The 57,671-nt window shown below is 68.6% G+C and carries 53 protein-coding genes (1 of these 53 only partly in view); 35 read left to right on the forward strand and 18 right to left on the reverse strand.

Annotated features, from left to right (window positions below; translation table 11 throughout):
- Nucleotides 1-8: 8 nt before the first annotated feature.
- Nucleotides 9-2,864: an excinuclease ABC subunit UvrA gene (gene uvrA, locus DMC61_RS09505; RefSeq protein WP_125688533.1), complete on the reverse strand. Its 2,856-nt coding sequence runs from the start codon at nt 2,862-2,864 to the stop codon at nt 9-11.
- A 77-nt stretch (nt 2,865-2,941) separates the two neighbouring features.
- Nucleotides 2,942-4,165 (reverse strand): acyltransferase, encoded by a 1,224-nt coding sequence (locus tag DMC61_RS09510; RefSeq protein ID WP_125688535.1) that lies wholly within the window; start codon nt 4,163-4,165, stop codon nt 2,942-2,944.
- A gap of 107 nt (nt 4,166-4,272) precedes the next feature.
- Here DMC61_RS09510 and DMC61_RS09515 point away from each other — a divergent pair, with 107 nt between their 5' ends.
- The gene (locus DMC61_RS09515; protein WP_125688537.1) at nt 4,273-4,950 is read left to right on the forward strand and encodes an MBL fold metallo-hydrolase; all 678 of its coding nucleotides are present in this window, start codon (nt 4,273-4,275) and stop codon (nt 4,948-4,950) included.
- 177 nt (nt 4,951-5,127) lie between these two features.
- Here the strand turns inward: DMC61_RS09515 and DMC61_RS09520 are convergent, their stop codons facing one another.
- The 4 genes from DMC61_RS09520 to DMC61_RS09535 all read right to left on the reverse strand — a co-directional run bounded on the left by DMC61_RS09520 (nt 5,128) and on the right by DMC61_RS09535 (nt 7,627).
- Nucleotides 5,128-5,532, reverse strand: a complete 405-nt coding sequence (locus DMC61_RS09520) for a type II toxin-antitoxin system VapC family toxin (RefSeq protein ID WP_233594739.1) — start codon at nt 5,530-5,532, stop codon at nt 5,128-5,130.
- A complete protein-coding gene (locus DMC61_RS09525; protein ID WP_125688539.1) occupies nt 5,525-5,803 on the reverse strand; it encodes a type II toxin-antitoxin system Phd/YefM family antitoxin in 279 nt (92 codons plus the stop codon). The genes DMC61_RS09520 and DMC61_RS09525 overlap by 8 nt, the downstream gene beginning before the upstream one ends.
- A gap of 33 nt (nt 5,804-5,836) precedes the next feature.
- The gene (locus DMC61_RS09530) at nt 5,837-6,184 is read right to left on the reverse strand and encodes a hypothetical protein (protein ID WP_125688541.1); all 348 of its coding nucleotides are present in this window, start codon (nt 6,182-6,184) and stop codon (nt 5,837-5,839) included.
- 258 nt (nt 6,185-6,442) lie between these two features.
- Complete coding sequence (locus DMC61_RS09535; RefSeq protein WP_125688543.1) at nt 6,443-7,627, reverse strand: hypothetical protein; 1,185 nt, start codon at nt 7,625-7,627, stop codon at nt 6,443-6,445.
- A gap of 188 nt (nt 7,628-7,815) precedes the next feature.
- On the opposite strand from DMC61_RS09535, the gene DMC61_RS41380 reads away from it, so the two are divergent.
- The 8 genes from DMC61_RS41380 to DMC61_RS09570 all read left to right on the forward strand — a co-directional run bounded on the left by DMC61_RS41380 (nt 7,816) and on the right by DMC61_RS09570 (nt 16,145).
- Nucleotides 7,816-7,989, forward strand: coding sequence for a hypothetical protein (locus tag DMC61_RS41380; RefSeq protein WP_199749947.1), 174 nt, complete (start codon nt 7,816-7,818; stop codon nt 7,987-7,989).
- Between the two features lie 32 nt (nt 7,990-8,021).
- Nucleotides 8,022-9,041 carry a DUF6734 family protein gene (locus tag DMC61_RS09540; protein WP_125688545.1) on the forward strand — a complete coding sequence of 340 codons (1,020 nt, stop codon included), beginning with the start codon at nt 8,022-8,024 and terminating at the stop codon, nt 9,039-9,041.
- 79 nt (nt 9,042-9,120) lie between these two features.
- Nucleotides 9,121-9,615 carry a hypothetical protein gene (locus DMC61_RS09545; RefSeq protein WP_125688547.1) on the forward strand — a complete coding sequence of 165 codons (495 nt, stop codon included), beginning with the start codon at nt 9,121-9,123 and terminating at the stop codon, nt 9,613-9,615.
- A 190-nt stretch (nt 9,616-9,805) separates the two neighbouring features.
- Nucleotides 9,806-10,519 (forward strand): HEAT repeat domain-containing protein, encoded by a 714-nt coding sequence (locus DMC61_RS09550; protein ID WP_125688549.1) that lies wholly within the window; start codon nt 9,806-9,808, stop codon nt 10,517-10,519.
- Between the two features lie 38 nt (nt 10,520-10,557).
- On the forward strand, nt 10,558-11,244 hold the full coding sequence (locus tag DMC61_RS09555; RefSeq protein ID WP_016335439.1) for a hypothetical protein: 687 nt from the start codon (nt 10,558-10,560) through the stop codon (nt 11,242-11,244).
- Between the two features lie 158 nt (nt 11,245-11,402).
- On the forward strand, nt 11,403-14,303 hold the full coding sequence (locus DMC61_RS09560) for an alpha-L-fucosidase (protein WP_125688551.1): 2,901 nt from the start codon (nt 11,403-11,405) through the stop codon (nt 14,301-14,303).
- A gap of 46 nt (nt 14,304-14,349) precedes the next feature.
- Complete coding sequence (locus DMC61_RS09565; protein ID WP_125688553.1) at nt 14,350-15,153, forward strand: MerR family transcriptional regulator; 804 nt, start codon at nt 14,350-14,352, stop codon at nt 15,151-15,153.
- Nucleotides 15,150-16,145 (forward strand): BtrH N-terminal domain-containing protein, encoded by a 996-nt coding sequence (locus DMC61_RS09570; protein ID WP_125688556.1) that lies wholly within the window; start codon nt 15,150-15,152, stop codon nt 16,143-16,145. Before DMC61_RS09565 ends, DMC61_RS09570 begins: the two co-directional genes overlap by 4 nt.
- Here the strand turns inward: DMC61_RS09570 and DMC61_RS09575 are convergent.
- A complete protein-coding gene (locus DMC61_RS09575; protein WP_125688558.1) occupies nt 16,127-16,924 on the reverse strand; it encodes a DUF1684 domain-containing protein in 798 nt (265 codons plus the stop codon). The two genes, DMC61_RS09570 and DMC61_RS09575, sit on opposite strands and share 19 nt — an antisense overlap.
- A 64-nt stretch (nt 16,925-16,988) precedes the next feature.
- Nucleotides 16,989-17,303: an antibiotic biosynthesis monooxygenase gene (locus DMC61_RS09580; protein ID WP_125688560.1), complete on the reverse strand. Its 315-nt coding sequence runs from the start codon at nt 17,301-17,303 to the stop codon at nt 16,989-16,991.
- A 216-nt stretch (nt 17,304-17,519) separates the two neighbouring features.
- On the opposite strand from DMC61_RS09580, the gene DMC61_RS09585 reads away from it, so the two are divergent.
- From DMC61_RS09585 to DMC61_RS09630, 10 genes are all read left to right on the forward strand, one after another.
- The gene (locus DMC61_RS09585) at nt 17,520-18,773 is read left to right on the forward strand and encodes an HNH endonuclease signature motif containing protein (RefSeq protein WP_125688562.1); all 1,254 of its coding nucleotides are present in this window, start codon (nt 17,520-17,522) and stop codon (nt 18,771-18,773) included.
- Nucleotides 18,774-19,109: 336 nt separating this feature from the next.
- Complete coding sequence (locus DMC61_RS09590) at nt 19,110-19,655, forward strand: hypothetical protein (protein WP_233594740.1); 546 nt, start codon at nt 19,110-19,112, stop codon at nt 19,653-19,655.
- A 56-nt stretch (nt 19,656-19,711) separates the two neighbouring features.
- Nucleotides 19,712-19,915, forward strand: a complete 204-nt coding sequence (locus DMC61_RS09595) for a DNA-binding protein (RefSeq protein ID WP_038511380.1) — start codon at nt 19,712-19,714, stop codon at nt 19,913-19,915.
- Between the two features lie 73 nt (nt 19,916-19,988).
- Nucleotides 19,989-20,366: a DUF1801 domain-containing protein gene (locus DMC61_RS09600; RefSeq protein ID WP_125688564.1), complete on the forward strand. Its 378-nt coding sequence runs from the start codon at nt 19,989-19,991 to the stop codon at nt 20,364-20,366.
- A 19-nt stretch (nt 20,367-20,385) separates the two neighbouring features.
- Nucleotides 20,386-20,772 (forward strand): YchJ family protein, encoded by a 387-nt coding sequence (locus DMC61_RS09605; protein ID WP_125689392.1) that lies wholly within the window; start codon nt 20,386-20,388, stop codon nt 20,770-20,772.
- Nucleotides 20,773-20,894: 122 nt separating this feature from the next.
- Nucleotides 20,895-23,984: a CBM35 domain-containing protein gene (locus tag DMC61_RS09610; RefSeq protein ID WP_199749948.1), complete on the forward strand. Its 3,090-nt coding sequence runs from the start codon at nt 20,895-20,897 to the stop codon at nt 23,982-23,984.
- A gap of 120 nt (nt 23,985-24,104) precedes the next feature.
- The gene (locus tag DMC61_RS09615; protein ID WP_199749084.1) at nt 24,105-24,509 is read left to right on the forward strand and encodes a helix-turn-helix transcriptional regulator; all 405 of its coding nucleotides are present in this window, start codon (nt 24,105-24,107) and stop codon (nt 24,507-24,509) included.
- A gap of 5 nt (nt 24,510-24,514) precedes the next feature.
- Nucleotides 24,515-24,910, forward strand: coding sequence for a VOC family protein (locus tag DMC61_RS09620; RefSeq protein ID WP_125688566.1), 396 nt, complete (start codon nt 24,515-24,517; stop codon nt 24,908-24,910).
- A 40-nt stretch (nt 24,911-24,950) separates the two neighbouring features.
- A complete protein-coding gene (locus DMC61_RS09625) occupies nt 24,951-26,819 on the forward strand; it encodes a Na+/H+ antiporter (RefSeq protein WP_199749970.1) in 1,869 nt (622 codons plus the stop codon).
- 27 nt (nt 26,820-26,846) lie between these two features.
- Entirely contained in the window at nt 26,847-27,533 is a 687-nt protein-coding gene (locus DMC61_RS09630; protein ID WP_125688568.1) for a histidine phosphatase family protein, read from the forward strand.
- Here the strand turns inward: DMC61_RS09630 and DMC61_RS09635 are convergent.
- From DMC61_RS09635 to DMC61_RS09645, 3 genes are all read right to left on the reverse strand, one after another.
- Entirely contained in the window at nt 27,496-28,263 is a 768-nt protein-coding gene (locus DMC61_RS09635) for an ABC transporter permease (RefSeq protein ID WP_016335455.1), read from the reverse strand. The two genes, DMC61_RS09630 and DMC61_RS09635, sit on opposite strands and share 38 nt — an antisense overlap.
- 22 nt (nt 28,264-28,285) lie before the next feature.
- A complete protein-coding gene (locus DMC61_RS09640; RefSeq protein WP_125688570.1) occupies nt 28,286-28,771 on the reverse strand; it encodes an MmpS family transport accessory protein in 486 nt (161 codons plus the stop codon).
- Nucleotides 28,772-28,972: 201 nt separating this feature from the next.
- Nucleotides 28,973-29,377, reverse strand: coding sequence for an NUDIX domain-containing protein (locus DMC61_RS09645; protein ID WP_125688572.1), 405 nt, complete (start codon nt 29,375-29,377; stop codon nt 28,973-28,975).
- 30 nt (nt 29,378-29,407) lie between these two features.
- Here DMC61_RS09645 and DMC61_RS09650 point away from each other — a divergent pair, with 30 nt between their 5' ends.
- On the forward strand, nt 29,408-30,091 hold the full coding sequence (locus DMC61_RS09650; protein WP_233594741.1) for a helix-turn-helix domain-containing protein: 684 nt from the start codon (nt 29,408-29,410) through the stop codon (nt 30,089-30,091).
- Here the strand turns inward: DMC61_RS09650 and DMC61_RS09655 are convergent.
- Nucleotides 30,022-31,545 carry an FGGY-family carbohydrate kinase gene (locus DMC61_RS09655; RefSeq protein WP_125688574.1) on the reverse strand — a complete coding sequence of 508 codons (1,524 nt, stop codon included), beginning with the start codon at nt 31,543-31,545 and terminating at the stop codon, nt 30,022-30,024. The two genes, DMC61_RS09650 and DMC61_RS09655, sit on opposite strands and share 70 nt — an antisense overlap.
- A gap of 114 nt (nt 31,546-31,659) precedes the next feature.
- On the opposite strand from DMC61_RS09655, the gene DMC61_RS09660 reads away from it, so the two are divergent.
- The 4 genes from DMC61_RS09660 (at nt 31,660) to DMC61_RS09675 (ending at nt 35,053) form a co-directional block, all read left to right on the forward strand.
- Nucleotides 31,660-32,640 carry a LacI family DNA-binding transcriptional regulator gene (locus tag DMC61_RS09660; RefSeq protein ID WP_063271012.1) on the forward strand — a complete coding sequence of 327 codons (981 nt, stop codon included), beginning with the start codon at nt 31,660-31,662 and terminating at the stop codon, nt 32,638-32,640.
- A 323-nt stretch (nt 32,641-32,963) separates the two neighbouring features.
- Nucleotides 32,964-33,545, forward strand: a complete 582-nt coding sequence (locus tag DMC61_RS09665) for a hypothetical protein (protein WP_016335460.1) — start codon at nt 32,964-32,966, stop codon at nt 33,543-33,545.
- Between the two features lie 95 nt (nt 33,546-33,640).
- Nucleotides 33,641-34,297, forward strand: a complete 657-nt coding sequence (locus tag DMC61_RS09670) for an RES family NAD+ phosphorylase (protein WP_016335461.1) — start codon at nt 33,641-33,643, stop codon at nt 34,295-34,297.
- Nucleotides 34,298-34,354: 57 nt separating this feature from the next.
- A complete protein-coding gene (locus DMC61_RS09675; RefSeq protein ID WP_125688576.1) occupies nt 34,355-35,053 on the forward strand; it encodes a GAF and ANTAR domain-containing protein in 699 nt (232 codons plus the stop codon).
- A 21-nt stretch (nt 35,054-35,074) separates the two neighbouring features.
- On the opposite strand, the gene DMC61_RS09680 is transcribed toward DMC61_RS09675, so the two are convergent.
- Nucleotides 35,075-37,036 (reverse strand): S9 family peptidase, encoded by a 1,962-nt coding sequence (locus DMC61_RS09680; protein ID WP_125688578.1) that lies wholly within the window; start codon nt 37,034-37,036, stop codon nt 35,075-35,077.
- Nucleotides 37,037-37,066: 30 nt separating this feature from the next.
- Nucleotides 37,067-38,041, reverse strand: coding sequence for a TerC family protein (locus DMC61_RS09685; RefSeq protein WP_125688580.1), 975 nt, complete (start codon nt 38,039-38,041; stop codon nt 37,067-37,069).
- A 318-nt stretch (nt 38,042-38,359) separates the two neighbouring features.
- Between DMC61_RS09685 and DMC61_RS09690 the strand changes: the two genes are divergently transcribed.
- The 5 genes from DMC61_RS09690 (at nt 38,360) to DMC61_RS09710 (ending at nt 45,212) form a co-directional block, all read left to right on the forward strand.
- The gene (locus DMC61_RS09690) at nt 38,360-41,266 is read left to right on the forward strand and encodes an alpha/beta fold hydrolase (protein WP_199749949.1); all 2,907 of its coding nucleotides are present in this window, start codon (nt 38,360-38,362) and stop codon (nt 41,264-41,266) included.
- Nucleotides 41,259-42,218, forward strand: a complete 960-nt coding sequence (locus DMC61_RS09695; RefSeq protein ID WP_125688585.1) for an ABC transporter permease — start codon at nt 41,259-41,261, stop codon at nt 42,216-42,218. The genes DMC61_RS09690 and DMC61_RS09695 overlap by 8 nt, the downstream gene beginning before the upstream one ends.
- 259 nt (nt 42,219-42,477) lie before the next feature.
- Nucleotides 42,478-42,900 (forward strand): hypothetical protein, encoded by a 423-nt coding sequence (locus DMC61_RS09700; RefSeq protein ID WP_125688587.1) that lies wholly within the window; start codon nt 42,478-42,480, stop codon nt 42,898-42,900.
- A 42-nt stretch (nt 42,901-42,942) separates the two neighbouring features.
- On the forward strand, nt 42,943-43,713 hold the full coding sequence (locus DMC61_RS09705; RefSeq protein ID WP_125688589.1) for an enoyl-CoA hydratase/isomerase family protein: 771 nt from the start codon (nt 42,943-42,945) through the stop codon (nt 43,711-43,713).
- Between the two features lie 89 nt (nt 43,714-43,802).
- On the forward strand, nt 43,803-45,212 hold the full coding sequence (locus DMC61_RS09710) for a S28 family serine protease (protein WP_125688591.1): 1,410 nt from the start codon (nt 43,803-43,805) through the stop codon (nt 45,210-45,212).
- 75 nt (nt 45,213-45,287) lie between these two features.
- Here DMC61_RS09710 and uvrB read toward each other — a convergent pair whose 3' ends face one another.
- Together uvrB and DMC61_RS09720 are read right to left on the reverse strand one after the other, a co-directional pair.
- Nucleotides 45,288-47,444: an excinuclease ABC subunit UvrB gene (gene uvrB / locus DMC61_RS09715; RefSeq protein ID WP_072026416.1), complete on the reverse strand. Its 2,157-nt coding sequence runs from the start codon at nt 47,442-47,444 to the stop codon at nt 45,288-45,290.
- Nucleotides 47,445-47,495: 51 nt separating this feature from the next.
- The gene (locus tag DMC61_RS09720) at nt 47,496-48,806 is read right to left on the reverse strand and encodes a DUF5685 family protein (RefSeq protein ID WP_125688593.1); all 1,311 of its coding nucleotides are present in this window, start codon (nt 48,804-48,806) and stop codon (nt 47,496-47,498) included.
- A 143-nt stretch (nt 48,807-48,949) separates the two neighbouring features.
- On the opposite strand from DMC61_RS09720, the gene DMC61_RS09725 reads away from it, so the two are divergent.
- The 3 genes from DMC61_RS09725 to DMC61_RS09735 all read left to right on the forward strand — a co-directional run bounded on the left by DMC61_RS09725 (nt 48,950) and on the right by DMC61_RS09735 (nt 52,730).
- The gene (locus tag DMC61_RS09725) at nt 48,950-49,465 is read left to right on the forward strand and encodes a DUF402 domain-containing protein (protein WP_125688595.1); all 516 of its coding nucleotides are present in this window, start codon (nt 48,950-48,952) and stop codon (nt 49,463-49,465) included.
- A 139-nt stretch (nt 49,466-49,604) separates the two neighbouring features.
- A complete protein-coding gene (locus DMC61_RS09730) occupies nt 49,605-51,119 on the forward strand; it encodes a glycosyltransferase family 39 protein (RefSeq protein WP_125688597.1) in 1,515 nt (504 codons plus the stop codon).
- 90 nt (nt 51,120-51,209) lie between these two features.
- Nucleotides 51,210-52,730, forward strand: a complete 1,521-nt coding sequence (locus DMC61_RS09735) for a glycosyltransferase family 39 protein (protein ID WP_125688599.1) — start codon at nt 51,210-51,212, stop codon at nt 52,728-52,730.
- 7 nt (nt 52,731-52,737) lie between these two features.
- Here DMC61_RS09735 and coaE read toward each other — a convergent pair whose 3' ends face one another.
- On the reverse strand, nt 52,738-53,922 hold the full coding sequence (gene coaE / locus DMC61_RS09740) for a dephospho-CoA kinase (RefSeq protein WP_125688601.1): 1,185 nt from the start codon (nt 53,920-53,922) through the stop codon (nt 52,738-52,740).
- 197 nt (nt 53,923-54,119) lie between these two features.
- Here coaE and DMC61_RS09745 point away from each other — a divergent pair, with 197 nt between their 5' ends.
- Complete coding sequence (locus tag DMC61_RS09745; RefSeq protein ID WP_016335476.1) at nt 54,120-54,344, forward strand: hypothetical protein; 225 nt, start codon at nt 54,120-54,122, stop codon at nt 54,342-54,344.
- Nucleotides 54,345-54,497: 153 nt separating this feature from the next.
- On the opposite strand, the gene rpsA is transcribed toward DMC61_RS09745, so the two are convergent.
- Nucleotides 54,498-55,997, reverse strand: a complete 1,500-nt coding sequence (gene rpsA / locus DMC61_RS09750) for a 30S ribosomal protein S1 (RefSeq protein ID WP_005159322.1) — start codon at nt 55,995-55,997, stop codon at nt 54,498-54,500.
- Between the two features lie 305 nt (nt 55,998-56,302).
- Between rpsA and DMC61_RS09755 the strand changes: the two genes are divergently transcribed.
- Together DMC61_RS09755 and DMC61_RS09760 are read left to right on the forward strand one after the other, a co-directional pair.
- Nucleotides 56,303-57,154: a class I SAM-dependent methyltransferase gene (locus tag DMC61_RS09755; RefSeq protein ID WP_016335477.1), complete on the forward strand. Its 852-nt coding sequence runs from the start codon at nt 56,303-56,305 to the stop codon at nt 57,152-57,154.
- Nucleotides 57,151-57,671, forward strand: the 5' portion of a protein-coding gene (locus DMC61_RS09760; protein ID WP_125688603.1) for a GNAT family N-acetyltransferase. 382 nt of this gene lie beyond the right edge of the window; only the first 521 of its 903 coding nucleotides appear in the window; it begins with the start codon at nt 57,151-57,153; the stop codon falls past the right edge of the window. Before DMC61_RS09755 ends, DMC61_RS09760 begins: the two co-directional genes overlap by 4 nt.

The raw sequence follows: 57,671 nt of genomic DNA on the forward strand, positions 1-57,671 counted from the left end.
ACGAGCCCCTATGCGAGAACGGTCTTCAGGAACTGACCGGTGTAGCTCTCCTCCACCGAAGCGACGTGCTCCGGCGTGCCCTCCGCGATCACGGTGCCGCCGCCGGAACCGCCCTCGGGACCCATGTCGATGATCCAGTCCGAGGTCTTGATGACGTCGAGGTTGTGCTCGATGACGATCACCGTGTTGCCCTTGTCCACCAGCCCGTTGATCACGCCGATCAGCTTGCTGATGTCCTCGAAGTGCAGACCGGTGGTCGGCTCGTCGAGGATGTAGACCGTCTTGCCGGTGGACCGCTTCTGCAGCTCGCTGGCGAGCTTGACGCGCTGCGCCTCACCGCCGGACAGCGTCGGCGCGGGCTGCCCGAGCCGGACGTAGCCGAGGCCGACGTCGACGAGGGTGGCCAGGTGCCGGTGGATCGCCTTGATCGGCTCGAAGAACTCGGCCGCCTCCTCGATCGGCATGTTCAGCACGTCGGAGACGGTCTTGCCCTTGTAGTGCACCTCGAGGGTCTCGCGGTTGTACCGGTCGCCCTTGCAGACCTCGCACGGGACGTACACGTCCGGCAGGAAGTTCATCTCGATCTTGATCGTGCCGTCACCGGCGCAGGCCTCGCACCGGCCGCCCTTGACGTTGAACGAGAACCGGCCCTGCTGGTAGCCCCGCACCTTCGCCTCGGTGGTCGCGGCGAACAGCTTGCGCACGTGGTCCCAGACGCCGGTGTACGTCGCCGGGTTGGACCGCGGGGTGCGGCCGATCGGCGACTGGTCGACGCGGACCAGCTTGTCCACGTTCGCCAGCCCGTTCACGCGGGTGTGCCGGCCCGGGACCTGACGCGCTCCGTTGAGCTTGTTCGCCAGCACGGTCGCGAGGATGTCGTTGACCAGCGTGGACTTCCCGGAGCCCGAGACACCGGTGACCGACACGAGGCAGCCGAGCGGGAAGGCCACGTCGAGCCCGCGCAGGTTGTGCTCGCGCGCGCCGACGACGGTCAGCTGCCGCTTCTTGTCGACCGGGCGACGGATCGCCGGGACCTCGATCTTGGTGCGGCCCGAAAGGTACGCGCCGGTGATCGAATCCTTGTTCCGCAGGATCTTCTTGTACGGTCCACTGTGGACGATGTGGCCGCCGTGCTCACCGGCGCCCGGGCCGATGTCGACCACCCAGTCGCTGGAGCGGATGGTGTCCTCGTCGTGCTCGACGACGATCAGCGTGTTGCCCAGGTCCCGCAGGCGGACCAGCGTCTCGATCAAGCGGTGGTTGTCTCGCTGGTGCAGCCCGATCGACGGCTCGTCCAGCACGTACAGCACGCCGACCAGACCGGAACCGATCTGCGTGGCGAGCCGGATGCGCTGCGCCTCACCGCCGGACAGCGTCCCGGAGGCGCGGTCGAGCGAGAGGTAGTTGAGGCCGACGTCGAGCAGGAAGCGCAGCCGCGCCTGGATCTCCTTGAGCACCGCGCCGGCGATGACCTGCTCGCGCTTGCCGAGCTCCAGCTCGTCCAGGAACTGCGACGCCTCGGCGATCGAAAGGGCGCAGACCTCGGCGATCGACCGGTCGCCCTGGGTCTTGTGCTCCAGGGTGACGGCGAGGATCTCCGGCTTGAGCCGCGTGCCCTGACAGGCCGGGCACGGCACCTCGCGCATGTAGCCCTCGTACCGCTCGCGCATGTACTCGGACTCGGTCTGCTCCTGGCGCCGCTCGAGGAAGGGGATGACACCCTCGAAGCTCGCGTAGTACGACCGCTGACGGCCGTAGCGGTTCTTGTAGCGGACGTGGACCTGCTCGTCGACGCCGTGCAGGACGGCCTTCTGCACCTTCGCCGGCAGCTTGCGCCACGGCGTGTCCATGCGGAAGCCGATGGTCTCCGACAGCGATTCGAGCAGGCGGATGAAGTAGTCCGCGCTCTGGCCGCCGGCCCACGGCGCGATGGCGCCCTCGCCGAGGGACATCTCGTCGTCCGGGACCACGAGCTCCGGGTCGACCTCCTTGCGGACGCCGATACCGGTGCAATCGGGGCAAGCGCCGTACGGGGCGTTGAAGGAGAACGACCGCGGCTCAAGGTCCTCGATCGCCAGCGGGTGGCCGTTGGGACAGGCCAGGTTCTCGGAGAAACCGCGCACGCGATGCGGGTCGTTCTCCGGCAGGTCGACGAACTCCAGCTCGATCAGGCCGTCGGCCAGCCGGAGCGCCGTCTCGACCGAGTCGGTGAGGCGCTGCCGCGAGCTGGTCTTCACCGAAAGCCTGTCGATGATGACGGCGATCTGGTGCTTTTCCTGCTTCTTCAGCTTCGGCGGGTCGGTGAGCGGGTGGATCGTCCCGTCCACCACGACGCGCGCGTAGCCCTGCTGCTGCAGGTTCTCGAAGAGGTCGAGGTACTCCCCCTTGCGCCCGCGCACGACCGGCGCGAGCACCTGGAAGCGGGTGCCCTCCTCCATCGCGAGCACCTGGTCGACGATCTGCTGCGGGGTCTGCTTGCTGATCGCCTCGCCGCACTGCGGGCAGTGCGCCTTGCCGGCGCGGGCGTAGAGCAGGCGCAGGTAGTCGTAGACCTCGGTGATGGTGCCGACGGTCGAACGCGGGTTGCGCGAGGTGGACTTCTGGTCGATCGACACCGCGGGCGACAGGCCCTCGATGAAGTCGACGTCCGGCTTGTCCATCTGGCCGAGGAACTGGCGCGCGTACGCCGACAGCGACTCGACGTAGCGGCGCTGCCCTTCGGCGAAGATGGTGTCGAAGGCGAGGCTCGACTTCCCGGACCCGGACAGACCGGTGAACACGATCAGGCTGTCGCGGGGCAGGTCGAGATCCACACCGCGGAGGTTGTGCTCGCGGGCGCCGCGAACAACGAGGCGATCAGCCACGCCAGGGTCCCTTCAGGTTTCATTCTCAGCTGCGGTCGCCGGCCCGGTCGATAGCTGCACGGGCGGCCGCTTCCATGCTACGAGGCACCACCGACAGAAACTGGTTCCGAGTCCTTGACCTGCGGTTTTCCAGGCTTATCGCGTCGATCCCGGCGAGCGGTGAGCCACCGGTGGACCGGCCGTTCCACGCCAGCGGTGATCGCCCAGCCTCCGAGGACGGCGGCGGCCAGCACGATGGGGAGCCGCAGCCAGCCGGGGACGCCGACGTTCAGCAGGGCACGGGCCAGGATGTAACCGAGTTCCTGGTGCACCAGATAAAGACCATACGAGATGCCCGCGAGCCAGGTGACAGCCGGGGCGACCCTGGCGAGACCGGGGAACCGCCAGTCCGGCCCGCGCGCGGCCAGGCACACCAGCAGCAGCATGATCGCGAACCCGATGGCCGACGGCCAGCGCTCAGGGTCATTCGGCAGGGCCTGGTGGAAGGGGAAGACCTGCAGGTCCTGCGCGGCACAGGCGGCGAGCACGAACAGCGCGAGATGCCAGTTCGCCAGCCGTCGTTTCGCCCACAGCCAGATCGCGATGCCGATGGCGAACACGTGGACCCGGTGCAGGCCGAGGCCGTAGTAGAAGGTCTCCACGAGCTTCGGCGTGGAAACCGGGTCGAACACGACGAACCGGAGGAAGAGCGGGACCAGGATCAGCGCCCAGAGCAGCGCGACCGTGAGCCGGTGGGTGCGCCACCGGCGTGGCCACAGCAGGGCCGCGGCGGTGAACGCGATGAGCTGGACCGGCAGCGTCCAGTAGGCGCCGTCGAGATAGTAGAAGAGTTCGTACCGCCAGCCCCATTCCTGGACCATGCCCAGGTTGCCGAGCAGATCGGCACCGGTGGGGACGTACCAGGGCGATGGGTCGGTCGGCGGGCCCTGCGGGACACCGAACAGGAACCCGGACAGGCCCGGTGGGAACGGCAGGCCGCTGAACCGGATCGTCGCGTACCGGGCGACGACGTAGGTGACGATCACCGCCACCAGGTACGCGGGCACCAGCCGCGCGACCCGGTTCCACAGCCACCGCCCCGGCCGTCCCTTGCGCAGGCTCGCGCACACGAAGAAGGCGGAAATCACCAAAAGGATGGCGGCACCGAACTGGGCGGTTACCCGAAAGGGGTACCCCACCAGTTCCGGATGCAGAAGCGCCCCCTGATGGGTGACGTGTCCGAGCATGACCGCGAAGACGGCGACCACGCGAAGGACGTCCCAGCTGATCTTGCGCGGGGTGCGCGGCGAGGCGTCGGGCACGAGCGTCCTGTGGTTCGGCTGGCGGGGCGACGCGAGCCTACGTCGTGCACCTGTGCGCTGCCTGTGCGGGTGGAACCGATTGCAGGCGGACGACTACCGTGTGCGGCGTGAACATCGTCGAGACCTACACCGGGCATGTCGACCCCGGCGGCGACGCCGCCCGACGCACCCTGGACGCGCTCACCATCACGAAGCTGTCGGTCGGCCCGATGGACAACAACGCGTATCTGCTCGTCTGCCGCGCCGAGAACGAGGCGCTGCTGATCGACGCCGCGAACGACCCGGAACGGATCTCCGACCTCATCGGCCACGGCCCCGACAGGCCCGCGCTGAGGACCGTCGTGACCACACACCAGCACCAGGACCACTGGCAGGCCCTCGGCGCCGTCGCCGGCGCGAACGGCGCGAACACCGCCGCCCACCCGCTGGACGCCGAGCCGCTGCCGATCCCGCCGGACTTCCTCGTCGAACACGGCGACACGCTCAAGGTCGGGCAGATCACGCTCGAGGTGATCCACCTGCGCGGCCACACCCCCGGCTCCATCGCGCTGCTGTACCGGGACCCGAACGGGCACCCGCACCTGTTCACCGGCGACTCGCTGTTCCCCGGCGGTGTCGGGAAGACCGGGTCGCCTTCGGATTTCACGTCGCTGCTGGACGATGTCGAGACGCGGATCTTCGGCGAGCTGCCGGACGAGACCTGGTTCTACCCGGGGCACGGGGACGACTCGACGCTGGGTGAGCAGCGGGGGCAGCTGGCGGAGTGGCGCGAACGCGGCTGGTGAACTGACGAGAGCAGTCTGAACGAACAGGGTCGTCGGAGAAACCGGCGACCCTGTTCTGTATCCGCGAATGGGCTGGCAGCTGTCCCGACGAGAATCTGCGACCGGAAGTAATTCCATCGGCTCGCACGCGGACGATCCAACGCCAGGTTTCCCACTGCCCGCGCGGACCTGAGCAGTTCAGATGGCGACGACCTCGACCATGCCGCCCAGACCCTTGAAGTCGTCTTCATTGCGAGTGTAGAGCGGCAGTTCCCGCGAGGACGCGATCGCGGCGATCATCAGATCCATCCGCCGGGGCTTCGGATCCCGGTTCGCCGCGAGAACCAGCGCGACCAACGTTCCATAACGGGCGGCCGCGTCGCCATCGAACGGCAAGGGGGCGAAGTCGACGATCGCGGCACCGAGTTTCTCAGTGCGCGCAGCGCGGACCGCGGGATCCTTCGCCATCGCCACCCCTTGATGGAGCTCAGCCATGGTGATCGCCGTGAGTTCCGGCATGCGAGGCAAAGCCGAGGGCTCGAGCAGGCCAAGGTCGATGTAAGTACAGGTGTCGAGCACACCTGCCTCGTGCCGCTCAGCCACGACCGCGCTCCCACACGTCGCCGGAATCGACACGATCTTCGGTGCCGAAGAACTCGTCAGCCTCTTGCCGCATTTGGGCCGCCGTGACCGTGGGCAACCCTCGATGCTTTTGGACGAGTTCCTCGGCGGTCAGGCGCCGCCTACGAGATATCGGCCGCAGCTCAGCTACTTCGACCCCGTTACGAGTGACGTGGTAGACCTCGCCGGCCTCGACGGCATCCATGACGGCAGCGGAGTTGTTGCGAAACTCGCGCTGAGTGATCACCTTCATGACAGCAAGTGTAGCCACATGTAGCGCACCGAGCTACACGCAACCTCTGCCAGCCTCGGTCGCGGCAGGATCGTGGATCCAGCAGAGCTCCCCGGTCGCCGGTATCTCTCCCAAGGTTTTGATCTCGCAGGCCAGCCGCCCGAGGATCTCGCTCTTCGACCCCGACCACGCCACGAAGCAGGGTTCCCCGTCGACCAGATCGCCGGGCACCGCACCCCGGTCGATCAGCGTCCCGACCACGGACAGCAGCGCGGCGGTCATCTCGGCGAAGGTCGCGCCTCGCCCCGCCTTCATCTCCGCCACGACGACCACGACCGAAAGGCCGACGCAGCCTTCCCGTGCGTACTTGAGCAGAGGCTCCAGATCCTCTTCATCAGACATGTCCGACTCCCCGAACCGTAGGCGCTCCAGGGAAAAGCCACCGCCACCCTAGTGGGAGTGGATCTCCACGCCGAGCACACCCCGTTACGAACTGTCACCCTCAGTGCCGATAGGTTGCGCCGCGTACGCAAGGCACCAAGGGAGGTTTCGATGACGATCCATGGCGACGACGGCAAGGGCAGCGGCGGCGGCAACACCGGCAATTAGCCACCAGCGGCCGGAGCGGGCCACATCGATCGCGTATGCGGCCCGCTTCGATCAGGGCTGGGGCCAGCGAAAAGCGATGCCATACTCCTCCCGCGGGTGACAAGGTCCCAGAAACGTGTGCTCGACGACGCCTCGCCGAATTTCGAGCAGACGCCGATCACCGACGGGCGGCCGGACCAGGCGCTCGTAGTCGGTCTGCTCCGCATACCACCAGCAGGCCTCCGGAACGCAGTCGTCGAACGTGATGCTGATGCTCAGACCGCCGGTCACCTTGCCCTCGCCATCGACGACACCCGGCGCGATCCCGTGATGGTCGACGTCGACATTGATCCAATACCGTTCCTCGTCTGGATCGTCTTCGCATGCGAGCGAGATGAACTCGTGCCGCTCCCCTTTGCGCAGCGGTTTCGGGAAACGAAGATCCACGATCATCGGGTCCCCCGGCTGGGCACCCGGCGAAGTCTCGACATGGCAACCGAAGATCGCTTTGACGGGAATGGACGCCAGATCGCCGGTCCACCCCGTCAATGCCCGCGCCATATAGCCACCCACTCCGTCCTCGCGAGCGACCACGTTTCTCACCGTCAGCCTCCGATGGGCTGTCCTGCGCCGCATTTCCACGGCCACCAGCAGACGCTCCAGGAACACCGGCTGCGCCCCGCCCGAGGGTGTCCGGCCACCGGATGCCCGCGGCTCCGGCGAGGTGGCCCGAGCGATCTCCACATAAGGCCGCCAGGCCTCGCCATCGACCGCGAGTATCGCGAGATCCCTTGCCAGGCAAGGGGCCAGCTTGTCGCTCACCGCCCGCCTCCAGGCCTTGTGCATCGGCGTCGTCGTGGTCGGCGGCGGATCCCCGAACACGCCGCGCAGGTCCCTCAATTGACCGAAACGGTCGTCCAGGGTCGCCTTCCATTCCCGCTCCCCCGTCCGGAACGCGGCGCACAAAGTGTTGCGGCGCCGGGACTCGGCGGTCGATCCGATCTTCGCGATCTCGTCGAGGATCAATCCCCAGACCGCGAGAGCCCGTACTTCCGGGGCGGCCGTGCTCATCGAAGCGGTCGGCCGGACCAGGCAACCGAGCACAGCGGCCGATTCGCTCGCCGGGTCTTCGATCGCGTACCGCAGGAACCTGAGCGGCCGGCCGTCCTTACGGACCGCGAGCCAGCGCAGCGCGGCCTCGACCGCGGCGACCGGAGGCATGCCGTCGAGACACTCTCCCTCCAGCTGGATTGTCACTACGCCCTCCGTGAATCATGGCGATGATCGACAATTCCCGACGCGGCGGGAAAACGGCCGACGATCAGAGAGCCCACCCTCGACGACAAGAAACTCCTCCTGACCGTGAAAGATCAGAACCGGCGAAGGTTTCGCCGGTCGTCGCGCCCTACGGTGTACTAGTACACCACACGCGGAGGGTTCGACAAATGGCCAAGAAAGCCTCTGACAACGAGCACGACGTAATCGTGAAGCTGCTCAAGGCTTCACTCGCCGGCGTGGGAGGGCTCTATCTGGTCACCGGATCCTTCGTCGTGACGACTCTCGGCACGGCAACCGCGGTGGCCGTGCTCTACCTCAGCGGATTCCGCCGCAGCCGGTAACGTTCGATCACTTCGGCCCGAACCACTCCGCGATGCCGTACTACGGATACGACCCCGGCACAGCGGTCGCCATCGGCGGCCGCCTGCTCGCGCCCGGGATCCCCCGGCACGCCGGATACGGCGAGGTCGTCGAGCCGGGCTGGCATCCCCCACCGGTCCGCGTGGTCCGCCCGGGTGACCGGGCCACACACCCTATCCGCCGCGCTGTCTGGTCGTTCTGGAGTACTCCGTACCGGCGGCGGCACGGAAGACACTGGCCCAGCGACTTCTTCCACGCGCTGTCGTGGATCCTGTCGTTCCGCCTCGCGTCGCGCCTCTTCCCCGCGACCGCGTTGGTGACCGACGACTGGGGGTACGAACTGCTCGTCGCCCGGCTCAGGCTGCCCTTCGACGACGTTTCCCTGTCGCTGAACGGACTCGCCGGGCAGCACCCGTCCTGGTGGGCGCTCGGGAAGTTGCACGCGTACCGGGAGCAGCGCGAACCGTTCCTGCACATCGACAACGACGTGTTCCTCTGGCCGGGCTTCCCCGCGGACGGGCTCGACGGGGAGATCGTCGCGCAGAATCCCGAGCACGCACCGGCTTCCGACGCCGGCTACTACCGGCCGTCGGCCGTCGCCGCGGCGATCCGGAGCACCGGCGGCTTCCTGCCGGAGGAATTCCGCGACTACACCGGGGAAGCCGCGTTGTGCACCGGAATCGTCGGCGGTACGGCGGTTCCCCTTCTCCGCCGCTACGCCGATCTCGCCATCCGCATGGTGGAGTCGGCCGAGAATCGGACGGCCTGGCAACGGCTCGCGCCGCTGGAGGACTACAACCTCGTTGTCGAGCAGTACCTTCTCGGCGCGCTGTGCTGGGGCGACGACACCGTCGACGTGCAGTGCGTCTTCGGCTCCCAGGACGAAGGTTATCGGGAGGAAGACCGGGGATTCACGCATCTCATCGCCTCCGCGAAAAGCGATCTCCGTTACCTGCATTCGCTCGCACGGCAAGTGAAAAACCATTTTCCCGGCGACTTCGAGATCGCTCGACGACTATACGGCGATCGGTAACGATAAGGCGAAGAATACCAACCGCCCCGGCGAACCGGACGTCTTTCCGGAACCAACTCTCCGGCAGGAGGTCATCGCCATGGCCATCAACCTCCGGCGCGCGCTCGGAGCGCTCGCCGCCACCTCCATCATGCTGACCGGCGCCATCGTCGCGGCCGCGCCCGCTTCCGTCGCGGCACCGGCGATCCCCACCATGACGGGGATCCGCACCGGTCAGAACACCGGGTTCGACCGGGTCGTGCTCGACCTGACCGCCGGCCCGGCACCCGCCGCCCGGTACGACCTCGTCGACGAGCTGATCGCCGACGGCTCGGGCGAAATCGTCTGGCTGACCGGGGAATTCTTCATCGCGGTCACCGCTACCCCGGCCGCCGCGCACGACGACGCCGGGAATCCCACCTATCCCGGTCCGCAGAAGTTCCGGACCAGGAACCTGCGCAACGTGATGGCCGTCGCGGTCACCGGCGACTACGAAGGCACCTTGTCCATCGGTCTCGGCGTCCGGTCGAGGACGGCGGTCACCGTGTTCACGCTGACCTCGCCGAACCGCGTCGTCATCGACGTCCGTCATTGACCACGAGCGGGAATCCGTGAAGACTTTTCGCCTGCCGTCGCATTTTCGGTGAGCAAAATCCTTTTCGGATTCCCGCGGTGAAAATCCCGCTCTGCCCCAACGGGCGATTTTTCGGAAAACCAGGTATCTGCCGCCGGGGATCGCGTTCCTTCCTTCCGTCAGCATCACCGCCGCTGCGAAGGAGAACCTCATGCCGACCCCACGCAATCCCGACACCCCGTCCTTGGGCCCGGGTGGCGACAACCTCGAAGCGGGCCCTGGCAGTTCGGGCCTGGGAAGCTTCTCGAACAGCGAAATCGGCGAACTGGTCACCCAGGCCGCCGAAACCATGGCCGCTTCCGGCGAGGACGCCGAGCGCAATTACCAGCGAAGCCTCGATCGGCTTCGCGAGCGCGCGGACGACGTCGTCCCGGCGCTCGGTGCGCAGTACGACGCCCTGTCCGAGGAGCAGTACCTCGAACGCTGGGGCCTGGTCCAGCTGCTCACCGACCTCCGGCACGCGGCCGCCGTCCCGGCGCTCGAAAACGTGCTGCGCCAGCCGATCCCGCCGGAGCGTTCCGACGACCCCGCACACGGGATCAGCACCGTCGGCGAAGAGGTGATCATCCGCACCACCGCCGTGGAAGCGTTGGCGCGCTTGGCATCCGCCGGGGACAGCGCGGCGAAGGAGCTGCTGTTGCGGCAGGTCCGGCACGAGGTGTTCACGGTGCGGCGCGCGGCGGTACAGGCCATCGCCGAGACCGGGGACACCGAGCTCACCGCCCGCGTGCGCGAGGAGCTCAGCGGCACCGAGGACGAGCGTCTGCTGAACATCCGGCGGGTCGACGTCCGCGGTGTCCCGCAGGCCGTCGGCGGCCGGTACGTGAAGGACTCGCGGACCGACGACGTGCCGCCGCCCTCCTGAACCAGAACGAATTCCTTACTACAGACAGGTGATCTCCGATGGCCACTTGCAGCTACACCGTGCCGGACAAGAACGTGACCGGGGACAATTTCTACGGTGCCTCGATCTGCAATCAGACCTACATCGACTATTTCTGGAACACCTACGGCTTCTCGGGCAACAAGGAGTACTGGGACGACGGCTTCGGCTGGGAAGACGCGTGCAACACCGACAAGCCGCTGGCCCGGACGTTCAACGCGTGCTACCTCCTGACCTATTCGGCCCAGGACTACGAGAACGACGCCTATTCCGGGGCGATGCTGAACTGGGCACGCCGCTACGTCCGCGACAACTGCGACGACCTCCGCTCGCTGTGCGGTGACGGCAGTGCCATCGCGCGCTCGTTCAAGGGGGCGTTCGTCGACGACCGGATCGAGTTGTACCTGGGTTTCTGGTACTCCAAGGACGTTCCCGGCCGCGCCGAGACGCTGATCCACGAATCGCGCCATCAGGGCGGGAAGCCGCACAACGCGAACTTCCCGGCGGGGTCGGTGTTCGGCGCCGGCAAGAGCGGTGCCGACTCCACCTGGGGTTACGAGGGCGCCTGGATGTACGGCGCGCTGTACCTCTGGTGGTTCTACGCCCAGGGCGCCCGCACGACGTCGGCGCTGCGTGAACGGGCCCGCCAGCGCGGGAACCTCGTGATCGACAACGCCTTCGCGACCCATCCGGGCTTCAACATCTGAATCACGTCCGGCAAGGCCCTCTCGTACTGCAGACGAGAGGGCCTTTTCGCGGAATACCTCGGATGACTGCACTCGTGTACCGCTCATCGGGGCTTGACCACTGCGATTTCTGCCGTAATCATCGGATCTCTCGGTAACCATGCCCCGGATGAGAGCGGATGGTCATGAGAGTTCACCGCACTGCCTGGCTCGCCCTGGTCCTAGCCCTGCTGGCGGGCCTGCTCACCACGACTCCGGCGAGCGCGGAAGTGCACCATCCTCGCCAGAAGTGGCTGCGCGAGGCCACCGCGGGGCTCTTCCTCCACTGGGGCATGTTCACCGCGCCACGCCAGACCGACTGCGCCGCTTGGGAACGCGCCGTCACCGAAGGCGGCTGGAGCGCGGACTACTGGGTGGACGAGGCCCGCAAGCTCGGCGCCTCCTACATCGTGCTGGCCACCTTCCACAGCAGGCTGGGCTACGCGCGACCATGGCCGTCGGCGATCCCGGGCAGTTGCTCCACCCGTCGCGACCTCCTCGGCGAACTAGTCAAGGCAGGCAACGCGAAGGGCGTCCGGACGATCCTCTACATGACCGACGATCCCCAGTGGCACAAGGAGACCGGCGTCGAGTCGCTGGACTCCGCCGCGTACTCCGCCTACAAGGGCAAGCAGGTCGACCTCACCACCCGCCCGGGCTTCGGCGAGTACAGCTACGACCTCTTCCACGAGGTCATGGACCGCTATGCGGACCTCGCCGGATTCTGGATCGACAACGACAACGAGTACTGGGAAAAGAACAAGCTCTACGAACAGATCCGCGAGAAGCGCCCGTCCTGGTTGCTGAGCAACAACAACGAGGACACCCCGATCATGGACACGGTCAGCAACGAGCAGAAGACCGGTATCACCCCGTCGTACGACTATCCGCAGGCCGCCTTCACCCCGATGCCGAGGCTCACCGAGGCCGACTACAAACTGCCGACCAACGGTGGCTGGTGGTACGACGGCACCGATCAGGCGGTCGATTTCCGGCTGTCCACCGGGCGCTACATCGCCAACGCGGGTTCGTCGATGAAGTCGCTGATGGCCGAAACCCCGATGGTGAACGGGAAGTTCCCGCCACAGCAGGAGGCGTACAACAACTTCATGGCGAGCTGGGTGCCCCCGATCAAGACCTCCCTGCAGGGCAAGGAGGGCGGCGGGTACATGTACGGAGGGATGCAACCCGGGTTCTGGAACGACGGCGCGCACGGCGTCATCACCGTCGAGCCCGGCGCCGGAACGCAGTACCTCCACGTCGTCACCCGGCCGCGCACCGACCTGCTCCGCTTGCGCGACAACGGCTACAAGGTGACCAGGGTGTCGGACGTGCGCACGGGGAAGCAGCTGCGGTTCAGCCAATCCGGCGGCTATCTGACCATTGTGGACATCAAGGACTGGGACACCTACGACACGGTGTTCAAGGTGGAGACGGCCGGGCAGCGGGGCTTCCACGACTCCCGCACGATCAAGGCGACCGCTTCGTCCGCACGCGAAGGACATCCGGCGTCGAACCTCGTCGACGGGAACTTCGAGAACTACTGGGACGCCGACGGCAAGCAGCCGGTCTCGGTGACCTTGGACCTCGGCAGGCGGCGGACCGCGGCGTACCTCGCGGTGAATCAGCGCGAGATGTCGCCGACCCACGCCCGCGAATCGTTCGGCAGGCCGGAGGACTCGGCCCGGATCAAGGACTATCGCCTCTACGTCAGCGACGACGGGCGGAACTGGGGTCAGCCGGTCCGCACCGGCGCGATGCCGAGCGCCCGCGGCGTGCAGTTCATCGACTTCGGCGAACGGCAGACCCGGTTCATCAAACTCGAGGTGCTGAACACCTGGTCGGGACCGCAGGCGAAACCCTTCTACCGGCAGTTGGCCATCGACGAGATCAAGGTGGCGTACGGCTACCCGAGTTCGGTTCTGGGCGCACAGGGTCCGTTGGAGGCCGAGTCCTCCCGCAACGATCACGACGGCCGCGCCCGCCTGGGCCACTGCTCGTCCTGCTCCGGATCGTTCCAGGTCACCGGCCTCGGCGGCGGTCCGCGCAACTCGGTTACCTTTCCGGCCGTGATGGCCGCCGAAGCCGGGAGCCACCGCCTTCAGTTCGACACCACGGGCGGGCCCGCGACCTCGGTGGCGGTGAGCGTCAACGGCGGTGCCCCCGTGGAGACCGCGATCGACGCTGGAACGCCGGGAGTCGTGGCGTCGACGGCGATCCCCGTCGCGCTGAACGCCGGCGCCAACAGCGTCAAGGTGTTCAGCGACGCACGCTCGGGGCCGGGCCTCGACCGGATCGCGATCGCTCCCCTGCCGCCGTCGTCCTACACGCCGAAGACGACTCTGACCGTCGAACCCGGTGGCATCCAATGGCTCGTGCCTGGACAGCAGTCCTTGCAGGTGACGGCGAAGCTCCGGCTCGATGCCGATGACGCGATCGGGAAGGTCTCCCTGGCACCGGCCGTCCCGGCGGGCTGGACCCTGCGGGGTGTCCCTGCCACGGCGGAGTCCATGCGCGTCGGGGATGAGCTGGAAGCCTCCTGGACGCTCGTCTCCCCCGAAGGCGTCACCGCGGCCGACATCCCGGTCACCGCGTCGTTCGACCTGCTCGGACGGTCGATAACGGTGAGTAAACCGGTCCGGGTGAGTCCACGACCGGCGGACCGGGTCTTCATGCGGGAGGCCGAAGACTCGGCGAACGACGTCGGCGACGCGGGCGTCACGAACTGCGGCGTGTGCTCGGGTGGCCAGAAGGTGCGCAACATCGGCGGCGACCCGGGTTCGTTCGTGCGCTTCGACGGCGTCACCGTGCCCGAGACCAGGCGATACACCCTCTACATCGACTTCACCGTCAACGGTCCGCGCTCGTACTTCGTCACGGTCAACGGCGGTACGCCGATCGAGGTGAAGGTCGACGGTGCCGGCAACAACACCCGGCTCACGACGTCCTTGCCGGTCGAACTGAAGGCGGGGACGAACGCGATCGAACTGGGCAACGACCACGCGTCCGCGCCGGATCTCGATCGGCTGTCACTGGGGTGAGGTACCGGCTTGACCCTCTCCCGGGGAGAGGGTTCAGGCTGGTCCCATGACGACCTTGATGCCGATCGGCGTGTTCGCGCACGCCACCAGGCTGTCGGTCCGCGCGCTGCGGAACTACGACCGGATCGGGCTGCTGGTGCCCGCCGTCACCGACCCCGGCACCGGGTACCGCCGGTATTCGCTCGACCAGTTCGCCCGCGCCGGGTTGATCCGGCGGCTCCGGGAGCTGGAAGTGCCGCTGGCGGAGATCGCCGGAATCCTGGACGCGGGCGACCCGCACGAGGTGAAGGCGGCGATCAAACGGCATCACGACCGGGTGGCGGCGCGGGCCGCGGAACTCGCGGCGATCAGCGACGAACTCGACTCCGTGCTCGCCGAACCGACGCGATGGCTGCACGTTTACGAGCGCGTGCGCGCACCGCAGCAGATCGCCCGTCTGTCGATCCGGGCTCCGCTGAGCGGCCTGGCGGAGCTGATCGGGCCCGCGTACACGCGGCTGTTCGCGGCGCTCGACGTGCAGGGGATCAGGCCGTCCGGACCGCCCGGGACCCGTTACCTCGCCACCGATCCCGACGAGTTGACGGCCGAATTGTTCGTGCCCGTGGACGAACCGGTGCGGGACGACGGCGACATCGGCGCCGCCGAGCTTCCCGGTGGCCTGCTGGTGGCGACGATTCACGAGGGTGGCTACGAGAACGTCGAGACCGCGTACCGGTCACTCGGCCGCTGGATCGCCGAACGCGACCGCGTCCCCGCTGGGCCCGCCGAGGAGTTGTACCTGGTGGCACCCGGACCGACGGTCGCCCCCGAGGCGTACCGCACCGAAATCGCCTGGCCGGTGGCCTCGTGATCCTCGACGGAATCAAGAAGACGGGCGGGGAGCACTGCGAGACCAGCACACTCGACGTCCTCCTGCGGCACGCCGGGATCGAGCTTTCCGAGCCGATGCTGTTCGGCCTCGGCGAAGGCCTGGGCTTCGTCTACTGGGACGGGAAGAACCTGCCGTTCCCCTTCCTCGGCGGGCGCGCCAAACCCGCCGAGATCACGCGGAAGCTGACCGACCGGCTCGGGCTCACCTTGCGGGTCAAGGAGACGTCGTCGGTGCGCACGGCGTGGCGCAACGTGGCCGAGGAAATCGGTGCCGGGACGCCGGCCGGTCTGCAACTCGACTCTTACCACCTGGAGTACTTCACCTCGAAGGTCCACTTTGGAGGGCACTTCGTCGCCTTGTACGGCTATGACGGCGAGCGGGCCTTCGTCGTCGATACGGCCCAGCAGGGTGGCTCGGTCTCGACATCCTTGGAGAGCCTGGAACGCGCCCGCGCGGAGAAGGGCCCGATGACCGCGAAGAACCGTTCGTTCACCATCACCGTGGATGGTCCTCTCGTACCGCTTCCCGACGCCATCCGGACCGCGGTACGGGCCAACGCGGCGGAGTTTCTCAACCCGCCCATCGCGAACCTCGGATATCGCGGCATCGGTAAGACCGCCGTCCAGGTGCGGAAATGGCTGGACCGCACCGACGATCCGGCTCGCGACCTGCCGCAGGCCGCGAGCCTGATGGAACGGGCGGGCACCGGCGGCGCGCTCTTCCGCCGGATCTACCGCGACTTCCTCGAAGAGTGCACGACTCTTGTCGATGACGCCGGTCTCCATGCCGCGTACGAGAAGTACCGCGAGATCACTCCACTGTGGACCGAGGTCGCGGGCTTGTTCACCCAGGCAGGGGAAACCGGCGACGCCCGACCGCTGAACGACGCGTCCGCCGTCCTGTCCGAGCTGGCCCAGCGCGAACAGGAGGCGATGACGGCGCTCGCGACGGTTCAGCGTGTACGTTCGTAGGGCAGCTTCTCCCCCGCTTCCACCGCGAACGGCAGATCGTTGCCCGCCGGCGGCAACGGGCAGGTGGCGAAATCGGTGAACGCGCACGGCAGATTCGTCGCGCGGGTGAAGTCGAGGACGACCGATCCGTCCTGGGCGGGCTCGGGTACCGCGAACGACCGGTTCGCCGCGTACGTGGTGACACCGCTCGTGGCGTCGGTGAACAGGATGAGCAGGCCGTCTTTCTTGCCGTTGAAGGCGGTGAGCGTGTGCTCTGTGCCGTCGTGCTCGAAGCGCACGATGCCCGGGGAGACGTAAACGTGGCTGAGCCCTTCGACGACCGCTCCGACCGTCGTCGGCCGCGGTTCGTCGAAGGGCTCGAAGGTCCCGGACAGCACCCATGCCTCGTCGGGCTCGTACGCCGGGACACCGCGGAAAGCGTTGAGCACCGGCGCCTTCGGGTCGTGGGTCCGGATCAGATACCCGCCACGACGCGCCACCTCGATCTCGATGTCACCGGCGACGACCCGGGTGGTCGCGCCGCTGTTGACCAGCTCGAAGCGGCGGACACCGGTGACGCGTTCGCCGTCGTGCGAGAGGTCCGCGCCCTGCGGGTCGAGGTACGCCGCGTCGGCGTCCTGCCACCACAACCCGGGCAGGCCCTCGTACGCGCGTGGCTTGTCCTCCAGCCAGTCGAGCGAGACCAGGGCGAGCCAGCCGAGCGGATCGGCGAGATCGCGCTCACGCTGGGTCTTCCAGTCCTGCCAGTCGCGTGTGAACGTGTCGAGGCTTGTGCTCATCGCCGATCCCTTCCGTGACCTTGCTCGTTCTCCCTGGTCAACGGACTGGCGGCGGCGATATTTCCTATCCCGGTATGTGGTCGCCCGTGACGCCTTCCTCGGCGGAGACCAGCTCGGTGATCGGCGCGAAGAAGGCCTTGATCCCCGGCAGGTTCGCGCCCTTCTCCCTGGACGCCGCGAAGTCCTCGGAGGAACGCCACCACACGACGTCGAGCCAGGTCTCCTCGTCGACCCGGATCAGCTGGGCGTCGAGGAACCCCTCCCGGTCGGCCCGGAAGTCGGCGACCATCGCGGGGCGGGCCTGGAGCAGTTCGTCCGCGCGGTCGGCGGGGACCTTGAAGCGGGTCAGTTCCACTGTCGTCGTGGTGCCTGTCGTCATGGTGTGGATGTTAGGTGACCGCTGTTCGGGTTCGGCCGGTTACTCGCTTCGCGCGCTTGGTCGACTCACCGGATGCATTTAGTCGGCTAAATGCGGTGCGCTTTCTTTGCGTGGCCTCCGCGTGGGGCGATATCACCCTTCAGTGTTGTTGGCGCGTTTCGCTTGTTGCTTAAAATTACGAACACATGTTCGGTGATTTCGCGGTATTATTGAGGGGTGTCCGAGACCTTCCTCCCCGAGTTGCCGCAGGAGCTGTGGCGCGCCGGCAAGCTGGAGCTTGCCCATGGCGTGCAGCAGTCGTTGCAGGTGATTCGGATAGCGACCGCTTGTTTGGGACGGTTTCTGGCGGAGATCGAGTCTCGTGGCGTCAAAGACTTGTACGGGCATGGCAGTACGGCCAGCTGGTTCGCGGAGATGGCGGGGTTGTCGCGCGGCGAAGCGGGCGCGGTAGTGAAGCGGGCTCTCGCCCTGAACTCCACCCGGGCCTTGGACGGCACCGAGGTTCCGCCTGTCGCTCCTGCCACTGCTGCGGTTGCCGCTCAGGGACTGGTCAGTGACGAGCGGATCGACCAGATCCTGGACATTTTGAAGCGGCTCCCGGCCGACACCTCGGCTGAGGATCGGGCGGTCGCGGAGAAGATCCTGGCCGAACTGGCCCCGAACGCCGGCCCCCACCAGTTCGTCGAGGCCGAGGCGAAACTGCTGGGCTGGCTGGATCCGGACGGCAACGAACCCAAAGACCCTGAACCCAAGGAACCACGTCGGGAAATCACCCTGGAACGCCGCAAAGACGGCTTCTGGAAGCTGACCGGCCTGCTCGACGACGAGACCGGTGCCCGGACCGCCGCCGCTTTGGAGGCGCATGCCCAGCCCCGGCCGGTCGACGAGTTCGGCCAGGCGGATCTGCGGATGAAGTGCGAGCGCATGGGGGACGCCTGGGCCGAGCTCCTGGATCTGGCCATCGCCTGCCCCGATCAGCCCGGCACCAGCGGCTACCGAACCTTGGTGCACGTCACCGTCGGACTCGAGGAGTTGAAGTCCGGTCTCGGAACAGCGTGCCTGGATTTCGTGGGGACGATGACCGCCCGCGAAGCCCGACTCGCCGCCTGCGACTGCCTCATGCTGCCGGTCGTAATGGGCACCTCGGGCGAGCCACTGGATATGGGGCGCCTGAGACGGTTCGTCACACCCGGCCAGAGACGCGCGTTGAACATCCGGGACGGTGGCTGCGCGTTCCCCGGCTGTCATCGGAAACCCAAGAACTGCCACGCTCACCACATTCACCACTGGGCAGACGGCGGACCCACCGACCTCCGAAACCTCGTGCTGCTCTGCGGCTTCCACCACCGGCTGATCCACCACGGCGACTGGGAAGTACGGATGGCCGCCGACGGACTACCAGAGTTCATTCCACCCCAGTACAGGGATCCGCTCCGAAAACCGCGGCGCAACACCCTGCATCACGCCTGAACACCGAGGAGCCCGCCAGCCACCCAGGCGACGGGCCCCTCGTCATGCCCGCAGTCGCTGGCTATATCCGGCCGTTCAGGCACACCCGGACCGAGAACCAACGCCATCATCGCGCCCGGAACTGTTCGGCACCGGCGAAAACCTCACGTCCGGCTGCGCCATTCGGGCGTATTCGCGCATTACCACTCGGCTCTCCCGCCAAGCCCGGAGCAAGATCGTCCATTCCGGACTTGGGAGGGGACGGAACTCATCATGGTGAATCAACCGCGCGGCCCGGACGGCCGGTGGATCAAATACAAGTACGGCGCGGGCGCGCTGGTCGCGACGGGAGTGGTCGTGGCCGCCACCAACGGGATCGGCGGAGGCGCCACCGCCTCCCTCGATTCCGCCGCGAGCCAAGCCCTCAAAGGCAAGAGCTCCAGCAAGAAATCCGCACAAAAGGGCCGCCATTCCGAAGCCTGGCAACGCATGGGCTGGCGCCAAATCAAAAAGCAGGCCAAGCGGGAACTCGAATGCGGGCCACATTCCTTCGGCGAGGTCCAGCGTTTCTTCCTGCGCCACCCTTGCGTCGATCTCGACCGCATGCTGGTCACCGTCGACGACGGCGCAGGCAACACCATCGACGTCTCCGTCGCGTGGGTGAAGATGCCGACGGCGAGCCGAGCGAGCGATCTGAAACGGCTCATCGACAAGGACGGCACCGGCAACGTCATCCTCTTCGGCGAGGCCCCGCCGGGTAGCCGCTTCACCGGGAAGAACTACGACTCCCGTCTGGCCAAAAAGCTTGTCGTGATCGCCGAATCCGCTCCCGCGGGTGGACGGCCGAGCGAAACGACGCTCGAGACCGCGGTCGAAGTCGCCGTCGAGTTCCCCTCACCTTGACCACCGGCGATCCACAATGGAGGCGACCAGGACCGGCCACTGACCGAAGAGGACCCATGGACGAACAGACCGACCTGCCGTCCGGCATCGGCAAACCGGCGACCCGCGCCTTCACCGGCGCCGGCTACACCCGGCTGGAGCACTTCACCCGCGCCACCGAAGCCGAGCTCGCGAGCCTGCACGGCGTCGGCCCCAAAGCGCTCCGCATCATCCGCGAAGCCCTGGAAACGCGAGGTCAGACGTTCAAACCCACCGACTAATTTTTTTGTCTTGACAACTAGACCCTTCGGAGGGTTTGCTGAGCGCAGCACACCGACCGAAGGGATCCAAGTCATGGCCAAGTTCGCGAACGTCGACGACTACATCGCCGCGCTGCCCGAGAACCTGCGCGAGGTCGCCGTCGCGCTGCGCCCGATCGTCAACGCCGCCCTGCCCGGCTCCATCGAGGCGATGTACCACGCCTCCCCCACCTGGAGCGCCGGCGAAGCCGTCGGCAAGAACCTCGTCTGCCTGATGAAGGCGTACTCGTCGTATGTCACGTTCGCCCTCTGGAAGGGGCAGCACGTCGACGACGAGTCCGGCAGGCTGGAGCCGAGCGCGCGGGAGATGGCGCACGTCAAGCTGCGCTCGGTCGACGACATCGACGCCGGCCTGTTCACCGGGTGGCTCAAGCAGGCCCGAGACCTCGAAACCACCGCGACGGCGCGATGACACAATCGGCGGCGTGCCTGTGATCACCGACGATTCCCGTTGCCCCTGCGGTCTCGGCGAGCCCTACGGCGTCTGCTGCGGCCGCTTCCACCGGGGCGCCGCGACCGCGCCGACCGCCGAGCTCCTGATGCGGTCGCGGTTCAGCGCGTTCGCCGTCGGCGACACCGCGTACCTCACGAAGACCTGGCATCCGAAGACGCGGCCGGCCGATCTCGAACTCGACCCCGGGCAGCGCTGGACGTTCCTGGAGATCCTCGGCAAGACCGGCGGCGGGCTACTGGAGAACGAGGGCACCGTGGAGTTCCGGGCCCACTACCGCCAGGATCGCCGGGCGGACAGCATGCACGAGAACAGCCACTTCGTCCGCGTCGACGGGCAGTGGATCTACGTGGCGCCCGTCGGCTGAGTCCGGCGCAAGGGTCTGTTCTCCGCGCCACGGGGCGGCTACTATCTCCCCCAACATTGTTAGGGAACTTTCTTAACGATTTCCGCCCAGGTCCGCCGCCGTGTGCCCGAGGAGGCGCGCTCGTGAGTTTTCGGCAGAACAGAACCCGGATCCCGTTACTGGCCTTGACCGTCACCGCGCTGGCCGCCGCGGTCTGCGGGGTGACCACCGCCCCCGCCGCCACCGGCGCGGAAGTGGCCGTCCCGCTGTCCGTCGGTGTCGCGGGCAGCGCCACCCCGATCCCCGGCTTCGTGATCCAGTCTTCGGCACAGGTCAGCGATGATTCGGCGGTGTCGAAGCCGGGCTTCCCCACCGCCGGCTGGTACCCGGTGTCGTCGCGTTCGACGGTCTACGCCGGATTGCTGCAGAACGGCAAGTACGCCGACCCGTTCTATTCGACGAACATGAAGAACGTCCCGACCGCGCAGTTCTCGGTGCCGTGGTGGTACCGCACGGACCTGAACGTCGAGGACACCTCGAAGCGCACATACCTCGACTTCAGCGGCGTGCTCTCCAAGGCCGACGTCTGGGTCAACGGCGTCCGGATCGCGACGAAGGACCAGGTCAACGGCGCCTACACCCGCCACGACCTCGACATCACCGAGCACGTGCGCCAGGGCGTCAACAGCGTCGCGTTCAAGGTCTACCCGAACGACCCCAACAACGACCTCTCGATGGGCTGGATCGACTGGGCGCAGACCCCGCCGGACCAGAACATGGGCATCGTGCGCGACGTCCTCGTCCGGCGCGGCGGCCCGGTCGCGCTGCGCAGCGCCCACGTCGTCCAGAAGCTGAACTCCGCGCTCGACCACGCCGACCTCACGGTGAAGGCCGACGTCCGCAACGACTCGGCCGCCGCGGTGCAGACCACCGTCGCCGGCACCGTCGCGGGCAAGCCGGTCAGCCAGACCGTCTCGCTGGCCGCTAAGGAGCGCAAGACCGTCACCTTCGGAGTCGTCGGCCTCGACAAGCCGAACCTGTGGTGGCCCGCCGGGATGGGCGGCCAGCACCGGTACGAACTCGACCTGACCGCGAGTGTCGGCGGCACGCCGTCGGACAGCTCGAAGTCGAAGTTCGGCGTCCGCGACGTCAAGGCGCCGCTGAACTCCAGCGGCGGACGGCAGTACAGCGTCAACGGCAAGCCGCTGCTGATCCGCGGCGGCGGCTACACGCCGGACCTGTTCCTGCGCTGGAACGAGACCGCGGCGGCCGACAAGCTCAAGTACGTGCTGAACCTCGGGCTCAACACGGTCCGGCTGGAAGGCCACATCGAGCCGGACGAGTTCTTCGACCTCGCCGACGACCTCGGCGTGCTGACCATGCCCGGCTGGGAATGCTGCGACAAATGGGAAGGCCACGTCAACGGCGAGGAGAAGGGCGAGCCGTGGGTCGAGTCGGACTACCCGATCGCCAAGGCGTCGATGTTCTCCGAGGCCGAACGCCTGCGTGACCACCCGAGTGTCATCTCCTTCCACATCGGCAGCGACTTCGCGCCGGACCAGCGGATCGAGCAGGGCTACCTCGACGCGATGAAGGCCGCCGACTTCACCCTCCCGGTGATCCCGTCGGCGTCGAAGCGGCCGTCCCCGATCACGGGCGCGTCCGGGATGAAGATGAACGGCCCGTACGACTACGTCCCGCCGGTCTACTGGTACGACAAGTCGCAAAAGGACCGTGGCGGCGCGTGGAGCTTCAACTCCGAGACCAGCGCGGGTGTCGACATCCCGACGATGGACACGCTGAAGCGGATGATGTCGGCCAGTGAGCTGGAAACGATGTGGAAGGACCCGTCGGCGCCCCAGTACCACCGCTCTTCGTCGACGACGTTCGCGAACCTGAAGCTGTTCGCCAACGCGCTGACCAAGCGCTACGGCGCGCCCGCCGACCTGAACGACTTCGTGCGGAAGGCGCAGCTCGCGCAGTACGAGAACGTCCGCGCCGAGTTCGAGTCGCACTCGCGCAACTACACCGACTCGACCAACCCGTCGACCGGGTTGATCTACTGGATGCTCAACAGCCCGTGGACCTCGCTGCACTGGCAGCTGTTCGACGCCTACATGGACCAGAACGGCGCCTACTACGGGGCGAAGAAGGCCAACGAGCCGCTGCACATCCAGTACTCGCACGACAACCGGTCGGTCGTGGTGATCAACCAGACGTCGAACGCGGTGAGCGGGCTGACGGCGACCACGAAGCTGTACAACCTCGACGGCACCGAGAAGTACAGCAACACCAAGACCGGGCTGTCGGTCGGCGCGCTGGGCGCCAAGGCCACCGCGGTCACCGTCCCGGCGGTGAGCGGGCTGTCGAACACCTACCTGGCGAAGCTCGTGCTCACCGACTCGTCCGGCAAGGAGGTCAGCCGGAACGTGTACTGGCTCTCCACCAAGGCCGACACGCTGAACTGGGGCGGCAGCGACTGGTACTACACGCCGCAGTCGGGCTACGCCGATCTGACCGGGCTGAAGAGCCTCGGCCAGTCCGCCGTCAGCGCGACGGCGAAGTCGGTGGCCGGCGCCGACGGCACCACCACGACCACCGTGACGCTGAAGAACACCTCGGGCGGCAAGCTCCCGGCGTTCTACGTCGATTCGAAGGTCGTGGACGCCGCGGGCAAGCCGGTGCTGCCGGTGGAGTGGAACGACAACGCGGTGAGCCTCTGGCCGGGTGAAACGACCACACTGACCGCGAAGTACCGCACGGCCGATCTCAAGGGCTCCAAGCCTTCGGTGCGGGTCTCGGGCTGGAACACCGGGACGCAGACCGTTCCGGCCGACGGCTCCGGCCCGGCCACCCCGGTCGACTACCAGGCGGAGGACGCCACGATCGGCCAGGGCGCGGTGGAGTCCAACCACGCCGGGTTCACCGGCACCGGGTTCGTCAACTACGACAACGTGGCGGGCAGCTCGGTCGAGTGGACGGTGAACGTGCCCGCCGCGGGCACCTACGACGTCGTCGTCCGGTACGCCAACGGCACGACGTCGAACCGGCCGCTCGACTTCTCCGTCAACGGTTCGATCAGCGCGTCCGGCGTCGGCTTCGGCGGCACCGGCGCCTGGCCGAACTGGACGACGAGAACCGTCAAGGTGACGTTGGCGGCGGGAGTGAACAAGATCAAGGCCGTCGCCACCACGGCGAACGGCGGTCCCAACGTCGACAAGATCACGCTCTAGCCCGGGAGTCGCCTGAGAGGGCCCCCTTCGCCGCCCGGCGAAGGGGGCCTTTCGGCGTCCGGCGTGGGTTACGCTTTCCGGGTGACCGGCAAACCCGACCCGCGCCTGCGGGACCTCGCGATGCTGCGCCGCGTCCGCGACCGGATCGATCGCGACTACGCGCAGCCCCTGGACGTCGAAGCGCTGGCGCGCGGCGTGCACGTCTCCGCCGGGCATCTGAGCCGCGAGTTCCGGGCCGCGTACGGCGAGTCGCCCTACAGCTACCTGATGACCCGCCGGATCGAGCGGGCCATGATGCTGCTGCGGCGCGGGGACATGTCGGTCACCGAGGTCTGCTTCGACGTCGGTTTCTCGTCGCTGGGCACGTTCAGCACGCGCTTCTCCGAACTGGTCGGCGTCTCGCCGAGCGTGTACCGCAAGCAGGCCGCGGAAGACGGCCGGGGCATGCCCGGCTGCGTCGTCAAACAGGTCATGCGACCGATCAGGAATCGAGAAGCGACTCCGCCGCGCGCCGACCTACCTTGAGTCGTATGACCCTTTCGATTCAGGCGTCCTACCTCCCCGCGGACGATCTCGGGGCTTCGGTTTCCTTCTATCGCGACATCCTGGGCTTCGAAGTGCGTGACGAGGGCCCGCTCCACGCCACGGTCGGCCCGCCGGGACAGCCCGGGACGTCGCTCCTGCTCCGCCCGCCCGCCGCCGATCCGGAGCTCACCGACGAGGAACGCGCGACGATCGCCGAACTGATGGCCAAGGGTGTCCACGGGATCATCGTGCTGTCCACCCCGGACCTGATCGGCACCTTCGACCGGATCCAGGCGCAGGGCGCGGACGTCGTCCAGGAACCGATGAAGCAGTCGTGGGGCGCTTTCGACTGCTCTTTCCGCGATCCGGCGGGCAATCTGGTGCGTTTCGAAGAGCGGTAGCCGGGCCTCGGTGCGCGCGCCGTGACGCTCCCGGGTGATGATGAGCGGCGTGGAGATCGCGGTAGAACTCGTGGCACTGGTGGTGGCCGTCCTCCTGGTCACCGCCGCGGCGCGGAAACTCGACTGGTCGGCGCCGCTGTGCCTGATCGCGGTCGGGGTCGTCGCCTCGTACATCCCGGGTGTCCCGGAGTACGAACTGGACCCGGAGGTCGTACTGCTGGGGCTGTTGCCGCCGCTGCTGTACGCCACCGCGATCCGCACGTCGCTCATCGACTTCCGCCGTAATCGCGGGCCGATCCTGCTGTTGTCGGTGGGGCTCGTCATCTTCACCACGGCCGCGGTCGGCGTCGTGGCGTGGCTGGTGATCCCCGGGCTGCCGCTGGCCGCCGGGCTCGCGATCGGCGCGGTGGTCGCGCCGCCGGACGCGGTCGCGGCCACCGCCGTCGCCCGCAAGGTCGGGATGCCGCGCAAGCTGACCCGGCTGCTGGAGGGCGAAAGCCTGTTCAACGACGCGGCCGCGCTGGTCGCGTTGCGGACCGCCATCGCGGCCATCGCGGGTTCGGTGAGCCTGCTGCAGGTCGGTGGCGATTTCCTGCTGGCCGCCGGCGGTGGGCTGCTGATCGGGTTCGCGGTCGGCGCGCTCGCCGCGCTGATCCGGACCCGGCTCGAGGATCCGGTCACCGACACCGCGCTTTCGCTGGTGGTGCCGTTCGTCGCCTACCTCGCCGCCGAGGCGATCCACGGTTCGGGCGTGATCTCCGTGGTCGTCGCGGGGCTGATCCTCGGGCACAAGGCGCCGAGCATGCTTTCGGGCCGCTCGCGGCTGGCCAGCAGGCTGAACTGGCAGACCATTCAATTCCTGCTCGAGAACATCGTCTTCCTGCTGATCGGGCTGCAGGTCCGCCGGATCATGACCGAGGTCGGCGACAGCGGGCTGACCGCGATGGAACTGATCCTGATCTGCGCCGCCACGCTGGCCGCGACCATCGTCACCCGGATTGTCTGGATGGCGGGGATCGGCTTGGCACGCCGCGTGTTCCGCCGTCACGCCTGGCCGTGGCGGTACTCGGCCGTGATCGCCTGGGCGGGGATGCGCGGCGTCGTCACGCTCGCGGCGGCGTTCGTGCTGCCCGCGGACACCCCGCAGCGGGCCGTGCTGGTGCTGGTCGCGTTCGTCGTGGTGGCGGGAACGCTGCTGCTGCACGGGACGACACTGCCGGTGCTGGTCCGCCGCCTGAAGCTGCCGCCGCCCGATCCGGCCGAGGACGCGCTGCAGGAGGCGGCCGTGCTCCACGACATGACGAGGGCCGCGCTCGAAGAGCTGGAGAAGATCCGGACGCCCGAGGACCCCGACGACATCGTCGAGCGACTGCGTAGCAGGCTCCAGCACCGGTCGGACTCGGCGTGGGAGGAACTCGGCAGGCAGAGCGCGCTGACCGAAACGCCGAGCGACGCGTACCGGCGGCTTCGGTTGAAGCTGCTCGAAGTCGAACGGGAGAAGTTCCTGGAGGCGCGCGACTCCGGGATGGCCGATGATGATGTCCTGCGCCGGATCCTCGAACGCCTCGACATCGAGGAATCCATGCTGGACAGGGAGGAAGAGACCGTGCCGGATTCCGATCGGGAACTGCGCACCCCCGCCGCGACGGCGGGGACGTGCAAGCATCTGACCAAGAACTGGCCGTCGGTCGAGCCCAGCTCCCCGGACGTCTGCGCGGTCTGCGTCGAGAACGGGATGACCTGGGTGCACCTGCGCGAATGCGTCAAATGCGGGAACGTCGCCTGCTGCGACTCCTCGCCGGGCAAGCACGCGACCGAGCACTTCCACGACACCCTGCACCCGGTGATGCGCAGCCACGAGCCCGGCGAGACCTGGCGCTGGTGTTTCGTGGACAAACAGCTCGGTTAGCTCGGTTAGCTCGGTAGGGTCCGGGGTATGAGCACCCCTGAGCAGGAAGTCGAATACCGCCAGCACCGGTTCTCACCTCCCCCGGGCGCGACCGAGATCTTCCTTGTCCGCCACGGTGAATCAGCCCCGGCGAAGGGCGACGACCCGTTCGACCTCGTCGACGGGCAGGCCGATCCGGATCTCGCGCCGGAGGGCAGGGACCACGCCGAGCGGGTGGGCCGCCGCCTGGCGGACGAGCGGATCTCCGCGCTGTACGTGACGACGCTGCGCCGGACGCCGCAGACCGCGGCACCGCTGGCGGCGAAGCTCGGGCTCACCCCGGAGGTCGAGCCGGATCTACGGGAGATCCACCTCGGGGACTGGGAGAACGGCCTCTTCCGGCGCTACACCCACGAAGGCCACCCGATCGTCGAAGAGCTGTGGCGCGAACAGCGCTGGGACGTCATCCCCGGCGCGGAGACGATGGAGTCGTTCGGCGGGCGGATCAAGGCGGCCATCGGCAGGCTCGCCGCGGCCAACCCCGACCGGAGGATCGCCGTGTTCACCCACGGCGGCGTCATCGGAGAGGTCTTCGCGCAGGCGAGCGGCGCGACGAACCGGTTCGCCTTCCTCGGGGCGGACAACGGCTCGATCTCCCATCTGGTGGTGTCGGGTGAGACCTGGATGGTGCGTCGGTTCAACGACACGTCGCATCTTCAGTCGCCTTTCGGCTGATCCGGCCCGCCGCGACCAGGTGCACGACGACCAGGACCGCGACCGCCTCGGCGGCCAGCAGCCCGATCAGCACGAGCACCTGCGTCACCCCGGCCTGCACCGGCCCGGCGCCACCGAGGAGGACACCGACGTAGGCGCCGGGCAGGGTCACCAGGCCGACGGTCCGGGTCTGGTCTAGGGCGGGGATCAGCGCGTGCCCCGCCGAGGGGCGGCAGATCTCCAGCGCGGCCGGGCGGGGCAGGAAACCGAGTGCCAGCGCGGCTTCGTACTCGCCGTGCCGGGTCACGAGTTCGTCCAGGGCACGCCTCGCCGCCTGCGAGGTCGCGGACATCGCGCCGCCGATGACGATGCCGGCGATCGGCACGATCGCGATGGGCCGCCACGGGACCACCCCGGTCGCGAGCACGAGCGTCAGCACCGGCACCACGCCGGACGCGATGGCGAGCGCGACCCACGCGAGATCTTTCGCCACCCCGATCCGGCGCGCGGAGGTGACCGCCGCGATCACGAACATCAGCAGCACGAAACCGCCGGTCAGCCAGCCCGATTTCAGGATCCCGACGATCACCAGCGAAACGGCGGCGAGCTGAACGACGGCGCGCGCGGCCGCGAACAGCACCGCCTTGCCCTGCCCCAGCCGCCCGAACTGCACCACCGCCGCGCCGAAGATCGCCAGCACGGCCAAGACCACGGCGAGTACCGGGCCGAACGCGATCGCACCATCCGTCACCCGGATGATCCTGCCGTAGGGATCAGGACGTGCAGGTCACCGGCGCGCCCGGAGCGGGGGCGGTGCGGTCGCTGACGACCTCGCCGTCGACGACGATCCGGCACCGCAAGGCGCCGCCGCCCGAACCCCGCGCGGAGAGGCTGTAGAACTCGTCGCGGCCTTCCTGGCTCTCGCGCTCGAAGGTGGTGCTCCACGGCGCCGTCACTTCGGTCTTCTGCAGGAGCTCGGAACCCTGCGCGACATAGGTGACGTTCTGGGCGCCCTTCGCTCCGGAAAGCTCGTAGACGACCGAATGGATCACCGTGCGCACGGTGGCAGCGGCCTGCTCGACCAGTGGCGCGGGCGGGCTCTGCACCGGCCGCGAGGCCTTCGGCAGCACGTAACTGGTGAGGGTGATGGCGACGGCCACCACACCCAGCACGACCACGACGGTCCCCAGCGGCTTCAGCCTGCCGGGGGCACCCTGCTCCGGCGCCGATGCCGGAGGGGTCGCGGTGGGAACACCCATGGAGAGGTCTTCTCTCGTCCGAGCGCACTTCCGTCGAGTGCGTCGACTACTTCTCGCTCGAAGGTGACTCCGCGTTAGCCGTTATCGGGAAGAAACCCGATATTCACCCTTTTGGGTGTCCCAGTCAGCGGGGAGTGCCTGGTCATAGGGCGATCGGCGTAAACACAGTGAGCCGAATAGCTCACTTTGAGTGACACCGCCTCAATCGACGACACCCGCGTCGGCGAGCAGCCCGAGCACTCGCCTGCCCGCCGGCGGGCAGAGGTGGGCGTCGCCCGAGGACAGCCACGCGGACTCCGCGATCTCGCGTCCCGGCACGGGTTCCCCGCGATGCCCGGCGGTGTAACACGTCATGCGGACGCGGCGGCCGTCCGCGTAACCGTCGGCCTGCTCGTTCAGCACCGCGAAGAAGCGGAAGCTCAGCGGGTCGAGCTCGATGCCGAGCTCCTCGCGGATCTCCCGGCACAGCCCGGCGACGTCGCCTTCTCCCGGCTCCCGCTTGCCTCCCGGCAGGTAGAACTTGGCCTTGCCCTCGGTCCGCACCGACAGGAGGCGGCGGTCGCGGACGTGGATCCAGGCCAGTGAATCGATCTCTGCTTCGGACACGGCCTGATTCTGTCGTGCCCCGGGGGCATCATGGCAACCGTGTATCGGGAGACGACGGCGCCCGGCCTGGACGACGTGGTGCGCTGCCTGTGGGAGGAAGCGGGCGGAGCGCCGAAGCGGATCGTGCCCGACTGCTGTGTGGACCTCGTGGAATGCGGCGGCGAGGTCTTCGTGGCCGGGCCGGACACGGCGCCTTGGACCTGGGAGACCGGCGAACGGGCACGCGGCGTGCGGTTCGCCCCGGGCAGGGCGGGCGACGTCCTGGGGCTCGGCGCCGACGAGCTGCGTGATCAGCGCGTCCCCCTCGCCGACCTTTGGGGCAAGGACGGCGAACTGCTGGCCGAGCAGGTGCTCTCCGGCGCCGCTTCGCTGACCGACGTCGTCGCGCGGCGCCGGGCCGGACGGGCCGACCGGGAGGTCTCGGAGCTGATCGCCAGGCTGGATGGCGGCACGCCCAGGGTTTCCGCCGCGCTGGAGCCGTTCACCACCGGGGAGCGGCAACTGCGGCGGCGGTTCACCCTCGCGGTGGGCTACGGTCCGGCGACCTACCTGCGGGTCAGCCGGTTCCAGCGCGCCATCGGCCTCGCGGGATCGGCGCCGGATCTCGCCTCGCTGGCGTTCTCGGCGGGCTACGCCGATCAAGCTCACTTGAGCCGGGACTGCCGGGAGTTCTCCGGGCTGAAGGCGAGCGAGTTCTTCCGCGCCAGGAAGTGAGCGATGTCCACTGTGGACTCGTACAGCGCGCGATAGTGCGGGTAGAACTCGTCGTAGACCTCGGCGTCCGCTCCCGGACGGACGATTTCGGCAACGGGGTTCCAGGCTTCGATATCCGGCTCCCGCCCCAGTGCGACGGACGCGAGAACGGCGTTCCCGAACGCGGCACCGACGGTTTCCGCGGGGATCTCCTGGTCGATCCTCGCGACGTCGCTGACGATCCGCGTCCACACCCCGCCTCGCGTCCCACCGCCGACGGCGACGAACCGCCCCGTGCCGCCACCGGCCTCCCGCATGGCTTCCAGGTTGTGCCGCACCCCGTACGCCGTTCCCTCCAGCGCCGCGCGATACAGATCGGCCCGATCGTGGGAGGTGGTGAGCCCGGCGACGATGCCCCGCGCGTCCGGATCCGGCACCGGTGTCCGTTCTCCCGCGAAATACGGCAGCATCAGCAAGCCGCGGCTGCCCGCCGGGACCTCGCCCGCCGCGGCGGCCAGATCGCCGAACTCGCCGCCGACGAGCTCCCGCAGCCAGTCGGTGATCGCGCCGGAGGTCGCCATGCCCGCCGCGAGCGAATAAGTACCGGGAAAAGCGCCGCGGGTCGTCCACAGCCCTCGCCCGGGGCGGGGGTCGGAGAGCATCTGGACCAGGAACATCGTGGTGCCGTACATGAGCATCGTGTCCCCGGGCGCGGTGACGCCGACGCTGGTCGCCTCGGCCCACGCGTCCACCGTGCCCGCCGTCACCGGGATCCCTTGCGGCAGGCCGGTTTCCGCGGCCGCCCCGGCGGTGACCGAGCCGACCACCTCGGTCGGCCACGCCAGCTTGGGCAGTTCGATGCCGGGGGCGATCGCGGCGACCCGGTCGGCCGCCCAGCGAGCCTCGCGCAGGTCGTACATCGGGTCGCATTGGCTCGCGGAATGATGGTCGAGGACGTACTCACCGGTCAGGCGCAGGACGAGGAACGAACTCGCCATCAAGAAGAGCTTCGCCCGGTCGAACACGTCCGGCTCGTTCTTCGCCAGCCAGCGCCATTTCGGCCCGACGGCCTGCGAGCCGAGCGCGCTCCCACCACGTTCCACAATGGATTCTTCGCCGAATTCCCGATTCAATTCCCGGATTTCGTCGAATGCGCGGGTGTCGACGCCGTAAAGGATCGCCGGGCGCAGCGGTTTCCCGGAAGCGTCGGCGGGTAACAGCACCGGCCCGATCCCGCTGACCGACACCCCGATGATGGGATGATCCTCCGCGGCCGCCGAAAGCTCTCTCGCCAGCGAGAGGAAGTCTTGCCACCACACGGTTTCCGCGTCGTGCTCGAACCAGCCGGGACGGGGCCGGGAAGTCTCGTGCGGGCGGGAAGCCCGCGCCACCACGGCACCCCGGGAATCGACGAGGACGCCTTTGGAACTCGAAGTGCCGATGTCGATGCCGAGCACCAGGCCCGGTTCCCCCACGACCCCTCCGAACTCCTCCGCGCGAGTAGCGCGATCAGCGGATGGTAACGATTGTCGGTCAAGCTATTCTTCCCGTGCGAAGGTGTCAATACACCTGCAGAAGGGGAGGTCACGGTGGCCACCATCAACGACGTGGCGGCGAAGGCCGGGGTTTCGACGGCGACCGTGTCGAGGACGCTCAACGGGAAGTCCACTGTGGACCCGGTACTCGCGGCACGGGTGCAGGCCGCCGCCGCGGAATTGGGCTATCACCCGAACGGTCTCGCGAGGAATCTGCGCCGTCAGGAGACCGCGGTCCTCGCGCTCATCATCTCCGACGTGGAGAACCCCTTCTTCACCGCGATCGCCCGCGGCGTGGAGGACATCGCGCAGACCGCGGGCTACTCGGTGGTGTTGTGCAACGCCGACGACAACGAGGAGAAGGAGCGGCGCTACATCGACGTCGCCCTCCAGGAACGGGTCGCCGGCGTGGTGCTCTCTCCCACCGGCCGGGCCACCAACGTCGACCGGCTGACCGAACGCGGCACCCCCGTGGTCGCCGTCGACCGGCCGCTCCTGAAGAACACCGGCGACCAGGTGCTGGTGGACACCCGGCTCGCCGCCCGCGACGCGACCCGGCATCTGCTCGACGGCGGCTACCGGCGGGTCGCCTGTGTCAGCGGGCCGCCCGGGGTGCGCACGGCCGAAGACCGGCTGGCGGGCTACACCGACGCCGTCGGCGAGGCGAACGCGCTCACCCGGCGGGCCGAGTTCCGCGCCGAGGGCGGCAGGCTCGCCGCGCTCAGCCTGCTCGACGAGCCCGAGCCGCCGGACGCGCTGCTGATCGGCAACAGCACGATGGCGATCGGCGTCCTGGAGGCGCTGGCTTCTCGCGGTCTGCGATCGGGACAGGACGTGGGGATCGTGTCGTTCGACGACGCGCCGTGGACGACCCTGATCGACCCGCCGCTGACGGTGGTCGCGCAGCCCGCGAACGAGGTGGGCAGGGTCGCCGCCGAACTGCTGCTCGCCCGCATCGGCGACAGCACGCGCAAGGCCACGACGACCACGCTGCAGGCGAAGCTGATCGTGCGCCGGAGCTCACGTCGCGACTGACCCGGGCGCACGACGTGCCTGGGCGACCGGTTCGCACCGGCCGCCCAGGAACGCCCCACCCCCTTGTTCCCCCAAGCCGGCCCCACACCAGCCGGGTTCTCCGAAGCGGTGGGAAGAAATCGTTTACCTTTCGGACGGTAAATTCCCGCTTACCACCTGTCAAGCCGAAGTCCTGGACAAGCTCGCCCGATGCGGGCACACTATGGCGATATCCCTACTGCACGTGTTTGATTCCGTGCACTCCGTGTTCGTCTCTGGTGAATTCACCCACGAAATCGAGATGAGACCGCACGAACCCGCACAGACGCGTTACCCTGGGCGCTATGTCGATAGCGCTCGAGAACGTTCTCGCCAAGGCGGGCCTGAAGGTCGACGCCAACGAGTTCCTGAACCTCGTCGAGGACGCGGCGCGGAGGCTGACCCCACCGAACCCCGATCCGTCGCACTACTTCTCGGCGGACCAGCGAGCCGCGCTCACCGACGTCGGCCTGGACCTCTCACCCCGCGGCGAGGACGAGCCGGACTTCCGTGCCCGCACGGTCGCCGCGCACGCCGTGCTCGCCGATTCCGCGCTCAGTGTGCTGGAAGCGGCCAAAACGCTGGGCGTGGACGACAGCCGTATCCGCCACCGCCTGAAGGAGGGCAGGCTCACCGGCTGGAAGGACCAGGGCTGGCGGTTGCCCGCCTGGCAGTTCGCCGGCTCCGGGGTGCTGCCCGGCCTGGAGGTCGTCCTGCGCGCCGTCCCCGAGGACCAGCCCGCGCTCGTCGTCGCCGCGTTCATGAGCACCCCGCAGGCCGATCTGGTGATCAACGACCATCCCGCGACCCCGCGCCAATGGCTCCTCTCCGGCGGCGATCCCGAGCACGTCGCGAGACTGGTGGCCACGCTGGGCTCGCCGTTCTGAGATCCTTGCCCGACGACAGAATTCCAGTCGGGGGTAGGCCGTAGGCTGACCCCATCGAGCAAGATCACCCGACAAGGACGGACGACTCCCGAGGTATGGCCCGGCTCCCCCTGCCGCCCGCACGCTCTGTCCTGGTCAAGGAGCTGCACCGCACCAACGACGTGGTGACGGTGCACCCCGGCACCAGGCTGGTCAGGATCTTCACCGCGCACGGCAACCACCCCCAGCAGTGGAATTCGTTCCGCTACAGCGGCCCGCTCCCGCATGGCCGTTTCGACCCGCAGACCCCCGGACGCGGCGGTCGCCCGGTCACCGACCCCGGCAACGGTGTCCTGTACTTCGGGCTCACCGTGCGCACCAGCATCGCGGAGGTCTTCCAGACCACGTCCACGGTCGACCGCAAATCCCGCGGCCCGCGGCTGGTGGTCGTCCGGCCGACCCGCACGCTGCGGCTGCTCGATCTCGCCGGCCTGTGGCCGACCCGCGTCGGCGCCTCGCAGGAGATCTCCAGCGGCCCGAAGAAGATCACCCAGGCGTGGGCGCGCGCCATCCGCGCCGCGTTCGGCGACCTCGACGGGGTCTGGTACCGGTCGTCCATGGACTCCGGCGGCCCCGCGCTCGCGCTGTGGGACCCGCCTGCCGGGAACTCGCTGCCGATCGCGCCCGACGTGCTGCTCCCTTTGGACCACCCGGGGCTCGACGTCCCGCTGGGCCGGGTCTGCGAAGAGCTGAACTACACGCTGCTGAGCTGAGCGAAGCGACCGCGCTGGCTATTCTGATCCCTGGTGGGTGACGGAGAGGGGACCTTCGTGAACGATCATGAACACACGGTCGGCAGCGGCCTGAGCGCGACGCTCGGCGGTGTCGCGCGCACGCTGCAGGCCGAGCCGGACGTCGAATCCACCCTCGCGGCGATCGTGAAGGCCGCGGTCGATCACGTCCCGGGCGCGGAGTACGCCGGGATCTCCCTGCTCGAACCAGGGGGACGGGTCCGGACCGTCGCTCCGACCGCCGCCGTCGTCTCCACGATCGACGAACTGCAGTACGAAACCCAGCAGGGCCCGTGTCTCGACGCGATCGCCGAACGCCAGATCTTCCGCACCGGCGACCTGACCTCGGAGTCGCGCTGGCCGGAGTTCACGCCGAAGGCCGCCGAGACCGGCGTGCGGTCGATGCTGGTGTACCGGCTGTTCGTCACCGATCAGACCCTCGGCACGCTGAACCTCTACGCCCGGGCACGCGACGCGTTCGGCGATCAGGCCGACGACGACGGACGGCTGTTCGCGACCCACGCCGCCATCGCGCTCGCCGGCGCGCAGACCGAGGCCCGGTTGCACGTCGCGGTCGAGAACCGCGACGTGATCGGCATGGCGAAGGGCATCCTGATGCACCACCACGACATCGACGCCGTGGGGGCCTTCCGGTTGCTGGTCGAGTCGTCCCAGAACACCAACATCAAACTGCTCGACGTCGCGGCCTGGGTCGTCGAGCACCGCCGCGAGCTGTAGCCCGCGGCGGTGCCGTGACGATCAGAGGTGACGGCTCCACCACTCCAGCACGGCGTCGAACCGCTGCACCCGGTGCCGGGGCAGCCCCGATCGCGTGAGTTCGTGCCCCTCGCCGGGGAACAGCAGGAACTCGGCCGCGACGCCGTTCTGCCGCAGTGCCACGTACATCCGCTGCGCCTGCTCCAGCGGGCATCGCCAGTCCTGCTCGGAGTGCACGACCATGAACGGGATGTCGATCTTGCCCGCGTAGGTCAACGGGCTGCGCTTGCGCTGCTCGTCGGGGTCGTCCCCGACGTAACCCCCGGCGAAGAACCAGCCGATGTCGGAGCTGCCGACGAACGAGTCCCAGGCGTTGACCGCGCGCTCGCTCCACGCGGCGCGGAACCGGCCGCCGTGATGCGCGGCGAGCCAGCTGGTCATGAAGCCGCCGTACGAGCCGCCCATCACGCCGACGCGATCGCCGTCCAGGTTCGGCAGTTCGAGCGCTTTGTCCAGCAAGGCCAGCAGGTCGTCCGCGTCCACGGTGCCGAAACCGTGCACGATGCTCCGGCCGTGGCTTTCGCCGTAACCCGCGGAACCGCGCGGGTTCCCCAGCACGACGGCGTAGCCCGCGGCGGCGAGCACCTGCGCCTCGTCGAAGACCTTCCATTCGTACGGCGCGAACGGTCCACCGTGGACCATCAGGACCACGGGATGCGGCCCGTCGCCCTCGGGCCGGACGATCCAGCCGTGGACCGGATAGCCGTCGGGAGCGGCCGTGTCCAGCTCCTCCAGCGGCAGGATCCCGGTGTCCCGCAACGCCTTCGAGTAGTCGGTGAGCACGCGCGGCTCCCCGTCCGACACCAGCGCGACGTCACCGGAACTCTCGGGCGTTCCGATCACCGCGACGATCCGTTCGCCGTCGACGGCGAACGTCTTCACCACGGTGCGCTCGCCGGCGAGGTGCCGCAACGTCTTCAGCTCGGCCAGTTCGGCGGAGAGGGGGACAGCGCGCAGCTCGGCGGCGCCGCGGGTGCGGACCACGACGAGGACCTCGTCACCGAGGACGACCGGCGGGCTCGCCGCGTTGTCGCAGTCGACCGTTTCGACGTCGGTCAGCCGCCGCGGGGACGACGGCTCGGCACCGGTGGGCCATGACGCTTGCCAGAGTCCGGTGTTGCGGGCGATCTCCTCCTGCCCGGAGAACTCGGTGCCGTAGAACAGGATCGAACCGTCCGGCGCGACGACCGGCCGGTCCGCGGTGCCCAGCGACCGGACCAGCAGCCGGGGTTCGCCGCCGCCGGCGGGCACGGCGTAGACGTCCGAGCGGACGGTGTCTTCGGCGGCCCAGTCGCGCGGGGCGGTGATCAGGACGTGCTCGCCGTCGTCCGTCCACGAAGGATGATCGACGTCGGCCCGGTCGTCGGTCAGCGGCGTGAGCTCCGCGGGCTCCTCCTCGTCGAGCGCGGCCGCGGTGTCCACGACGAACAGACGCTGTGGACGGTCGTTGAGGAAACCCGCGTCGTCGACGCGGTAGAAGAGGTTCTTGATGTGCCGCGGCGCTTCTTCAGCCGGTTCCGGCGTTTCGCCGTCCGCGTTCTCGGTGCCGTAGCGGCCCGGCTCCGGCACGCGGGCGACGAAGGCGACGCGACGGGAGTCCGGCGCCCAGACCGGTGCGCCCGCGCCGAGGGGGAGATCGGTGATCCGCTTCGCGTCGCCGCCTGCCGCGGGAATCACGTGCACCTGCGGCTTGGCCGCGCGCCCGGAGCCCTCTCCGGCCCGGAGGAACGCGACCCACCGGCCGTCCGGGGAGATGGCGGGGGCCGAGTCCTTGGCCCCGTGGGTCCAGGGGCCTTCCCCGCCACCGCCGAGGTCGACCTTGCGCAGGCCGCCGCGGTAGCTGTTCGTCTTCAGATCAGGCCTGCTCACCGCGGTGAGCAGCAGGTCGCCGTGCAGCGCGAGGATGCCGGGGACCGTCAGGGCTTCGATGTCAACGGGACGCACGGCCCCGACGGTACCCGATCCTTAGCAGCTCTAACTACTGATCGAAGATTCCTGCTCAGCGGCTTCCAGCTTCTTCGCCTTCGCGAGGCTGGCCAGCGTCGTCACGGTCAGGACCACGACGATGACACCCAGGGAGACCCAGTTGTTGATGTCCAGCCAGTCCGGGACGACGTGGTACTCGTGCAGCGCGTGCAGGAACAGCTTGGCGCCGATGAAGGCGAGGATCACCGCGAGACCGTAGGACAGGTACACCAGCTTGGTGACCAGGCCACCGAGCAGGAAGTACAGCTGGCGCAGACCCATCAGCGCGAACGCGTTGGCGGTGAAGACCAGGAAGGCCTCCTGCGTGATACCGAAGATCGCCGGGATCGAGTCGACGGCGAACAGCAGGTCCGCGCTGCCGATCGCGACGATCACCAGGAACATCGGGGTGATCCAGCGCTTGCCGTCCTTCTTCACGAAGGACTTGTGCCCGTGCCACTCCTCGGTGACCGGGAAGAGCTTGCGCACCCAGCGGGTGAGCGCGTTCTCCTCGTATTCCTCTTCTTCGTCCTTGTTGCGGACCATACTGATCGCGGTCCAGATGAGGACGGCGCCGAAGAGGAAGAAGACCCAGACGAACTGCGCGATCAGCGCGGCGCCCACGGCGATGAACACGCTGCGCATGGCGAGCGCGAGCAGGATGCCGATCAGCAGCACGCGGTGCTGGTGGATCGCGGGCACCTTGAACGACGTCATGATGATCATGAAGATGAACAGGTTGTCCACGCTCAGCGAGTACTCGGTGATGTACCCGGTGAAGAACTGGACACCCGGTTCGTGTCCGGCGAACACCCAGACACCGACGCCGAACGCGACGGCCACGGCGATGTAGAAGATGACCCACCGGGCGGCTTCACCGGTGGTGACCTCATGCGGCTTGCGATCGACGATGACCAGGTCCAGCGCGATGAGCGCGAGCAGGCCACCGACCGTGGCGATCCATAGCCACAGGGGAACAGACATGTATCCAACCCTCCGGATAGTGCACAGCAGCAACTAACCGGAGGTCTCTTCCGCCGGTGCGAAACCGGCCGACGGTGCCGGGGGCCTGCGAAGGCCACCGTGCTGACGACACCGCCGCGAAGGAATACTCCCCTCACAGCTGGTCCAGTTTGACCTGTCTGTACGTCTGACGCCAGTTAAGGTTGCCCTTGTCACCAAGATGATGGCGTAACTCCCGTCACACCCACCTCTTTTCCCTCTTCGAGTACCCGTTCCGGTGGCGGTTCAACGTCACGCTTGTGTGGTCCCTGTGTGCTGGAGGAGCGACTCTCAGGTTCGGTGAAATACGGTCATTCCGTGCCCCGAATCCCGCTCCCTCGCACGCGAGGCGCGAAGCTCGTCGCGCTCGCCGCGGTCGTGGTGGTCCTGGCCGCCGCGGCCGTCGTGTGGACGAACAGCGATCCCGCGCCGTCCGCGGTCAGAACCCAGGACGCGACCCTCGATCTGCCCGAAACGCCGGGCTCGTCCGAGGTCGTCAAGATCGACACGACCACGTATCTGCCCGAACAGACCCCGGCCCCGGCGGTGCTGCTCGCCCACGGTTTCGGCGGTGACAAGAACAGTGTTGCCACCGAAGCCCGTGAGCTCGCCGACAAGGGCTTCGTCGTGCTGACCTGGTCCGCGCGCGGTTTCGGCCGCAGCACCGGGAAGATCGCGCTGAACGACCCCGACCGCGAAGTCGCCGACGCCCGCAAGCTGATCGACACCCTGGCCGCGCGGCCCGAGGTCCTCAGCGAGAACGGCGACCCGAAGGTGGCCGTGTCCGGCGCTTCGTACGGCGGCGCGCTTTCCCTGCTGCTCGCGGGGACCGACAAGCGCGTCGACGCGATCGCGCCGGTGATCACCTACAACGATCTCGCCCAGGGTCTCTTCCCGAACGCCGCTTCTCCGGCCGCGCCGGACGCCACCACCCCGGCGGCGGGCGCGTTCACCGCGGACGGCGTCTTCAAGAAGTCGTGGGCCGGCATCTTCTTCTCCGCCGGTTCCGGCGCGGCGCAGACCGGCTCCCCCGCCAACGACGCCCCCGAAGCCGGGGACGAGACGAGCGAATCCGGTGCGGCACAGGGCACGGGCGCGGCGGCCGCGGCGCAGTCGCTGCCGCTCGGCGGCCCGAATGGACAGCGCCCGCCGTCCGGCCCCGCCGACCCTTGTGGACGGTTCACCGCCGAGGTCTGCCAGGCCTACACCGAACTCGCCACCACCGGGAAGGCGAGCCAGAAGACGGTCGAGCTGCTCCGCCGGGTCTCCCCCGCGTCCGTGACGGACAAGATCACCGTGCCGACCCTGCTGGTGCAGGGCGAAAGCGACACGCTGTTCGGCTTGGACCAGTCCGACGCGACCGCCCGGCAGATCTCCGCCGCGGGCGGCAAGGTCCGCACGATCTGGTACACCGGCGGCCACGACGGCGGGAAACCGGGGCAGAAGCTGCGCGCGCAGATCGCCGACTTCCTCAAGTTCTCCCTCACCGGGCAGGGCACCGACCCCGGCACCGGGTTCAGCTACGACATCCAGGGCACGCTGCGGGCGAACGGCGCCCCTTCGGTCCGGACGGTCAGCGCCCCGGCGTACCCGGGAGCGACCGGCGACGCCACCGAGCGGCGGCCGTTCACCTTGGCGGGCCCGGCGCAGCCCGTCGTCCGGCCCGCCGGTGGCAATCCCGCCGCGGTGAGCGGGATCCCCGGTTTGAACGGCGCGGTGGCCGGCTCGTCCCGGCTCTCCGGACTGTTCAGTCTCGACCCGCCGGGGCAGGCCGCGCAGTTCGCGACGCCGCCGCTCGACGCGCAGACGATCGCGGCCGGTTCCTCCACGGTCCGGCTGCAGGTCTCCGCGGATCCGTCCGCCGGGGTTCCGCAGAAGGAAGCCGTCCTGTTCGCGAAGCTCTACGACGTCAACTCCGAAGGCGTCCGGACGCTTCCGGCCAACGCCGTCGCGCCGTTCCGCGTTTCCGGTCTGCCCGCCGACGGCAGCCCGGTCGAGGTGACGGTGACCCTGCCGGGCATCGTGCGGCCGCTGGAGGCCGGGCACACGCTCCGGCTGGTCGTCGGCACGACGGACCAGGCGTTCGCGACACCGGTCGAACCCGCGGTGTTCCGCATCGGGCTGGCGGACGGCGGTCGGCTCGCCGTCCCGGTCGTGCCCGGCAATTCCGTCGGCGCCGGCGCGCCCACCGCGCAGCTGCTCGGGATCGCCGGGACGCTGCTCGCGGGGATCGCGATCACGGTGATCGCCGCGTTCCGCCGCCGCCGCGCGCATGACGTCGACGAGAGCCTGGCGAAGACACCACTGGTGATCGAAGGTCTGCGAAAGGCCTACGCGGGCGGCTTCGTCGCGGTGAAGGATCTGTCCTTCCGGGTCGAACCCGGCCAGGTGCTCGGCCTGCTCGGGCCGAACGGCGCGGGCAAGACGACGACCCTGCGCATGCTGATGGGGCTCATCACGCCGACCGCGGGCACCATCCGCGTGTTCGGCCATCTGATCGCGCCCGGCGCGCCGGTGCTGTCGCGGATCGGGTCCTTTGTGGAGGGTTCGGGCTTCCTGCCGCACTTGTCCGGCAAGGAGAACCTGGAGCTGTACTGGGCGAGCACCGGACGCCCGAAGGACAAGGCGCATTTCGCCGAAGCACTGGAGATCGCCGGGCTCGGCGACGCGGTGAACCGGCGGGTCCGCACCTACAGCCAGGGGATGCGGCAGCGGCTCGCGATCGCGCAGGCGATGCTCGGCCTGCCGGAACTCATGGTGCTCGACGAACCGACCAACGGGCTCGACCCGCCACAGATCCACCAGATGCGCGAGGTGCTCCAGCGTTACGCGGCGACCGGGCGCACCGTGGTGGTTTCGAGCCACCTGCTGGCCGAGGTCGAGCAGACCTGTACGCACGTGGTCGTGATGCACCGCGGCATGCTGGTCGCCTCGGGTGAGGTCGGCGAACTGGCCGCGTCCAGCGGCGAAGCGACGTTCCGCGTCGACAAGCCCGCCGAGGCGGCCGAAGCGCTGCGAAAGGTCGGCGGCGTTTCCGGCGTCGACGTCGACGGCGAACTGGTCCACGCGGATCTCGACGGTCTCGCGCGCGCCGAGGCGGTCGCCGTCCTGGTGCGGGCCGGGGTCGCGGTCGAGCAGGCCGGGCCGCGGCGGCGCCTGGAAGACGCGTTCCTGCAGCTGGTCGGAGAGGACTCGAAGGGTGAGTAAGACCAATGGTTCCGGCCCGGCGACCCGGGCGGATCACGGCGTGCACACCGATCCGGCGGCACTGCTGGAGCTGACCGAGGTCGCGTCGCACGAGCCGACCGAGGTCGGCCCGGACGGGGCGGTGGCGGGCTACCGCGCCGACCGGACGCTACGGCTCGGCGTCGAACTGAAGCGGCAGCTCAAACGGCGGCGGACCCAGCTGATGCTGGGGTTCGTCGCGCTGCTGCCGTTCATCCTGGTGATCGCGTTCGAGATCGGGCAGGCCAACCCGAACCGCCGCAGCGGCGGTTTCGTCGACCTCGCCACCGCGAGCGCGCCGAACTTCGTGGTGCTCGCGCTGTTCGTGTCCGGGACGTTCCTGCTCCCGATGATCGTGGCGTTGTTCTACGGCGACACGATCGCGAGCGAGGCGTCGTGGTCGAGCCTGAAATACCTGCTCGCGATGCCGGTCCCCCGGCATCGGGTGCTGCGGCAGAAGGCGATCGTCTCCGGCATCCTCTCCGCGGTCGCGTTGATCCTGTTGCCGCTGGTGTCGCTGGTGGTCGGCGTCATCTGGTACGGCGCCGGTGACGCGATCAGCCCGACCGGGGACGCGGTGTCGTTCGGCGACAGTCTCATCGCGATGGGGCTGGCGACGGTCTACATCATCCTGCAGCTGGCGTGGGTGGCCGGGCTGGCGATGCTGCTCTCGGTCGCCACCGACGCCCCGCTGGGCGCCGTCGGCGGCGCGGCGATCGTCGCGATCGTCTCGCAGATCCTCGACCAGATCACCGCGCTCGAAGGACTGCGGGACTATCTGCCGACGCATTTCGCGTTCTCGTGGATGGATCTGATCTCGACCGACATCGACTGGACGAACATGGCCAACGGCATGTTGTCGGCGGCGTTGTACGGCACGGTGTTCTTCCTCCTCGCCGGCCGCCGGTTCGCGACGAAGGACATCACCAGCTGAGAGCGTTTCCGCACTGAAGAAACGACCGGGGTCCACCGGGAAGACGAAATCCTCTTCCCAGGTGGGCCCCGGTTTTCACTGGCCGTGGCGACCTTCACCCATTAGCGCCGGTAACCGGTGTTTCATGCGCATGAGAACATCGGTTTTCCGATCATCGACTCATTGGGTGAAAAGTTCCCATTCATCTTCGCCAGACCTCCGGGAAATCCTTATCTTCAGTGCGAAGGTGCCGACGCGAGAAGAAAGCGGGGACGTCACCATGACCCAGTCAGTCGAGACTCCGGTCCAAGAATTCTCTCTTGATTGGACCATGACCGCCGGCAAGGGCGGCCGGGTCGGATTCGCCGTCTCGGGCCAGGTGACGCTTCTCGACAACAATCGCTTCTACAAGATCGACGGGGTCCTCTACATCTCCGAGGGCAGCGCCTACTGCCGTGAGATCGGCAACCCGCATCTGTTCGTCCGCCGCAACGGCGTCGAGGAGAGCGGCAGGCAGTGGGGCTGGGAGACCATCTGCAACCGCAAGTCGTGCAGCAGGCTGTGCTCGATGGACGCCTACTTCGTCCGCACCGGCTACTGGGCGCCCGCCGACCGCGCCATCCAGCTCAGCATCGGCGCCGAGACCGGCTGGAACCGCAAACGGTCCTTCAGCCCGACGGTCACCGTGCGCCTCAAGGATTAGCGGTCCACTGTAGATCCTCGACGGCTCGGGTACGGTCGGCCCATGGCCACCTCCTCGATCCGCGTGGACGACGAAGGCGGGATAGCCGTCGTCACCCTGCAGCACGGCAAGGCGAACACCCTCGACACGGAGTTCTGCCAGGAACTGATCGTCCGGTTGGAGGACGTGCAGCTCGGCGGCTATCGCGGTGTCGTGCTGACCGGTACCGGCGGCATCTTCTCCGCGGGCGTCGACCTGCGCCGGGTGCACGACGGCGGCCCGGGATATCTCGAGGACTTCCTGCCCGCGCTGTCGGACGCGTTCCTCTCGGTGTTCGGATTCCCCGGTCCGGTGGTCGCGGCCGTCAACGGTCACGCGATCGCCGGCGGGGCGGTGCTCGCCGCCGCATGCGACCGCCGTGTCCTCGCCGACGGCCCCGGCCGGATCGGGATCACCGAACTGCTCGTCGGCGTGCCGTTCCCCTTGGCGGCGCTGGAGATCCTGCGCTCCGGGTTCGGCGCCGACATCCTGGCCGAACTCGCGTTCCTCGGCGAAACCCACCTTCCGGCGGACGCGCTCCGGCTCGGTCTGGTGAACGAGGTGACCGCGCCCGGGAACGTCGTCGAACGCGCGGTGGAGGTGGCCCGGAAACTCGCCGAGATCCCGGCGGCCGCGTACGCGCACACGAAGGCGCAGCTGCACCGGCCGTTCCACGAGCGGATCGCCGAACACCGCACCGGCGACGACGCCCACGTCCTCGAACTGTGGAGCTCTCCCGAAGCCCGCGCGGCCATCAAGGCCTACGTCGACAAGGTGCTGCGCGGCCAAGGCTGAATCCGGGCTCGACCGGATAGGCGATTGCCCACCGGCGGGGACTCTGTGAGTATCCGACCGCTCAACAGGTCCCGATGGGGAGGGCATGGATGCGGAAGCTCACGGCCGCGTGGTCGGTTCTGGCGACCACCGTTCTCGCACTGGCCGGGCTGACCCCGGCCGCGCAGGCGGCACCCGACGACATCAAGGAGGCGCTCGGGCGGATCCCCGGGCTGACCGTCGTCTCGGAGAACCCGGCGCCGACCGGATACCGGTTCTTCAAACTCGCCTACACCCAGCCCGTCGACCACCGCAGGCCCGGCGACGGCACCTTCCAGCAGCGGTTCACTTTGCTGCACAAGGAATTCCGCTCGCCGACCGTGGTGTACACGAGCGGGTACAACGTGTCCGCGTCGCCCAACCGCTCGGAGCCGACACAGATCGTCGACGGCAACCAGCTGTCGATGGAATACCGCTTCTTCACCCCCTCGCGACCGGACCGGCCGAACTGGGGCAAGCAGCTGACGATCTGGCAGGCCGCCGCCGATCAGCACCGCGCCGTGGAGGCGTTCAAGCGGCTCTACCCGGGCAAGTGGCTCGCGACCGGCGGCAGCAAGGGCGGTATGACGGCGACCTACTTCCGTAGGTTTTTCCCGGACGACGTCGACGCGACGATCCCTTACGTCGCCCCCAACGACGTCATCAATTCGCACGATCGCTACAACACCTTCCTGGCGAACGTCGGCAACGATCCGGCCTGCCGTTCGGCCCTGAAGGCGATCCAGCGTGACGTGCTGACCCGGCGCTCCGAGTTCGCGGCGCTCGCCGCCGCCGACGCGGCCAAGAACGGCTTCACGTTCAAGACCGTCGGCTCGGCCGACGTGTCGCTGGAGATCTCGGTGATCGACTCGTACTTCGCCTTCTGGCAGTACCAGCGGCAGTCGGACTGCGCGACGATCCCGAAGGCGGGCGCCCCGGCGGCCGAGGTCTACGCCTGGTTCGAACGCGTCGAGAGCCTCAACACCTACTCCGACCAGAACCTCGAGGTCTACGTCCCGTACTACTTCCAGGCGGCCTACCAGCTCGGCGCCCCCGAGTCCTACGAAGGCTATCTCCGGGATCTGCTGCGCTACCCGGGATCCAACGTGTCGCGGACCTTTGTGCCGAAGTCGGTCGACATCCCGCGGTTCGACCATCTGGCGATGCCGGACATCGACTTCTGGGTGAAGTCGCGGGGGACGCGGCTGATGTTCGTCAACGGCCAGAACGACCCGTGGAGTGCGGAGCCGTTCAAGCTCGGCTTCGGCACGAAGGATTCCTACAGCTACACGGTGCCGGGCGGCAACCACGGCGCCCGGATCTCGCAGCTTCCCGCCGAGCAGGCGGCCGAAGCGACGAACACCGTGCGGCGGTGGGCCGGTCTGCCTCCGGTCTCACCGGGTGTCAGCACGCGTTCGGCGCCCGCCGGTTTCCCGGACTTCGACGCCGACCTGACCATGCTGGAACGCCGTCGCCTCTGACCCCCTCACGCGTTTCGTCCTCTGAATGCGGTACTTGCGCACGCAAGGAACGCGTTCAGAGGACGAAACGCGGGGTCACTTGATGCCGGCCGCGTCCATTCCCCGGAGCTCCTTCTTGAGGTCCGCGACTTCGTCACGCAGCCGGGCCGCCAGCTCGAACTGCAGGTCGCGCGCGGCCTGCATCATCTGGTCGGTCATCTGCTGGATGAGGTCGGCCAGCTCGGCGCGCGGCATCCCCGCGACGTCCTTGTCCGCGAGCATCCCTGAGCTGCGGACGCGGTCGCCCTGCTCGGGCTTCTTGCCGCGCGAGGAGTTCCGGCCCGAACCGCCGACGGCGACGGACTCCGTGTCCTCGGCCTCGCTGTACACGCGGTCCAGGATGTCGGCGATCTTCTTCCGCAGCGGCTGCGGGTCGACACCCCGCTCCTCGTTGTAGGCGACCTGCTTGGCGCGGCGGCGATCGGTCTCGTCGATGGCGTGCTGCATCGAGTCCGTGATCTTGTCCGCGTACATGTGCACCTCGCCCGACACGTTTCGCGCCGCGCGGCCGATCGTCTGGATCAGCGACGTGCCACTGCGGAGGAAGCCCTCCTTGTCCGCGTCGAGGATCGCGACCAGTGACACCTCGGGCAGGTCGAGACCCTCACGGAGCAGGTTGATGCCGACCAGTACGTCGAAATCGCCCGCGCGCAGCTGCCGCAGCAGCTCGACCCGGCGCAGCGTGTCCACCTCGGAGTGCAGGTAGCGCACCCGAATGCCCAGCTCCAGCAGGTAGTCGGTGAGGTCCTCGGCCATCTTCTTGGTGAGCGTGGTGACCAGGACGCGCTCGTCCTTCTCGGCCCGCTCGCGGATCTCGTGCACCAGGTCGTCGATCTGGCCCTCGGTGGGCTTCACGACGACCTTCGGGTCGACCAGGCCGGTGGGGCGGATGACCTGCTCGACGAACTCGCCGCCCGCCTGTCCCATCTCGTATGGCCCCGGCGTCGCCGACAGGTACACCGTCTGCCCGATCCGGTCGCTGAACTCCTCCCAGGTCAGCGGCCGGTTGTCGACCGCGCTGGGCAGCCGGAACCCGAAGTCGACCAGGTTCCGCTTCCGCGACATGTCGCCTTCGAACATGCCGCCGATCTGCGGGACGGTCTGGTGCGACTCGTCGATGACCAGCAGGAAGTCGTCCGGGAAGTAGTCGATGAGCGTGGCGGGCGCCGACCCGGCGGAACGGCCGTCGATATGCCGCGAGTAGTTCTCGATGCCGGAGCAGAACCCGACCTGGCGCATCATCTCGATGTCGTACGCGGTGCGCATCCGCAGCCGCTGCGCCTCGAGCAGCTTGCCCTGCTTCTCCAGCTCGGCCAGCCGCTCCTCCAGCTCGGCCTCGATGCCGCGGATGGCCTTCTCCATCCGCTCCGGGCCGGCGACGTAGTGCGTGGCCGGGAAGATGCGGACCTCGTCGACCTCTTTCACGATGTCGCCGGTGAGCGGGTGCAGGTAGTACAGCTTCTCGATCTCGTCGCCGAAGAACTCGACGCGGATCGCCAGCTCCTCGTACGCCGGGATGATCTCGACCGTGTCGCCGCGGGCGCGGAAGGTGCCGCGCGCGAAGGCGATGTCGTTGCGGGTGTACTGCACGTCCACCAGCGCGCGGAGGAAGACGTCACGGTCGAGCTGCTCGCCGACCTTCAGCTTCGTCGACCGGTCGAGGTACGACTGCGGCGTGCCGAGGCCGTAGATGCACGAGACACTCGCGACCACGATGACGTCCCGCCGGGACAGCAGGTTCATCGTCGCCGAGTGCCGCAGCCGCTCGACGTCGTCGTTGATCGACGAGTCCTTCTCGATGTAGGTGTCCGTCTGCGCGATGTACGCCTCGGGCTGGTAGTAGTCGTAGTAACTGACGAAGTATTCGACCGCGTTGTGCGGGAACAGCTCCCTCAGCTCGTTCGCCAGCTGCGCGGCGAGCGTCTTGTTCGGCGCCATGACCAGCGTCGGGCGCTGGACGCGCTCGATCAGCCAAGCCGTGGTCGCCGACTTGCCGGTACCCGTGGCACCGAGCAGCACGACGTCCTTCTCGCCCGCGTTGATCCGGCGTTCGAGCTCGTCGATGGCCGCCGGCTGGTCACCGGCGGGCTTGTACTCGCTGACCACCTCGAACCGGCCGCCGGTCCGGGGGATGTCCGTGACGGGGCGGAAGTCCGACTGGGCGAGCACGGGGTGTTCGGATGCGAAAGCCACGGGAACCAGAGTAGGCGCTGGGTCCGACAGTTTCCGTTTCGCCTGGTCGGATCAGCAGGAACAGTCACAACAGTTACAGCAGTCACAACCGTCGCAGTTGTTGCACACTGCCTCGTGCGGCTTGCCGCTCCACGGACCGGGGAACGGGTCGCGGCAGCAGAACTGGCACGAACAGCACATGTAGGTGGCCACGGCGCAGCCGAAGAAGAAACCCCTCGGCTTCGGCGGGACCCGGAACTTCGGCGTCCAGCAGCAGCCACCCTGGCCGTCGGTCGGCGCGCCGCCGTGCTTCCGCTTCTTGTTCGGCGGCTCCTGCGGCGGCCCTCCGCCACCGGGTGCGCCCTGCGGCGGGACCGGCCTCGGTGGCGGCGCCTGGTGCCCACCCTGCGGGTAGGGCTGCTGGGGATACGGCTGTTGCTGATACGGCTGGTGTGGATGCTGTTGCGGCCGGGGTCCGGGCCCGATCCAGCCCGGCGGCGGCTGCTGGGGGCCGTGCCCGTGACCGGTGAGGTTGTGCCCGAAGGAACGCCGCACCGCCTGCCGCAGTTCGTGCACCAGCAGCGCGTGGACGAGCTTCGGCTGGTCGAACTTCACTTCGCGAAGGGCGAGCTCGACACCGAGCACGGCGTCGTCGCACAGCCGTCGCGCCTCCGCGAGGCCGGTGCCGGTGGCCGTCAGCGGGTTCCACGCCCCGGCGGCCTCGTCCTCGGCGAGGTCCTCGACGGCGTCGAGCAGGTGAGCCGCCCTGCCGAACAGGCGCCCGGCCTCGGCCAGCGGGGCGGCGTTGTCCGGACGGCCCGCGATGACCGCGGTGTGCGCGAACGCGGCCGCCGTCGCCAGCTCCGCCGGTTCGGTGGCGAGCACGGCCGAATCACCCAGGTGGAGGGCGCGTTCGATCTCGCCCTGCCGGTCGACGGCCTCGGTCAGGACCGCCGTGTCGAAGCCGATCCGGGTGCCCGTGCGGCTCCCCTGGTCCGCCCAGCGCGTCGCGACCCGCTTCGCGGCGAGAGCGACGGAACGCCGCGCGAAAGCGCCGTCCCGGTCTTCGACGTGGTCGCTGATCTTGGCCGACGCCAGCACCAGGGAGACCGCGGCCGCGAGCTGGGCACCGCCGCCCTTCGCGACCGACGTTCCCTTCATCGCCCGAAGCGGGCAAGGGCCGGCGTCGCGCCGCCCCTCCGCTCGAGGCGACTGGGCTTCGACGAGCGCCGAGATGATCAGGCCGTCGTAGTTCGTCACCATTCGGGCGAGATGTCCGTGTTCGTCGCGCAGCGCCAGGCAGAGACCGCAGAGATGGGCGAGCCAGTCCGCGTGCAGACCAGCGGAAAGCCGGTGGCGGCACGGCCTGATGATCCCGAACATACGTCGACTCCCCACTCACCCCTATGGCGGAACCAGCGCACCTTATCCGGCCGGGTGGCGCCACTCCCACGGAACCGCGAAACCGTGATCGTCCACCCGGTTGGGCGGTGTTCGCGGGCGTCGGCTCCTTCCAAGATGGGCGCATGACCGCGCTGCATCCGCCGAAGGTCGAGTACTTCGACCCGGCCGCGAAGACCAACACCGACCCCAAGGGCGTCGTGAGGGACGTCGAGGAATACCGCGAAGAGCCCTTCGGCCTCTACATGGCGCGGCCGACGCCGGGGCGGGCGCAGTTCCACTACCTCGAGTCCTGGCTGCTGCCCGACCTCGGCCTGCGGATCACCGATTTCTGGTTCAACCCCGGCCACGAACGCGATCAGGACTTCTACCTCGACGTCGTCGACATCCGCCGCGAGGACGGCGTCTGGGTGGCCACCGATCTCTATCTCGATCTCGTCCTGCGGGACAAGAAGTCCGTCCAGGTGATCGACACCGACGAACTCCTCGCCGCGGTCGTCGCCGGGCTGGTCTCCCCCGCCGACGGCGAACGCGCGCTCGACGTCAGCCACACGACCGTCGACGGACTGGCCTCCCATGGGCACGACTTGCGCGGCTGGCTGTCCACAAAGGACATAACCCTCGGCTGGCGACGGCACTGAGCCACCGGCATCCATCGTTCGGTTGATTTTCGCTCATCCTTTGGGAGAGACGGATTCCGACCGGCCGATGGATACCCGGCAGAGCACCCTTGCGGGACTCTCGATCACGGAGTAACCGATCGAGAGGGGGCGGATACCCGTGGTCATCGAGGCCGAGGGACTCCGGGAACGCGCGGAGGCCACGCCGTTCGCGAGAGCACCGGTGCTGGCGATCGCCGGCGCGATGGGGGCGGTGCTCGCGGCGACGGCGGGCCGCTACGGCTATTTCGGCGATGAACTGTACTTCCTGGCGGCCGGTCGGCATCTGGACTGGGGGTATGCCGACCAACCGCCGCTGTTGCCGCTCCTGGCCCGGCTGATGGACGGGTTCGGCGCCGATTCGCCGTTCGTCCTGCGGATCCCGGCGATGCTGGCGATGGTCGCCGGCGTCGTGCTGACCGCGCTCATCGCCAGGGAACTGGGCGGTGGCCGGAAAGCGCAGACGATCGCGGCGGCGGCCTTCGCGGTGTCCCTCCAGATGCTGGGCAGCGGGCACTACCTGGCGACCAGCACGATCGACCCGTTCCTGTGGACGCTGCTGATCTGGCTGCTCGTCCGGTGGACGCGCACCCGTGCGGACGGGCTGCTGGTCTGGAGCGGCGTGGTCACCGGATTCGCGCTGAACACGAAGTTCCTCATCGGGGGCTTCTGGCTCGTCGCGCTGATCGCCGCGGCGGTGTCCGGGCCCCGCGACCTCGTCCGCCGTCCGGCGCTGTGGTGCGGCGCGCTGATCGCCGCCGCGATGATCGCGCCCACGCTCGTCTGGCAGGCCGCGAACGGATGGCCGCAACTGACCATGGGCGCGGCGATCTCCCAGGAGGTCTCGGCAGGCTGGGGCGGACGGGCCACGTTCGTCCCGACGCTGGTGCTCAGCGCCGGGATTCCGGTGGGGATGGTCCTGGTCGGCTATGGGCTGTGGCGGCTGCTGCGGTCCGAACGCCTGCGGCCGTACCGTTTCCTCGGCTGGACCGCGCTCGGCGTCCTCGCCTTGTTCCTGCTGGCGAACGGGCGTTACTACTACGCGGCGGGGATGTTCGCCCCGCTGTTCGCGGCTGCGGCGGTGGAGATCGAAGCGGGTCAGGCGTCGAAGTACTGGCGTTGGGTCGTCGCCTGGCCGGTGTACGTCGTGGCCGCGCTGGTCGCGATCCCGCAATCGCTCCCGGTCCTTCCGCGGGCGGAGCTGGCGAGTGCCCCGGAGTGGGCCCGGCCGGTCTTCGCCGACGAGGAGATCGGCTGGCGGGAGATCACGGAGTCGGTGGCGCGGGCGTACCGGACCGCGCCCGATCCGGCCCGGACCGGGATCGTGGCGGCGAAGTACTGGCAGGCGAGCGCGATCGACCACTACGGACCGGAGCTCGGGCTCCCGTCGCCGTCGAGCCCCAACCGCGGCTACGCGACGCTGCCGAGGCCGCCGGAATCGGCACGGGACATCCTGTTCGTCGGGAACGACCCTTCGGGGCTTGTGCCGTACTTCACGCGGATCCAAGAGGTCGGTGCGCTCGACAACCGGGCCGGGATCACGAACACGAGTCAGGGCATGAAGATCTGGCTGGCCACCGGCCGGAACGGGAGCTGGGACACGGTATGGCCGAAGCTCACGGACTGGGGGTTCTGATGCTCCGGCGGTCCTCTCACGACCGACGCGCCACGCCGGTGGCACGTAAGGTGCGAGAGGACCGGCACCCGAGGGATCTGCGAGGAATGGATGGAAGCCGCCCCCGCGGCCGAAACACCGACCGTGTCCAGTGCGGCGTTCGCCCGGCTCCCGGTGGGGTTGCTCGCCGCCGCAGCCGCGGCGGTCCTGCTGGCGACGGCGTGGCGCTACGGCTACTTCGGCGACGAGCTGTACTTCCTTTCCGCGGGCAAACGGCTGGCCTGGGGTTACGCGGATCAGCCGCCGGTGCTCCCGTTCCTGGCGCTGGCGATGGACACGCTCGCGCCGGGCAACGTCTTCGTGTTCCGCCTGCCCGCCGTCCTCGCGACGGCCGCCGGTGTCGTGTTCACCGGGCTCATCGCCTACGAGATGGGCGGGGACCGCCGGGCGCAGACCCGCGCCGCCGCCGCGTACGCGATCTGCGGGCAGTTCCTCGGCAGCGGGCACTACCTGGCCACCTCGACGATCGATCCGGCGCTGTGGACGCTCATCGCCTGGCTGCTCGTCCGGTGGATGCGGACGCGTGACGACAACCTGCTGCTGTGGCTGGGTCTGGCGACCGCCGTCGCGCTGAACGTCAAGCTCCTCATCGCGACGTTCTGGGTCGCGGCCGGGATCGCGATCCTGCTCTTCGGGCCCCGGGATCTGTTGCGCAGGCCCAAACTCTGGGCGGGCGCGGGGATCGCCGCGCTGTCGATGGTGCCGACGCTGTGGTGGCAGGCCGCGAACGGCTGGCCGCAGCTGGAGATGGGCGACGTCATCGCCCACGAGACCACCGGCGGCTGGAGCGGGCGCGCCGGGTTCCTGCCCGCCCTGCTGACCGGGGCCGGGCTCGGCATCGGTGTCGTCGGTGTCCTCTATGGACTCTGGGTGTTGTCGTTCTCGGCCAGGCTGCGCGCGTACCGGTTCCTCGGCTGGACGACCGTCGGCGTGATCGCGCTGTTCATCCTGTCCAACGGCCGGTACTACTACGCGGCGGGCATGTTCGGTGTCCTGTGGGCGGGCGCGGCGGTCCACTTCGGACAGTTGAAGCCGTCACTGTGGTTCCGCTGGATCCCGACCTGGCCGGTGTTCCTGCTTTCCGCGCTGTACACCCTCCCGTACGCGCTGCCGGTGTGGCCGTCCGCCTGGCTCGCGGAAGGCCGGGACGTACCGCGCCCGGCGTATGCGCTGGAGGAGATCGGCTGGCCGGACCTCGCCCGGTCGGTCGCCGACGCCTATCACCGGCTCCCGCCGGAGCAGCGGGAGCGCACCACCCTCGTCACGGCGGGCTACTGGCAGGCCGGAGCGCTGGACCGGTACGGCGCCGACTACGGGCTGCCCGCCGTGTACAGCCCGAGCCGCGGGTTCTGGTACTTCGGGCATCCACCCGAGACCGCGGACAGCGTCCTGTTCGTCGGGCCGGATCCGGCGCGGCTGCTGCGTTCGTTCACCGAAGCCCGGATCGTCTCCCACGTGGACAACGAGGCCGGTGTGCGCAACGTGAGCCGCGGGATGCCGATCTGGCTGGTCACCGGCCACACCGAAACCTGGGCGTCGGCGTGGCCGGCGCTCCGGGAATTCCGGGTATGACCTGCGCTTACGGGGTCCAGCCGGTCGATTCCGCCCAGGCGTCGGCACGGGTGAAAGCGGCGTCGACCCAGACCTGCTTCTCGTCGGTGTACTGCTCGACAGTCCCGTCACCGGCGTGCTTCGCGGCCATGGCGGTCTTGACCGCCGCATAGGCGTCGCGTTCGTCGGGGTTCTGTCGCAGCCATTCCGGGAACAGCAGCGCGAGCCGCCAGGCCGGGGTCTCCTGCGAGCGGACGTGCAGGTTGACCGGACGGCGAGGGTCGCCGCCGAAGTGGAACCGCTTGGGCCAGGTGCCCTCTTCTCCGTGCGCGTCGTCGTACCACTCCCCTTCCGCCCGCGGGAACCCCGCGTCGGAGAGCGCGTCCGCCAGTTCGTCGGCCTTGTCCAAAGTGGACACTGTCAGCTGGAGATCGAGGATGTCCTTGGCGGGCAGCCCCGGCACGGACGTCGAGCCGATGTGATCGATCCGCACGGCGTTGTCGCCTGCCACCACGCGGATCCGCGCGAGCGCGCGCTCGGCCTGCACGGGCCACGTCTCGTCGGGCGGCGCGATCTTCGGCGACATCGGCGCCCGCGGCTTGCGGAGCCGCACGTTCGCCTCGAACGGGGTCAGCCGGTCCGCCCACAGCGCGTCGACCTCGGCGAGCACGATGTCGGGAGCTCCGCTGTTGTCGAACCACACGTCGGCCACCGCCCGGCGCTGATCGGTGGTGGCCTGCGCCTTGATCCTGGCGCGGGCGTCCGGTTCCGCCATGCCGCGGGCCTCGACCAGGCGGCGGACCCGGACCTCCTCCGGCGCGTCAACCATGACGACGAGGTGGTACATCGGCGCCAGCCCGCCCTCGACCAGCAGCGGGATGTCGTGGACGATGATCGCGTCCGGCGCGGCGGCCGCCATCAGTTCGGCCGTCCTGGCGCCGACCCTGGGATGGACGATCGAGTTCAGCCGCTTGCGCGAGTCCTCGTCGGCGAACGCCTTCGCGGCGAGCGCCGCCCGATCGAGGGCGCCTTCGGGGCCCAGGATGCCTTCCCCGAATGCCTCGACGAGTTCGGCGAGCCCCGGCGTCCCCGGCTCGACGACCTCCCTGGCGATCTTGTCGGAGTCGATGAGGACGGCGCCGTGCTCGGAAAGCCGGTTCGCCACCGTCGATTTTCCGGCGCCGATCCCGCCGGTCAGGCCCACACGCAGCATGTCGATCAGCCTAGTGGCGCGACCTGGGGTGACCGCGCAGGGTCACGAGATGTACGCAACCGGCACAGACGGATGCAAAAGGCAAGTTCATAGTGACGCGAGACTCAACCTTTATGGGTGACACGCCGCGCGGTTACGCCGCATCAGGCGCCTGATTGCGTACCGTGCGCGGCGAAGGTAGCCCACACGGAGGAAAGATGGCAGACGGCAAGCACGTCGGAAGGCACCGGCTCGGAACGCCGGGCCTGGTGCACTGTGTCCTCCATCGTCCCGTGGCCGAGGCCCTCGCCGAATATCGGCGCACGTGGCTGAGCGCGCTCCTGGTCCCGGCCAAGCACAGCTTCGCCGGGCTCCGCCGCAAGGCCCGCGCCGCGGCGCTCGAACGCGTCTGGGTGCCGGCCGTCCGGCCCGCCACCTCCTGACGCTCCTCCCTCCCCTACCGCATCCAGTCCTCTGGATGCGGTAGTTGCGCGTGCAAGGAACGCATTCAGAGGACTAAATGCGGGCAAAAGACAGCGGCCCCGGTCCGTGTGGACCGGGGCCGCTGTCTGTCAGCTACTGGCTGAGCGCCTGGATCACGCGCCGCCCGACAGCTTCTCGCGGAGAGCCGCGAGCTGCTCGTCGCTGGCGAGCGTGCCACCGCTCTTGGCCTCGGCCGGAGCGGAGGTGTAGCTCTGCTCGCCCGAGTCGCCGGAGGTGACACCGGTCGCGGCGTCGGCCGCGGCTTCCGCGTCGGCCTCGGCGGCCTTGACGACCTGCTTCATGTGAGCCTCGTAGCGGGTGTGAGCCTCGGCGTACTGACGCTCCCACTCCTCACGCTGCTTGTCGAAGCCTTCCTGCCACTCCTGGGTGTCCGGGTCGAAGCCTTCGGGGTAGATGTAGTTGCCCTCGGCGTCGTACTCGGCGGCCATGCCGTACTGAGTCGGGTCGAACTCGGTCTCCGGCGTGACACCCTCGTTCGCCTGCTTCAGCGAGAGCGAGATGCGACGACGCTCGAGGTCGATGTCGATGACCTTGACCATCACGTCGCCGTTGACCTGGACGACCTGCTCCGGGATCTCCACGTGGCGCTCGGCCAGCTCGGAGATGTGCACCAGGCCCTCGATGCCCTCCTCGACGCGCACGAACGCACCGAAGGGGACGAGCTTGGTGACCTTGCCCGGCACGATCTGGCCGATCGCGTGGGTGCGGGCGAACTGACGCCACGGGTCTTCCTGGGTCGCCTTCAGCGACAGCGAGACGCGCTCGCGGTCCATGTCGACGTCCAGAACCTCGACCGTGACCTCCTGGCCGACCTCGACGACCTCGGACGGGTGGTCGATGTGCTTCCAGGACAGCTCGGAGACGTGCACCAGGCCGTCGACGCCACCCAGGTCCACGAAGGCACCGAAGTTGACGATGGACGACACGACGCCCTTGCGGACCTGGCCCTTGGCGAGCGCGTTGAGGAACTCGCTGCGCACCTCGGACTGGGTCTGCTCCAGGTAGGCGCGGCGGGACAGGACCACGTTGTTGCGGTTCTTGTCCAGCTCGATGATCTTCGCCTCGAGCTCGCGGCCGACGTACGGCTGCAGGTCGCGCACGCGGCGCATCTCGACCAGCGACGCGGGCAGGAAGCCGCGGAGGCCGATGTCCAGGATGAGGCCGCCCTTGACGACCTCGATGACGGTGCCCTTGACGGGCTCGTCCTTCTCCTTGAGCTCCTCGATCGTGCCCCAGGCGCGCTCGTACTGCGCACGCTTCTTGGACAGGATCAGACGGCCTTCCTTGTCCTCCTTCTGGAGAACCAGGGCTTCGACCTCATCGCCGACGGTGACAACCTCAGCCGGGTCGACATCGTGCTTGATGGAGAGCTCGCGCGAGGGGATGACACCCTCGGTCTTGTAGCCGATGTCGAGCAAGACCTCATCGCGATCGACCTTGACGATGGTTCCTTCGACGATGTCTCCATCGTTGAAGTACTTGATCGTCTTGTCGATCGCAGCGAGGAAGTCTTCCTCCGACCCGATGTCGTTGATAGCGACCTGCTGGGGCCCGGCGGGGGCGGTCGGGGCGGTGGCGGTGTCGGTCGTCATTAGGCGGGTTGCTCCGGTGGATGGGAAGTAGTGGGTTTGCAGTTAGGGCACCATGGGCTCTTCCGACATGAGGCGACCACATAAGCAAACGTCCACAGGGAACGACCGCGAGCATCACCGCATCCGGTACGCGACCCCCTGACCCGGACGCTGAGCGAACCGGGGGAAAGAGTAGCGCGAACCCACTGCGCTAACAGATATCCTACGCGGCCCCCTGTACACGGCACAATCAGGGTCGCCCCCACGATCACGGCGGGCGGATAAGCTGTGCCGCGAAGCCCTGACCTGGGGAAAGGATATCGGTTTTGAGCCAGCAGTCCGTCGCCGAGCCCGATCGGCACGCACAGGCCGAGGAGCGGCTCGGCACCGCAGGGGTCGCCTACCGGGCGGTCTCGGCGCCGGAAGCGACCGCCGCGAACCTGGCGTGGTGGGACGCCGACGCCGACGACTACCAGGCGACCCACGGCGGGTTCCTCGGCGACGCGGACTTCGTCTGGTGCCCCGAGGGCGTCCGCGAGGCCGATGTCGCGCTTCTGGGTGAAGTCGCCGGCAAGCGGATCCTCGAGGTCGGCTGCGGGCAGGCGGCCTGCTCGCGCTGGCTCGCCGCGCAGGGCGCCGAGGCGGTGGCGACCGATCTGTCGGCGGGCATGCTGCGGCACGCGAGGGAGGGCAACGAGCGGACCGGCACCCCCGTCCCGCTCGTGCAGGCGACGGCGGAGTCGCTGCCGTTCGCCGACGCGAGCTTCGACGCCGCCTGTTCGGCTTTCGGCGCGGTGCCGTTCGTGGCGTCGGTGGACGTCGTCTTCGCCGAAGTGCGCCGGGTGCTCCGGCCGGGTGCCCGCTGGGTGTTCTCCGTGACCCACCCGATGCGCTGGATCTTCCCCGACGATCCCGGACCGCAGGGCCTCACCGTCACCCAGCCGTACTTCGACCGCACGCCGTACGTCGAGGTCGACGAAGAGGGCGTCGCGACGTACGTCGAGTATCACCGCACCCTCGGCGACTACGTCCGCGCGCTCTCCGACGCGGGCTTCGCGCTTACCGATCTCATCGAGCCCGCTTGGCCGGAGGGTCACACCCGCACCTGGGGACAGTGGAGCCCGTTGCGCGGCAAGCTCTTCCCCGGCACCGCGATCTTCTGCACCCAGCGGGGATGACCCCGGCGGCGGAACGGCAGCGGGCGCGGTTCGCCGCGCTCGACCCGTTGCTTCCGCCGCCACCCCCGCTCCCGCCGGGCGAACCCCTCGAAGCGGGCGGCGCGACAGGGACGATCACGCACGTACGGTTCGCGGCGGGTTCCTGGCAACGGCTCTGGAGCCCCGCGCATCTGCAGATCCTGTCCGCCGTCCTCCCGCTCGACGCCGTCGCGGGCATGAGCGCGCTGCTGTCCGCCTGGCGCGAGCGGATCGCGCTCGCCGACGCCGAACCCGATTCGTCGTGCACGGTCACCTGGCCCAGCCGTGACGTCGCGGTCTCGCGGGCGCTGCTGGACCACGGGCTCGCGCCGCAACTGGCGCTGGCCGTCCGCGCGCCCGCGGCGGGGGAAGCGCATTCCGTGCCCGGCGTGACCATCCGCGCGTCGACACGGGGCGACCTGGAGGAGATCGTCGGCCTCCGGTTCGAGGAACTCCGCTACACCTCGCTCGTCGGCCACGGTGTGGTCCGGCCCGGCGC

It is taken from the genome of Amycolatopsis sp. WAC 04169, assembly GCF_003947535.1.
Taxonomy (GTDB): Bacteria; Actinomycetota; Actinomycetes; order Mycobacteriales; family Pseudonocardiaceae; genus Amycolatopsis; species Amycolatopsis keratiniphila.

Excerpts from the sequence above, each read along its gene's own strand:
- DMC61_RS09525 (WP_125688539.1), bottom strand. The coding sequence starts at position 5,803 with ATGAAGGTGATCACTCAGCGCGAGTTTCGCAACAACTCCGCTGCCGTC.
- DMC61_RS09530 (WP_125688541.1), bottom strand. The coding sequence starts at position 6,184 with ATGTCTGATGAAGAGGATCTGGAGCCTCTGCTCAAGTACGCACGGGAA.
- DMC61_RS41380 (WP_199749947.1), top strand. The coding sequence starts at position 7,816 with ATGGCCAAGAAAGCCTCTGACAACGAGCACGACGTAATCGTGAAGCTG.
- DMC61_RS09540 (WP_125688545.1), top strand. The coding sequence starts at position 8,022 with ATGCCGTACTACGGATACGACCCCGGCACAGCGGTCGCCATCGGCGGC.
- DMC61_RS09545 (WP_125688547.1), top strand. The coding sequence starts at position 9,121 with ATGGCCATCAACCTCCGGCGCGCGCTCGGAGCGCTCGCCGCCACCTCC.
- DMC61_RS09550 (WP_125688549.1), top strand. The coding sequence starts at position 9,806 with ATGCCGACCCCACGCAATCCCGACACCCCGTCCTTGGGCCCGGGTGGC.
- DMC61_RS09555 (WP_016335439.1), top strand. The coding sequence starts at position 10,558 with ATGGCCACTTGCAGCTACACCGTGCCGGACAAGAACGTGACCGGGGAC.
- DMC61_RS09560 (WP_125688551.1), top strand. The coding sequence starts at position 11,403 with ATGGTCATGAGAGTTCACCGCACTGCCTGGCTCGCCCTGGTCCTAGCC.
- DMC61_RS09565 (WP_125688553.1), top strand. The coding sequence starts at position 14,350 with ATGACGACCTTGATGCCGATCGGCGTGTTCGCGCACGCCACCAGGCTG.
- DMC61_RS09575 (WP_125688558.1), bottom strand. The coding sequence starts at position 16,924 with ATGAGCACAAGCCTCGACACGTTCACACGCGACTGGCAGGACTGGAAG.
- DMC61_RS09580 (WP_125688560.1), bottom strand. The coding sequence starts at position 17,303 with ATGACGACAGGCACCACGACGACAGTGGAACTGACCCGCTTCAAGGTC.
- DMC61_RS09595 (WP_038511380.1), top strand. The coding sequence starts at position 19,712 with ATGGACGAACAGACCGACCTGCCGTCCGGCATCGGCAAACCGGCGACC.
- DMC61_RS09600 (WP_125688564.1), top strand. The coding sequence starts at position 19,989 with ATGGCCAAGTTCGCGAACGTCGACGACTACATCGCCGCGCTGCCCGAG.
- DMC61_RS09615 (WP_199749084.1), top strand. The coding sequence starts at position 24,105 with ATGCTGCGCCGCGTCCGCGACCGGATCGATCGCGACTACGCGCAGCCC.
- DMC61_RS09620 (WP_125688566.1), top strand. The coding sequence starts at position 24,515 with ATGACCCTTTCGATTCAGGCGTCCTACCTCCCCGCGGACGATCTCGGG.
- DMC61_RS09625 (WP_199749970.1), top strand. The coding sequence starts at position 24,951 with ATGAGCGGCGTGGAGATCGCGGTAGAACTCGTGGCACTGGTGGTGGCC.
- DMC61_RS09630 (WP_125688568.1), top strand. The coding sequence starts at position 26,847 with ATGAGCACCCCTGAGCAGGAAGTCGAATACCGCCAGCACCGGTTCTCA.
- DMC61_RS09640 (WP_125688570.1), bottom strand. The coding sequence starts at position 28,771 with ATGGGTGTTCCCACCGCGACCCCTCCGGCATCGGCGCCGGAGCAGGGT.
- DMC61_RS09650 (WP_233594741.1), top strand. The coding sequence starts at position 29,408 with ATGGCAACCGTGTATCGGGAGACGACGGCGCCCGGCCTGGACGACGTG.
- DMC61_RS09665 (WP_016335460.1), top strand. The coding sequence starts at position 32,964 with ATGTCGATAGCGCTCGAGAACGTTCTCGCCAAGGCGGGCCTGAAGGTC.
- DMC61_RS09670 (WP_016335461.1), top strand. The coding sequence starts at position 33,641 with ATGGCCCGGCTCCCCCTGCCGCCCGCACGCTCTGTCCTGGTCAAGGAG.
- DMC61_RS09685 (WP_125688580.1), bottom strand. The coding sequence starts at position 38,041 with ATGTCTGTTCCCCTGTGGCTATGGATCGCCACGGTCGGTGGCCTGCTC.
- DMC61_RS09700 (WP_125688587.1), top strand. The coding sequence starts at position 42,478 with ATGACCCAGTCAGTCGAGACTCCGGTCCAAGAATTCTCTCTTGATTGG.
- DMC61_RS09705 (WP_125688589.1), top strand. The coding sequence starts at position 42,943 with ATGGCCACCTCCTCGATCCGCGTGGACGACGAAGGCGGGATAGCCGTC.
- DMC61_RS09710 (WP_125688591.1), top strand. The coding sequence starts at position 43,803 with ATGCGGAAGCTCACGGCCGCGTGGTCGGTTCTGGCGACCACCGTTCTC.
- DMC61_RS09720 (WP_125688593.1), bottom strand. The coding sequence starts at position 48,806 with ATGTTCGGGATCATCAGGCCGTGCCGCCACCGGCTTTCCGCTGGTCTG.
- DMC61_RS09725 (WP_125688595.1), top strand. The coding sequence starts at position 48,950 with ATGACCGCGCTGCATCCGCCGAAGGTCGAGTACTTCGACCCGGCCGCG.
- DMC61_RS09735 (WP_125688599.1), top strand. The coding sequence starts at position 51,210 with ATGGAAGCCGCCCCCGCGGCCGAAACACCGACCGTGTCCAGTGCGGCG.
- coaE (WP_125688601.1), bottom strand. The coding sequence starts at position 53,922 with ATGCTGCGTGTGGGCCTGACCGGCGGGATCGGCGCCGGAAAATCGACG.
- DMC61_RS09745 (WP_016335476.1), top strand. The coding sequence starts at position 54,120 with ATGGCAGACGGCAAGCACGTCGGAAGGCACCGGCTCGGAACGCCGGGC.
- rpsA (WP_005159322.1), bottom strand. The coding sequence starts at position 55,997 with ATGACGACCGACACCGCCACCGCCCCGACCGCCCCCGCCGGGCCCCAG.